The 56,736-nt window shown below is 41.2% G+C and carries 44 protein-coding genes and 1 pseudogene; 12 read left to right on the top strand and 33 right to left on the bottom strand.

Translation table 11 applies throughout. The features are described from left to right. The 3 genes and pseudogenes from K0S23_RS17870 to K0S23_RS17880 all read right to left on the bottom strand — a co-directional run. Window positions 1-2,419: pseudogene (locus K0S23_RS17870) on the bottom strand (T9SS C-terminal target domain-containing protein); the annotation flags it as partial. A gap of 477 nt (window positions 2,420-2,896) precedes the next feature. After that, window positions 2,897-4,180, bottom strand: a complete 1,284-nt coding sequence (locus tag K0S23_RS17875) for a M20/M25/M40 family metallo-hydrolase (RefSeq protein WP_300360191.1) — start codon at window positions 4,178-4,180, stop codon at window positions 2,897-2,899. Next, the gene (locus K0S23_RS17880) at window positions 4,173-4,949 is read right to left on the bottom strand and encodes a hypothetical protein (RefSeq protein ID WP_300360193.1); all 777 of its coding nucleotides are present in this window, start codon (window positions 4,947-4,949) and stop codon (window positions 4,173-4,175) included. The genes K0S23_RS17875 and K0S23_RS17880 overlap by 8 nt, the downstream gene beginning before the upstream one ends. 171 nt (window positions 4,950-5,120) lie before the next feature. On the opposite strand from K0S23_RS17880, the gene K0S23_RS17885 reads away from it, so the two are divergent. Continuing rightward, window positions 5,121-5,696, top strand: a complete 576-nt coding sequence (locus tag K0S23_RS17885) for a thymidine kinase (RefSeq protein WP_300360255.1) — start codon at window positions 5,121-5,123, stop codon at window positions 5,694-5,696. After that, window positions 5,693-7,975: an alanine racemase gene (gene alr / locus K0S23_RS17890; protein ID WP_300360195.1), complete on the top strand. Its 2,283-nt coding sequence runs from the start codon at window positions 5,693-5,695 to the stop codon at window positions 7,973-7,975. Before K0S23_RS17885 ends, alr begins: the two co-directional genes overlap by 4 nt. 144 nt (window positions 7,976-8,119) lie before the next feature. On the opposite strand, the gene K0S23_RS17895 is transcribed toward alr, so the two are convergent. The 15 genes from K0S23_RS17895 to K0S23_RS17965 form a co-directional block, all read right to left on the bottom strand. Beyond that, window positions 8,120-8,875: an OmpA family protein gene (locus K0S23_RS17895; RefSeq protein WP_300360197.1), complete on the bottom strand. Its 756-nt coding sequence runs from the start codon at window positions 8,873-8,875 to the stop codon at window positions 8,120-8,122. 51 nt (window positions 8,876-8,926) lie between these two features. Next, the gene (locus tag K0S23_RS17900) at window positions 8,927-9,742 is read right to left on the bottom strand and encodes a methylated-DNA--[protein]-cysteine S-methyltransferase (RefSeq protein WP_300360198.1); all 816 of its coding nucleotides are present in this window, start codon (window positions 9,740-9,742) and stop codon (window positions 8,927-8,929) included. A 255-nt stretch (window positions 9,743-9,997) separates the two neighbouring features. After that, window positions 9,998-11,968: an SPFH domain-containing protein gene (locus K0S23_RS17905; protein WP_300360199.1), complete on the bottom strand. Its 1,971-nt coding sequence runs from the start codon at window positions 11,966-11,968 to the stop codon at window positions 9,998-10,000. A 226-nt stretch (window positions 11,969-12,194) separates the two neighbouring features. Further along, window positions 12,195-13,070, bottom strand: a complete 876-nt coding sequence (gene atpG / locus K0S23_RS17910; protein ID WP_300360200.1) for an ATP synthase F1 subunit gamma — start codon at window positions 13,068-13,070, stop codon at window positions 12,195-12,197. A gap of 38 nt (window positions 13,071-13,108) precedes the next feature. After that, window positions 13,109-13,456, bottom strand: a complete 348-nt coding sequence (locus tag K0S23_RS17915) for a four helix bundle protein (protein WP_366944326.1) — start codon at window positions 13,454-13,456, stop codon at window positions 13,109-13,111. Between the two features lie 39 nt (window positions 13,457-13,495). Then, window positions 13,496-15,070 carry a F0F1 ATP synthase subunit alpha gene (gene atpA / locus K0S23_RS17920; protein WP_300360204.1) on the bottom strand — a complete coding sequence of 525 codons (1,575 nt, stop codon included), beginning with the start codon at window positions 15,068-15,070 and terminating at the stop codon, window positions 13,496-13,498. A gap of 114 nt (window positions 15,071-15,184) precedes the next feature. Beyond that, the gene (gene atpH, locus K0S23_RS17925; RefSeq protein WP_300360205.1) at window positions 15,185-15,718 is read right to left on the bottom strand and encodes an ATP synthase F1 subunit delta; all 534 of its coding nucleotides are present in this window, start codon (window positions 15,716-15,718) and stop codon (window positions 15,185-15,187) included. 9 nt (window positions 15,719-15,727) lie between these two features. After that, on the bottom strand, window positions 15,728-16,222 hold the full coding sequence (locus K0S23_RS17930) for a F0F1 ATP synthase subunit B (RefSeq protein WP_300360207.1): 495 nt from the start codon (window positions 16,220-16,222) through the stop codon (window positions 15,728-15,730). A 75-nt stretch (window positions 16,223-16,297) separates the two neighbouring features. Next, entirely contained in the window at window positions 16,298-16,510 is a 213-nt protein-coding gene (gene atpE, locus K0S23_RS17935; protein WP_124747783.1) for an ATP synthase F0 subunit C, read from the bottom strand. A 26-nt stretch (window positions 16,511-16,536) separates the two neighbouring features. After that, entirely contained in the window at window positions 16,537-17,646 is a 1,110-nt protein-coding gene (gene atpB / locus K0S23_RS17940; protein ID WP_300360208.1) for a F0F1 ATP synthase subunit A, read from the bottom strand. A 401-nt stretch (window positions 17,647-18,047) separates the two neighbouring features. Further along, complete coding sequence (locus K0S23_RS17945; RefSeq protein WP_300360210.1) at window positions 18,048-18,416, bottom strand: hypothetical protein; 369 nt, start codon at window positions 18,414-18,416, stop codon at window positions 18,048-18,050. Beyond that, a complete protein-coding gene (locus K0S23_RS17950) occupies window positions 18,409-18,654 on the bottom strand; it encodes an AtpZ/AtpI family protein (RefSeq protein WP_300360212.1) in 246 nt (81 codons plus the stop codon). Before K0S23_RS17950 ends, K0S23_RS17945 begins: the two co-directional genes overlap by 8 nt. A gap of 17 nt (window positions 18,655-18,671) precedes the next feature. Next, window positions 18,672-21,323 carry a hypothetical protein gene (locus K0S23_RS17955; RefSeq protein ID WP_300360213.1) on the bottom strand — a complete coding sequence of 884 codons (2,652 nt, stop codon included), beginning with the start codon at window positions 21,321-21,323 and terminating at the stop codon, window positions 18,672-18,674. Between the two features lie 96 nt (window positions 21,324-21,419). Beyond that, window positions 21,420-22,073: a CvpA family protein gene (locus tag K0S23_RS17960; RefSeq protein WP_300360214.1), complete on the bottom strand. Its 654-nt coding sequence runs from the start codon at window positions 22,071-22,073 to the stop codon at window positions 21,420-21,422. A 125-nt stretch (window positions 22,074-22,198) separates the two neighbouring features. Then, a complete protein-coding gene (locus K0S23_RS17965; protein ID WP_300360216.1) occupies window positions 22,199-22,909 on the bottom strand; it encodes a YebC/PmpR family DNA-binding transcriptional regulator in 711 nt (236 codons plus the stop codon). Between the two features lie 188 nt (window positions 22,910-23,097). Here K0S23_RS17965 and K0S23_RS17970 point away from each other — a divergent pair, with 188 nt between their 5' ends. The 4 genes from K0S23_RS17970 (at window position 23,098) to K0S23_RS17985 (ending at window position 27,385) form a co-directional block, all read left to right on the top strand. Then, on the top strand, window positions 23,098-24,516 hold the full coding sequence (locus K0S23_RS17970; protein WP_300360217.1) for a hypothetical protein: 1,419 nt from the start codon (window positions 23,098-23,100) through the stop codon (window positions 24,514-24,516). 158 nt (window positions 24,517-24,674) lie between these two features. After that, a complete protein-coding gene (locus K0S23_RS17975) occupies window positions 24,675-25,034 on the top strand; it encodes a hypothetical protein (RefSeq protein ID WP_300360219.1) in 360 nt (119 codons plus the stop codon). 178 nt (window positions 25,035-25,212) lie between these two features. Then, window positions 25,213-26,544 (top strand): RIP metalloprotease RseP, encoded by a 1,332-nt coding sequence (rseP, locus tag K0S23_RS17980; RefSeq protein WP_300360221.1) that lies wholly within the window; start codon window positions 25,213-25,215, stop codon window positions 26,542-26,544. A 184-nt stretch (window positions 26,545-26,728) separates the two neighbouring features. Next, window positions 26,729-27,385: a hypothetical protein gene (locus K0S23_RS17985; protein WP_300360222.1), complete on the top strand. Its 657-nt coding sequence runs from the start codon at window positions 26,729-26,731 to the stop codon at window positions 27,383-27,385. A 64-nt stretch (window positions 27,386-27,449) separates the two neighbouring features. Here the strand turns inward: K0S23_RS17985 and K0S23_RS17990 are convergent, their stop codons facing one another. The 4 genes from K0S23_RS17990 to queG form a co-directional block, all read right to left on the bottom strand. After that, window positions 27,450-29,003 carry a DUF1501 domain-containing protein gene (locus tag K0S23_RS17990; protein ID WP_300360223.1) on the bottom strand — a complete coding sequence of 518 codons (1,554 nt, stop codon included), beginning with the start codon at window positions 29,001-29,003 and terminating at the stop codon, window positions 27,450-27,452. Window positions 29,004-29,024: 21 nt separating this feature from the next. After that, window positions 29,025-30,635, bottom strand: a complete 1,611-nt coding sequence (locus K0S23_RS17995; protein ID WP_300360224.1) for a DUF1800 family protein — start codon at window positions 30,633-30,635, stop codon at window positions 29,025-29,027. Window positions 30,636-30,760: 125 nt separating this feature from the next. Then, window positions 30,761-33,025, bottom strand: a complete 2,265-nt coding sequence (locus K0S23_RS18000) for a CotH kinase family protein (protein ID WP_300360226.1) — start codon at window positions 33,023-33,025, stop codon at window positions 30,761-30,763. 82 nt (window positions 33,026-33,107) lie between these two features. Then, on the bottom strand, window positions 33,108-34,052 hold the full coding sequence (gene queG, locus K0S23_RS18005) for a tRNA epoxyqueuosine(34) reductase QueG (RefSeq protein WP_300360228.1): 945 nt from the start codon (window positions 34,050-34,052) through the stop codon (window positions 33,108-33,110). Window positions 34,053-34,225: 173 nt separating this feature from the next. On the opposite strand from queG, the gene K0S23_RS18010 reads away from it, so the two are divergent. Continuing rightward, window positions 34,226-35,014 carry a hypothetical protein gene (locus K0S23_RS18010; protein ID WP_300360229.1) on the top strand — a complete coding sequence of 263 codons (789 nt, stop codon included), beginning with the start codon at window positions 34,226-34,228 and terminating at the stop codon, window positions 35,012-35,014. 68 nt (window positions 35,015-35,082) lie between these two features. On the opposite strand, the gene ruvB is transcribed toward K0S23_RS18010, so the two are convergent. Continuing rightward, window positions 35,083-36,105, bottom strand: a complete 1,023-nt coding sequence (gene ruvB / locus K0S23_RS18015; RefSeq protein WP_300360230.1) for a Holliday junction branch migration DNA helicase RuvB — start codon at window positions 36,103-36,105, stop codon at window positions 35,083-35,085. 568 nt (window positions 36,106-36,673) lie between these two features. On the opposite strand from ruvB, the gene K0S23_RS18020 reads away from it, so the two are divergent. Continuing rightward, complete coding sequence (locus K0S23_RS18020; protein WP_300360232.1) at window positions 36,674-39,058, top strand: DUF1986 domain-containing protein; 2,385 nt, start codon at window positions 36,674-36,676, stop codon at window positions 39,056-39,058. A gap of 61 nt (window positions 39,059-39,119) precedes the next feature. Further along, window positions 39,120-39,755 (top strand): T9SS type A sorting domain-containing protein, encoded by a 636-nt coding sequence (locus tag K0S23_RS18025; RefSeq protein ID WP_300360234.1) that lies wholly within the window; start codon window positions 39,120-39,122, stop codon window positions 39,753-39,755. Between the two features lie 145 nt (window positions 39,756-39,900). On the opposite strand, the gene K0S23_RS18030 is transcribed toward K0S23_RS18025, so the two are convergent. The 8 genes from K0S23_RS18030 to K0S23_RS18065 are packed head-to-tail and all read right to left on the bottom strand — an operon-like array spanning window position 39,901 to window position 51,764. Then, window positions 39,901-41,709, bottom strand: a complete 1,809-nt coding sequence (locus tag K0S23_RS18030; RefSeq protein ID WP_300360236.1) for a cbb3-type cytochrome c oxidase subunit I — start codon at window positions 41,707-41,709, stop codon at window positions 39,901-39,903. Window positions 41,710-41,735: 26 nt separating this feature from the next. Beyond that, window positions 41,736-43,031: a cytochrome c oxidase subunit II gene (locus tag K0S23_RS18035; protein WP_300360238.1), complete on the bottom strand. Its 1,296-nt coding sequence runs from the start codon at window positions 43,029-43,031 to the stop codon at window positions 41,736-41,738. A 33-nt stretch (window positions 43,032-43,064) separates the two neighbouring features. Further along, the gene (locus K0S23_RS18040; RefSeq protein ID WP_300360239.1) at window positions 43,065-44,261 is read right to left on the bottom strand and encodes a quinol:cytochrome C oxidoreductase; all 1,197 of its coding nucleotides are present in this window, start codon (window positions 44,259-44,261) and stop codon (window positions 43,065-43,067) included. A gap of 28 nt (window positions 44,262-44,289) precedes the next feature. Then, the gene (locus K0S23_RS18045) at window positions 44,290-45,039 is read right to left on the bottom strand and encodes a cytochrome c (protein WP_300360240.1); all 750 of its coding nucleotides are present in this window, start codon (window positions 45,037-45,039) and stop codon (window positions 44,290-44,292) included. Window positions 45,040-45,084: 45 nt separating this feature from the next. After that, window positions 45,085-45,621, bottom strand: coding sequence for a DUF3341 domain-containing protein (locus K0S23_RS18050; RefSeq protein WP_300360242.1), 537 nt, complete (start codon window positions 45,619-45,621; stop codon window positions 45,085-45,087). Window positions 45,622-45,630: 9 nt separating this feature from the next. After that, window positions 45,631-47,067, bottom strand: a complete 1,437-nt coding sequence (nrfD, locus tag K0S23_RS18055; RefSeq protein ID WP_300360244.1) for an NrfD/PsrC family molybdoenzyme membrane anchor subunit — start codon at window positions 47,065-47,067, stop codon at window positions 45,631-45,633. A 20-nt stretch (window positions 47,068-47,087) separates the two neighbouring features. Continuing rightward, a complete protein-coding gene (locus tag K0S23_RS18060) occupies window positions 47,088-50,387 on the bottom strand; it encodes a TAT-variant-translocated molybdopterin oxidoreductase (protein ID WP_300360245.1) in 3,300 nt (1,099 codons plus the stop codon). A gap of 33 nt (window positions 50,388-50,420) precedes the next feature. Beyond that, the gene (locus tag K0S23_RS18065) at window positions 50,421-51,764 is read right to left on the bottom strand and encodes a cytochrome c3 family protein (RefSeq protein WP_300360246.1); all 1,344 of its coding nucleotides are present in this window, start codon (window positions 51,762-51,764) and stop codon (window positions 50,421-50,423) included. A 323-nt stretch (window positions 51,765-52,087) separates the two neighbouring features. On the opposite strand from K0S23_RS18065, the gene K0S23_RS18070 reads away from it, so the two are divergent. Beyond that, a complete protein-coding gene (locus K0S23_RS18070; RefSeq protein ID WP_300360248.1) occupies window positions 52,088-52,468 on the top strand; it encodes a hypothetical protein in 381 nt (126 codons plus the stop codon). Window positions 52,469-52,549: 81 nt separating this feature from the next. On the opposite strand, the gene K0S23_RS18075 is transcribed toward K0S23_RS18070, so the two are convergent. Both K0S23_RS18075 and purT read right to left on the bottom strand, forming a co-directional pair. After that, a complete protein-coding gene (locus K0S23_RS18075) occupies window positions 52,550-53,713 on the bottom strand; it encodes a TIGR03862 family flavoprotein (protein WP_300360249.1) in 1,164 nt (387 codons plus the stop codon). 1 nt (window position 53,714) lies between these two features. After that, window positions 53,715-54,881 (bottom strand): formate-dependent phosphoribosylglycinamide formyltransferase, encoded by a 1,167-nt coding sequence (gene purT / locus K0S23_RS18080; RefSeq protein ID WP_300360251.1) that lies wholly within the window; start codon window positions 54,879-54,881, stop codon window positions 53,715-53,717. A gap of 190 nt (window positions 54,882-55,071) precedes the next feature. On the opposite strand from purT, the gene K0S23_RS18085 reads away from it, so the two are divergent. Further along, window positions 55,072-55,875 (top strand): polyphosphate polymerase domain-containing protein, encoded by an 804-nt coding sequence (locus K0S23_RS18085; protein ID WP_300360252.1) that lies wholly within the window; start codon window positions 55,072-55,074, stop codon window positions 55,873-55,875. Continuing rightward, a complete protein-coding gene (locus tag K0S23_RS18090; protein WP_300360253.1) occupies window positions 55,847-56,512 on the top strand; it encodes a DUF4956 domain-containing protein in 666 nt (221 codons plus the stop codon). Before K0S23_RS18085 ends, K0S23_RS18090 begins: the two co-directional genes overlap by 29 nt. Window positions 56,513-56,736: the final 224 nt, after the last annotated feature.

The raw sequence follows: 56,736 nt of genomic DNA on the forward strand, positions 1-56,736 counted from the left end.
GATCAACAACTTTCACATTGATCGGTCCACCGTTATAGTCGTATTCTACTTCATCCTTGAATCCGTTGGCAATGATCGCATTCTCTGATGCTGTTGTCAGCTGTAATTCTCTTCCGCCGTTTCCTGTTCCATCCAAACGTGTGATACGTGGAGTTACGCCATATGAAGCAAAATGCATCGTTCCCATTGCCTCCGGTGCAGGATTATGTGGGATCAATTCCAACACCTTCACTTCCCCGATAGCTGCTTTTCTACTGCCAAGGAATGGTTTCTTTTGTCCGTCCAGACCGTTCGGGTCAGTAGGGTCATATTGTTTATAGTTATTATAGGCATAAGATATCGCCATATAATAATAGCGCTTGAAGTTTACCAATTTTCTATCTCCGGAGGAAAACAGGTCTTCAGTAACTCTAAATGTGTGTTTAATTCCCTGATCCTCACCTTTCACTTTCTCCACCGGGAAAGATGCCTGAAGGTTTTCATCAAATTCAAAATTCACAAGTCGTTTTATCCCGTCTTTGATGTCTACCTGAGCAAGCAAACGCGCCTTGGTAGGATCCTCCAAATCAGAAACGCTGACATTGGATTTATTCAGCTGATAAATCATATATCCCTGGAATCGGTAATATTTATCGGCATTCGGAACTGTCGTCACAATAAAAGGATCAAACTCCTGGTAATCTTCATTTTTATTATTGGAAGCCGGACCGTTGGACAAGTAAAGAATCAATTCATTTTTTAATTCCTGCCCGGTCAATTCCGGAGCATGTGGGCCTTCCAGTACACGAAAACAGTTCTCGAACAGGGCCTGAGCTTTGTCATCCGCCAATCGCAAAGACCTCACAGACTCAAAAGGATCACCTCCCACGGATCTCGCCCAAACCATTCCGACCGTAATATTATTAACTGCTCCGGGTTTTAGGATAAATGGTCCGGCAGATTGTAAAAACCGGCGGTCATAAGGTAAATTGTTTGCTGTTTGTTCCGTCCAAACCGGTTGCGGAATTCCGTCCGTTCCCCATCCCAACGGATCAGTATCATCCGGGAACATAAAATCACAGGTCACATTCGGATTAACTGTCGGATCAGAGATATGTCCGTTTCCACCATAGTAAAAGGGAGTATTATCTTTCCATCTTCCTCTTAAAAAATTGTAATAATCCGCAGCATTTGTCGGATCGGTTTGATTCGGATTTGCACCACCTCCCGAATTGACATAGTACAAAAAGCGTCTCATTCCATAGCGCTCATTGTCTACAATTCCATCTCCGTAACCGATTCCGTTCAAGGCTTGCCCGGACCCGATGCCAAAAGCATTATCCACGGAGTCATTATCCTGGTACGGGCCTTCAAAAAAGTCCACTCCGGCAGCCGGCGGATTAGATCCATATCCATAAAAACCTTGATTATCACCATCAACAGCATCGCCGTTATAAAAGTATCCTAACCCGCGACTCACATCACAACCTACATAATCATCGAATGGATCACCGAGAGCACCATCCACAAACACTCCAAAGTAGGTATTGTATAAAGTCTGTGTTCCCCGGTTGATCAGTTCATAATTATAGAAAGTCATGTTGTTGATATCGTCATTGGTAGCAAAGGCAAAAGCCTGTGCCCGGATTTCCATCCCAATAGGTTCTCCACCCGATTCGGTATGAATATTCCCTTTGTCGTTCATTACCCACCACATATTGAAATCTCCGTAAAGAGAAACCCTGCGATCGGTTTTACAATCCTTTGCTCCATTAATATCAAACCAGGGATAATCACCCTCTTCCCATTCGTAATCACCATCCTCATCGCGATCAAAGAACGGAGCCAGATTATAGTCCTGTCCTTTGGAAACATCTCCGTGAGCCGGCCAGTTCTTAATAAACTCCGGAACCTGGTAATTGGGAAAATTAGCGGATTGCAAACTCGTTCCATTCTGCTGGTCCAAAACGCCTGTATTATACCAGGCATCAAATTGCTTCACCAAATCTTTGCTGGAAGTAAAATGATTATCGTATTTCAAACAATCACTCGGATCAATTTCTGCGGTTGTATTTGCAAGCGGACCGGGCCAATAATCCTGTCCCTGGCGATAACGCAGGGCTGCTAATTTCAATTGACCGTTTACATCCGTTCCACCCAGCCAAAGTGCCGAGGTGAAAAAACACATAATTTTTGAGTTTTTAGGAATCTCATATTGAGAGAAATTTTGACCCGGAACCTGCCATAAATTTCCTGCTGTGTGTACCATTGCACGGACATTATTGTACTCCATGTAAGTGGTTTTATTCGCCGGCGCACAATTGGCAGCTTTCGTTTGAACTGGTTTTTTAATCTTTTCCACTCCCTTGTAAGCCTGAGAATAAAGGACTTTTGAACAAATTAAAATACCTATGACCAATAATATTCGCATTTCTTTCATAAATAGTTGCGAGTGAATATACTCAAAATTGCAGCGATATAAAAAAGCACAAGACAAGGAAATTTGCCTTGTCTTGTGCTCTCTAACCGACTATGGGTACTTATGTTATAAAATAGCAGTGACTTCAGAAGGAAACGAAAACTAACTTACCTAAAAAACTAACCTATTATGAAACAACTCCTTCTGAAACGTACTTTGTCTATAAACATCAGATACAAATCGCATTCTGATAAAACAAAAGTAGCTTCAGAACTTATCTAATAAAATACCTAAAAAGGTTGTTTTTGTGTACTTGGGGGAAGTTAGTTCGAATCGCTAAAAGGGGAAATTTGATACTTAATCATGTAAATCGTGCCGATTGCAATATTACTTTAGCCTTCGTTATATTACGAAATCATGATATAACGAAATCATGATTTTGAAATATCAGGATATGAGAAAAGATTAGAGAATAAGATTAAAACCCCGGAGAAACAATCATCGTTTCCAGCAAATCACTTTCTCAAAATCAATCAGCAGCTGGTAGATCGAATTGAACTTATTGAAACTCAATTCTTCGTAAGTGTCATACACATCGTGATAGTGTTTATTCGGTCCCATGGTATACATAAAGAAAGCCGGGACCCCTTTTTGCGTGAAGAAGTAGTGATCTGAATTTGCGGCTGCTCCACGCGAAGCAACTTTCGGCAAGTACTGTTGTTTTTCATTGATCGATTTCAGCACTTCAAATTGTTCCGGGAATAAAGTCGCATTGACAACCGTAACACCTTCTTCACCGCTTCCCATAATATCCAGATTGAATAAAAACTGAATCTCTTTCAACGGAAAGACAGGGTTTTCAGTGTAATATTTACTTCCCAGCAAACCCACTTCTTCACCGGCAAACGCCATGAAAACAATATTCACATTGGAAGGATTCTTCGTGTAATAACGGGCCATCTCCAATAACAGGGCCGTTCCTGAAGCATTATCATTTCCACCCGGGAAATAAGCCTCTTGTCCCATTTGTCCCAAATGATCATAATGCGCACTGAACACAAAGTATTTTTTTGATTTCTTTTTCGCGGGGATATAAGCAATGACATTTCTTGCCTTATGATTTAACATTTTTGCATCCACCTGTATCTGAAAGTACCAGTCGTCCAAAGATGCGTCCAGCGCTCCTGCCTGTACCTGAAGCAAAGGAAAACGATTTTGTTCCTGGCTCACACTCCATGTGAATTTTGTATCCACCAGTTCAATAATCGGCATTGATTCTCCCAAGACCTGGGCTAATTCCTTTGCTTTCTTAAGGGTATCTCCTTTCCACAAACTAAAATGAAAAGCAAATCCCATAGAAACCTTGGATTTGTTCATTGCAGCCTGACTGATAATGTTTTTCAATTTCTTACCGTTGTATAATTCCTCTATAGAAATGCGGTGAACTTTCAAACTGTCAGCATAATATGCGGGACAAGCCGGATCTACCACAAAATCTTTTCCGGGAATAAGCACTTTTCCATCGACAGAGCACAACATTTTGCCGGGAAAGGTATTTACCATGAATTGAAAAGGCTGGAATGCCGAATTCTTAAAAAATTTACATCCCATTTTTTCAAATTCACCTGCAATGAAATTGGCTGCAAGCGAATCTCCCCCATTTACATAACCACGTCCGTGAAAAGCCGGGGAACACAATTTTTCCACGGTCGCGCGACCTTGTTCTACCTGCCCGAAACTCAGAAGCGGTATGAAAATCAGAAGAGAAAGAAATTTATGCATACTTGCGTTCTACTTTTTGAATTAGTTCAATGGCCAATTGGCTTTCTGCATCCCAATGGTATTTGTTTGCATAACTGCTTACCAAAGATCTTGCCTGTTCCTTTGAAGGAATGCTTTCCAATTGTTCAATCAAGTTATTGAATTCTTCATTTGAACCGTTAAATAACTCCTGGATAATTTGTAGACGTTCATTGAATCCGAAAGCGCCTTTTAATGTTTCAAGACGGACAGACATCAATCGCGCAGCCAAAGTTCCGTCATTGGAATTTAATTTCCCGTAGATCGGGTGTAAACCCTGTGTATTTTCAATCGGAGCTGCAAAGGCCGGTTCTGAAACGACAGGTTCTTTTTCTTCTGCTACGTCTTCATGCAGGTGAGCAGGTTCAACAATTTCATCGATTGCTTCTTCTTCCTCCATGGTATCTTCAATCAATTCAAAAGCAATTTCATCTTCTGTTTCCTCCTCTTCGGTATCCATTCCGAATAAATCAAAAGAAGGTTCTTCCTGTTCTTCCGGATGTGATTCCTGTGCTTCAATGATCGGAACGATCTCTTCTTTTACGGCAAGAGGTGCTTCTGAAGGTGATTTTTCTGAAACCGGCGTCCCATAAACCTTTGCTTCATGTGCTTTGTATCGCAAAATAATTGCGCGCTCATTCAATTGATTTGTAGCGGCTGCAAAAGCTTCCAGCTCACCAAGAGTTGCTTCTCCTGATTTAATTTTTGCAAATAAAGCTGCAATTTCTTCGATCAATGCGTGCATTTCCATATTTCCAGTATTTCGAAATTTTTCAACATTTGTCAAAACTTGTAAACCTCCTGTGTTTTAAGACCTGAGAAATACCAATTTTTGCAGTATAAAATTACGATTCGGTATCCGCGTTTTCGTTCCATAAGCGAATAGTTGTTTATATTGGATTGTTGATAACCTTAAAAAATGATGTTTTTAGAGCAAATTCCTTCTGAGGCAAGACAAAACGGATGGATTGAAGTCATTTGCGGATCGATGTTTTCCGGAAAAACGGAAGAGTTGATTCGTCGTTTGAAACGCGTAGAATTTGCCCAACAAAAACTATTGCTTTTTAAACCTGCAATTGATAACCGATACCACGAGGAACAAGTGGTTAGCCATATAGGTTCGTCGCTGGTAGCAATTCCGGTAAACAATTCAGCAGAAATTCTTAAACATTGGAAAAAGGAGCGCATCGTTGCAATTGATGAAGCCCAGTTCTTTGACGCAGGTTTAGTGCAAATCTGTACTGATTTGGCAAAACACGGTGTACGTGTGATCATTGCGGGTTTGGACATGGATTATTTGGGGAAACCCTTTGGTCCTATGCCCGACCTTTTATGCATGGCAGAATATGTTACAAAAGTGCATGCAATTTGCGTTTCATGTGGTAACTTAGCACAGTACTCACATCGAACAACAAAAGACGAAGGGCAGGTATTGGTTGGAGCAGTTGAAAAATACGAACCACTTTGCCGCAGTTGTTACAATAAAATTGAGCATTGAAATTACATTATTCCATTGATTCATGTGCGGAGATTTTTGAAGCAGAAGTTGTAGGCTCCAGCCTGGATATCATTACACATGTTTACTTCGATTCCCGCAAAATTCAACAAGCAAAAGGAGCACTTTTTTTCGCCCTTCCGGGTCATTCGAGATCTGGAAATGAGTTTATTGAATCAGCTTACAAACAAGGTATCCGTTTCTTTGTAATTGCGAAAAATACTTCTGTAAAATTTCAAGCTGATGCCGTTTATTTCAAAGTTCAGGATGTTTTAGGAGCACTTCAGCAACTGGCAAAATATCATCGCAGACAATTCAGTTACCCGGTTGTTGCAATAACCGGAAGTGTGGGAAAAACCACTTTCAAAGAATGGATCTTTCATTGTATTTCGGATAAGTTCAAAGTAGTGCGAAGCCCGAAAAGCTTCAACTCACAGATTGGCGTTGCTTTGTCTCTTCTGGAAATGCATGAAAGCGCTTCTATTGCCTTTATCGAAGCAGGAATTTCGAAATCAGGAGAAATGAAGATTCTCCGGGACATGATTCAGCCCGATTACGGAATTTTCACGGCTTTTGGAAAAGCACACCGGGAAAACTTTGCCAATAATGAAGAACATCTTTTGGAAAAATGGGTACTCTTTCGCGAATGCCGTTTAGCATTTATTCCACACACCTTCGCAGACCTTGAAAATCGTTTACCGATAAATTTCCAGGTTTGTGAGGCCTATGAAAACCATCGTTTTCCTAAAGGATACAGTGGAATGCTGGGTGTTTTAAAAACATTCCTGGCATACCTTCAGTTCGAACCCGAAGAAATCCGGGAACGGATCGATTCACTTCCGACACTTGCTTTGCGCATGGAAGTTTTTGAAGGAATTAACGGAAATACGATCATCAACGATACATATAACCTCGACCTGGATGCTTTAAGCGAAGCATTGATTTATCAACGGCAATTGGCTCCTGAGAAAAAACGGATCGTAGTAATCGGTTTATCGGAAAAACATTCCCACGAACGGCTTGAAATTGAACGTTTGATCTCTTCCTTTGATCCGGATGAATTTCATTTCATTCCCGAAGGAAAATCCATTCCCTGGGAGAATTTTCACCAAGCGGTTGTTTTGGTAAAAGCACACCGCGACCGGGCATTCGAATACGAAGTGGCACGGGGGAAAGCGCTTAAACACCGGACAATTGTGGAGATCAATTTAAGTGCGATCAAACACAATGTTTCCTTTTATCAATCACGCTTGCCAAAAGAAGTGAAGATTCTGGCAATGGTAAAAGCTTCCTCATACGGTTCAGGAGCTGAAAAAATAGCTCCCTATTTACAGCATGCCGGAATTACTCATTTTGGAGTTGCATTTGCGGATGAAGGAGTCGAATTACGAAATGCGGGGATTACCGGTTCGATCGTGGTAATGAATCCGGATCCTGAACACAGTGATCTGATTATTGAACACCAATTGGAACCTGCGATTTATTCTTTCGAACAATTGGATGAATTCATTACTGCTTTGATTCACCGTAAAACTTCCGCTTATCCTATTCATTTGAAATTTGATACGGGAATGCACCGTCTGGGATTTGCTCCTGCCGATAAAGAGCGGGTTTTGGCAATCGTCAATTCGCAACCGGAAGTACGAATCCAGGGAGTCTACTCGCATTTAGCCGATGCTGATAACCCGAATCAGAACACATTTACTCAAAAACAGTTAGCTATTTTCGATTCGATTGTTTCTTACTTCAGAGCGCACACCTCCGATTCATTTTTAGCACATATTCTTAATTCAGAAGGTTCCCTGCGTTATCCCGAATCCTGTTACGATATGATACGCCTGGGAATTTCTATGTACGGTTATACCGAAAACAAAGCCTTAAAACCTTCCTTACAAGCCAGTGTTTCCTGGTATAGTTCTATTTCACAGATCAAAAATGTTCCGAAGGGAGATTTCATTGGTTATGGCTGCTCGTATGAAGCTCCGGAAGACATGACCATCGCAATTGTTCCTGTTGGCTACGCAGACGGTTTCAGACGCAGTTTAAGCAACGGAAAGGGTTCTGTGTTTATCCACGGGATCAAATGTCCGGTAGTGGGAAGGGTCTGCATGGATATGATCATGGTCGACATTAGTTCGGTCACGGCAAAGGTCAACGATCAGGTAGAGATCATTGGAGTCAATCAACCCATGGAAGTTTTTGCGAAAGCGATGGAAACCATTCCTTATGAAGTAATGACCGGCTTATCGAGAAGGATGCACCGGGTGTATGTGGAGGAATAAAAACTGTTTTAAAGTTGCAAGTTCGCGATATTAGGTACAGCTCAGTATCAATGGGGTTTTCAGGAGGTTTTACACTTCATTTTTTATATTGAACAAAGCAACTTCGGCATAGCAAAACAGATACAAGCATTGTTGCAGGAAGCATTATTCTTTCCGGTAAAAAATCGCTTCCACTCTTCGGTTCATTGACATATGTGCTTCCGAATCATCCGGAACCAATTCCATGCTATTGCTGAAACCTGCTGCTGACATCCGCTTCTTATCAATGTTGCTCCGGATCAGGTACTGCATTACCGCTTCAGCCCGTTTTACAGAAAGGGCCATATCGTTATCACAGCAAACATGTCCGTGTAATTTCAGTAAAAGCGTTGTATCCTCCATCATCAACTTTTTCAGCTTTTCCAGATTCGGATAAGATTCGGAAAGAAATTCTGCTTTACCACCTACAAAATTGATGTTCAGATTTAAGGGTTTATTTAGTTCGAAGCTAAGTTTTGTAGTTGAAACATTGTTTTTCCCGTAAATCAACAAATCAACTCTGCGATTTAATTCATCAGGTGCAACCCGAAAACCCGAAAGTTCATTCGCATTGACCGTTTCAACTTTGATCATGCTTAACGAGGAACTTTCCAATACACGTTCCACGGAGCGAATCCTGTTTGCAGCCAATACCTTATTTCTTTTCAATGATCCTGTAGAATCTGTATATCCGATCAACCTGATTGCAGCGATCGATGAGACTTCCATCTTCATCAACTGGGAAACGAGCTTTTCCCTATCCAGGATTTCCGATTGATTATAGTCAAACGAAACTGTAATCGAATCCCTGTGCACTTCATTTTGTGCGAAGCAAAGTGAGAATGTCAGAATAGTAAAAATAAAGAGTAGACTTGATTTCATGTTTAGGTTTTATGTAGAAACGGTCACCAGCAGGTTTTGTTACAATTCCCTTTATTTTTCAATCGCCAGTATTAATTGTTTCCGCCAGCTTCCCCAACGAAAACGCCCGATTTTACCACTTTGGTGAACAACCCGGTGACAAGGAATCAACAATGCAATCGGATTAGCTCCAACAGCAGTGCCAACTGCCCTGGAAAGTGCGGGATCTCCCAAACTCTCGGCAAGAGTTTCATAAGTTGCCAGTTCCGATTTTCCAAGATCCTGGATCTCATTCCAGACACTAAGCTGAAAAGAAGTTGCTTTCACAGATACCGGGATTACCGGAAGATCTTCCGTTTTAACGAAATAATTCATCAGCACCATGTAAGCCAGTTCATTTAATTCTGTTCGTTCTTCCCGGATAGTACTTTTCGGAAAAGCCCGTCTTAAACGGATCGAACCGGTTTCCGTGTCTTCGAAAGTCAATTGGCAAATCCCGGACTCATGACTTGCTATAAAAACAGTTCCCAAAAAATAAGGGAAAATCGAATAGCGAATTTCTTCCGGGGTCTCTTCAATGATCTGAATATCCAGATCAATCTGGGAAAGCGATTCTTCCCGTTCCTCTCCGAAGGAATCGAAAATGGAAAGTTGCGCTTGTGTTTGTTTTATTTGTGCCAGCGACGGAGAAAAAGCATCCTGAACAAAGCGAATAGGATCTTTCCTCAAATATTCCTGGAAAAGGTGTTGTGTTTCCCATTCCCCCAAATCCAATCGTTTGGACAATTCCTCCACAGTAATACCAATTTGCTGAAAATCAATCATCCATTTCAGAGTATTGAACAGCAATTCCATGCGCGGAGCCTGGTATGAGAAATCGGATTCCATTTGAGAAGTGAAAGTTACAAAAATCGCAATTCAATCTTATCACAAAGGTCATTAAAAATGGAAGGCGCAATATTCGGTAATAATGCAGAAAGCCTACCAGAGCGATAAAAACTATGTGCTCTATGTGAACTATGTGGTTTATTTTTAACCACAATAGATACATAGAACACATAGGAGATAATTAATCAGTTTGAATAATGGGACACTTTACCGAGTGTAAAACATAAACCCCGATTAATTGTGCCCACTTTCTTTCTACAATTCAGTTTTACCCAAAGTACCGGATGGTTTCGGTTTCTCTGGTTTTGTAATTCTTCTTGCGATTTCCGGAGTTTTCTTTTCCGGATCCATCATCTCCATCAATTTAAGACCCAATAGTCCGTCCATTGCAGAGCCTCCTGCTTGTCCGTTTCCACCGATCAGGACATCCGGGATCAGCTTGATATTTCCTTTCGATAATTCTTCTGTGATCTTGTAGCGTGTGAAGTTTTCACCACCCAGAGCTTTCACCGCCAATTCATAGGCTTCAGCTGTAGATTTACCAATTGCTAAAATCTTACTCGCTTCCGCAGAACCGGTTTTCGAAATACGTTCAGCTTCTGCGTCTGCTTTCAGTTTCACCGCTTCCGAATCTGCTTTCGCTCTGGCGCGAGTTGACTCCGCTTCAGCAAGTGCACGCATTTTCGTCGCTTCTGCCTCTGCTCCAACGGCCAATTTCACCCCGGATGCATCTCCCTCGGCTTTCTTTACCGTTGCATTTGCCGTTCGTTCTGCGATTTCCACACTTTGCTGCGCTTTTACGATATCCTTTTGCATATCTGCAATGGCAGTTTCCTTTTCCATCCCCTGGCGCGTTTCCTGTGCCTGCTTTTGAGTTTCATAAGTCACTTTTTGCTCTTCTGCCAGCTTTCTATCTGTCAAAGTCTTCATCAACGACTCCGGTGGAACAATGTCACCGATTAAGGTGTCCACCGCATTCACATTGTATTCATCCAATACTTTCTTGATGTGTGCTTTAGCAGATTCCTGTCTTTCCTTACGTGTTGACAAGAATGCAATTACATCGCTATCCTGCGCCGAGTTACGGAAGTAGTTACCGATAGTCGGTTCCAAAACTTGCGAAACCAGGTTCACCATGTTTCCGAAACGTGCAATCACTTTCGGTGCTTCAGTAGTAGGCACGTGTATGATTTGCGAAACATCTAAGTTGAATGGGAAACCATCTTTCGAACGAACGGTAATCGTAGATAAGTTCTTATCCAAGTTATGTGATTCGCTGCGTGCCTGTGCCCAATTCAATACCAGATTTGTCGTTGGAACCAACTCTACCTTCATAGTATATTTATTGATTGGGTATTTACCCGGCCCAAATGGTTCCGACCAAACACCTTTGCTTCCTTTTTCAACGATGTTTCCATGTTTGAAATCAATCCCGGTTAAATCTTTTCCATCACCACCGATGTAAGAAATTACTACACCAACGTATCCAATAGGTATTTCTGTCATTGGAGTTTCTTCCACTTGAACTGCCCATGGATTTAGGTTGTAAGAACCCGCCAAAATAACGGTTGGTTGCAAACCTCTATTCCCATTCAAATCCAGGAATTTATCGAAATCTTGAAAATTGTTGTGCCCTTCAACCACTCGACCAGCAATTTGACCAGCTTCCACCGGTTGACCATCCAAAGTGGTAACAATTCCCACCATGCTTTCCTGAATCCGTACCATGTCTGTTACCGAAATCTGGAAAAGCATTGTATTGACACGGTAAGAACCGGCTGTCATGAAATTTGTTTGACGACCGCGTTGTCCCTGGTTCATCAGGAACATATTTGCATCCTGGAAGTTATCGCATTCCACTTTTCTGCCCAGGATGTTTCCCGTCGGAATTTCAGCTCCATCTTTTGAAAGCACCAATCCGATCTTTCCTTCCGGGATAACTGTAAATTGTTCCATCGTAATCTCGTACTGCCAAACCCACATTCCGAAATACAATCCCGGAGCTAAGGTTTTAGCCTGGAAACCTGCTTCCCCATTTGTTGCAACAATTCGACCGTCCGGAAGTTCTTTATTTGCCCCGAACAACACGAATTTCTTCGTAACTAAGCCAATCCGGTCTTCGGGAACTATCACCATTCCGAATAAGAATCTTAAAATAAATTTGTAGAGTACCAAACAAAGCACCACCACAATTACCCACCAATAGGTTTGTAAAAAATGTACCATAAAGTATAACAATTAAGTAATAGAAAGTTCTATTCAGATAAGAAGCTTAAGGGAGTTGGCGGTTTTCACTATAAGCAGCAATCGAACGATTACATTCACGGAGTAAATGTATAGAATGTGTAATATCTACATCTATTTTTAGAAAGTTTTTATAAACACCGACTATTTATTTGACAAAAAAAAGGCTTCCAATTTCTTGAAAGCCTTTTACTTCGTATTTTATTCTTTAACCGTTCAATGCTTCCGCACCACCCACGATCTCTAAGATTTCGTTTGTAATTGCTGCCTGACGTGCTTTGTTGTAGCTTAACTTCAAACTGCGTTGTAGTTCCTTCGCATTATCCGTTGCTTTGTGCATTGCCGTCATACGAGCACCGTGTTCAGATGCATTTGAATCTAACAATGCTTTGAACAATTGTATTTTCAATGATTTCGGGATCAACTCTTCAACGATCTCTTCTTTTGAAGGTTCGAAGATGTAATCTCCGGCTTGCTTATCATCTTTTTGCTCTGTCGGTACGATCGGCAACAATTGCTCTTCACGCACTAACTGGGAAGCTGCATTGATAAAGCTATTGTAGATCACTACTACTTTATCAAATCTGTTTTCCAAAAATGCTTTCATTGCATAATCCGCAATAACAGAAACCTTTCCGAATGACAATTCAGCAAAGATATCTTCCGAGATTCCGGTACCGGAAATATCGAAGTACATATCTGAACGCTTGAAAGCATCTTTCGCTTTTTTTCCCAAGCAAAGAAGACTCACGTCTGCATTCGAATACTCTTCGGTAATTGCAAGATTCACCCGTTTGATGATGTTGTTATTGAAACCACCACACAATCCGCGATTGGAAGTAATTGCGATAATCAATACCTTTTCAACCGGACGTGAAGCAGCCAATGCATTTTCCGAAATATCCAACGAAGCTGTCAAATTACCCAGGATCTCCTGCAATTTTTCAGCATACGGACGCATTTGAGTAATTGCATCCTGTGCACGCTTTAATTTTGCAGCAGAAACCATCTTCATTGCAGAGGTAATCTGCATCGTAGATCCTACTGAAGTAATTCGATTTCGTATTTCCTTTAAATTAGCCATAGCTCTAATTAAGAATTAGGAATGAAGAATGTAGAGATTTAATCTTGCGTATTTTTAATAATCGCGACTAACAACTTTACAATTTCCTCATTCAATTCAAATATTGTTTTATCAACTGCAGTGATTTCAGAATGAATTAACTCTAACCAATACTTTGTTTCGTCTGCTTCTTTCAATGCAATCCTAAGTTTATGCTTAAAATCTTTCTTGCTTTCTGCACGTTGAGCTTCTCTTATGTTCGCTCCGATACTAGTACCACTTCGAATCAATTGACCACTTAGTTCGTAATGTTTCTGGTCTTTTAAATTTAAACAGAACCGGATTACTAACTGAGCGAAGAGAAAAGACTTGTCCTGAACCACAGAGTTAATTCTTAATTCAGACATGCTCATCTCTTCATTCTTAATTCTACATTCTTAATTCTATTAATATTTCGAAGCGATCTCTTTCGCTACTTTTCCTAAAAGATCCGTGTCAGCATCTTCGTATTTTCCAGCTTTCAAACGAACTAAAACATCCGAATGTTTCGCCTCCAAGAAGTCTAAGTATTCTTTTTCGAATTCTTTTACTCTGCTTACAGGAACGTTTTGCATCAATCCTTTAGTACCAACATAGATAATAGCAATTTGCTTTTCTACCGGGTAAGGATCACCTTCACGCTGTTTCAGGATTTCTAAGTTACGTGCACCTTTGTCCAATACGGATTTAGTGGCTGCATCCAGGTCAGAACCGAATTTAGCAAACGCTTCCAATTCGCGGTATTGTGCCTGATCCAGTTTCAAAGTACCTGCTACTTTCTTCATGGATTTAATTTGCGCGTTACCTCCTACACGAGATACCGAGATACCAACGTTAATTGCAGGACGGATACCGGCGTTGAATAAATCACCTTCCAGGAAGATCTGACCATCCGTAATCGAAATTACGTTTGTAGGAATGTACGCAGAAACGTCACCTGCCTGTGTTTCGATAATTGGAAGAGCTGTTAATGAACCACCACCTTTTACCAATCCTTTGATAGAATCAGGAAGGTCATTCATTTGTTTTGCGATGTTGTCATCAGCAATGATTTTCGCAGCACGCTCCAATAAACGGGAGTGAAGGTAGAAAACGTCACCAGGGTAAGCCTCACGGCCCGGAGGACGACGTAGTAACAAAGAAACCTCACGGTAAGCAACTGCTTGCTTGGAAAGGTCATCAAATACGATCAATGCAGGACGTCCTGAATCACGGAAGAACTCACCAATTGCAGCACCAGTCATTGGAGCATAAAATTGCATTGGAGCCGGATCAGAAGCATTTGCAGCAACGATTACTGTGTAAGCCATTGCACCAGCATCTTCTAATTTCTTAACTATACCTGCAACCGTTGAACCTTTTTGTCCTATTGCTACATAGATACAGAAAACAGGTTCTCCACGGTCATAAAATTCTTTTTGATTGATAATTGCATCGATCGCAACAGTTGTTTTTCCTGTTTGACGGTCACCAATGATCAACTCACGTTGTCCGCGACCAATCGGAATCATTGCATCGATTGCCTTGATACCTGTTTGAAGAGGCTCAGTAACCGGCTGACGGAAGATAACTCCCGGAGCTTTACGCTCGATCGGCATTTCATACAACTGTCCTGAGATAGGTCCTTTACCGTCGATTGGGTTACCGATAGTATCCACAACACGACCAACCATTCCTTCACCAACGTTTACAGAAGCAATGCGGTTTAAGCGTTTTACGGTATCTCCTTCTTTTACTCCGGAAGAGCGACCCAATAATACCACACCTACGTTGTCTTCTTCCAGGTTCAAAGCAATTCCTTGAAGAGCTCCTTCGAACTCAACCAATTCACCGTATTGAACACCTTTCAATCCGTAAACGCGAGCGATACCATCACCGATCTGTAATACTGTACCTACTTCCTGCAATTCAGCTTCCGAACGGAAACCTGCCAATTGCTCTCTTAAAATCGCAGAAACTTCTGCTGGTTTAACATCTGCCATGTTTTTCTTTTTTTATGAGAATTTCAATTTGCTTTTTGCTTTCTCAATTTCTTTATTTTCTCAATGTATCAGCTTGTGAGCTGATCGAAATCGAAAGCTACGCTTTCTCTTCTCTTACCTTGTTAAACGTTGTTTTAACTTATTAATTTGCGATGCTACTGAAGCATCAATTTGAGTATCACCCATACGAACGATAAAACCTCCGATCAAATCTGCATCTATTTTCTCAGTCAACTCTACAGTACCTGTAATGGAAGCCTGAACTTTAGAAACAATTTCCTTTTTTACTTTATCATCCAGTTTTTGAGCACTGATCAATGTTACCGGAACAATTCCCTGATGCGCCTTCAAAAGTACATCAAATGAACTAGCTATTTGTGACAAATATGCCTCACGACCATTTTTCACGATCAAATCCACAAACAAATTCGTTAATTGATCAAACTGATCAAATATTGCATTCAATACAGAAAGCTTTTTGTCTGCTTTTACAACCGGGCTTTGAAGCATCAATTCCAATTCCGGATTTTCAGCACAAACAGTGGCCATGTATTTCATATCTGCCGCCACAGCATCCAGCTTGTTTTGTTCAATCGCAAGATCCAACAAAGCTTGTGCGTAACGGGAAGCTGATTTCGAAATCTTCATTGCTATTGATTAGTTCAAGTTAATATCACCTGCCATTTTCTCTGCCAAAGCCTTTTGCTTCTCATCTGAAGATAATTCTCCGCGAATGATTTTCTCAGCGATTTCCAAAGAGATTGCAGCAACCTGATTTTTCAACTCTGCAATTGCAGCTGTTTTCTCAGTGTTGATTGTTGCACGAGCTGACTCAACGATCTTGTTTGCTTCTGTTTTCGCAGCATTTTTAGCATCCTCGACCATTTTCACAGCTGTTTCTTTAGCATCCTTCACGATTGCATCGCGTTCAGCACGAGCTTCTTTTAATAAATTCTCATTTGCAGCTTGTAACGCATGCATTTCAGCTTTCGTTTTTTCAGCCAATTCCAATGCATCTGAAATTTTTTGCTCACGTGCATTTACAGAAGTCAAGATCGGCTTCCAAATGAACTTCGTCAAAATAACAAGCAATAAAACGAACACTAAGCTCGTCCAAAAAAGTAATCCTAAATCCGGTGTAATTAACCCCATCTTATTTTTGTTTTAATTTTTCAATTGTTGTAAAAAAGGCTTGTTGCAACCAACCGTTACAACAAGCTTTTCTAATTACTTCGCGTTTCCTAGTAGACCAACTACTACACCGAAAAGTGCAACACCTTCGATTAACGCTGCTGCGATAATCATAGCTGTTTGAATTTTTCCAGAAGCTTCAGGTTGGCGAGCGATTGCGTCCATTGCTGAACCACCAATTTTACCAATTCCTAATCCTGCGCCTAAAACTGCAAGACCTGCTCCGATTGCTGCGATACTTCCGTACATGCTATATGTATTTAAAAAATTACTAATTAATGGTGCGCTTCTTCAACAGCTGCACCGATAAACAAAGCCGACAACATTGCAAACAAGAATGCTTGTAAGAATGCTACCAACAACTCTAAAACAGAAATAAACAAGGCCATAGGAACGGACAATCCTCCCCAGGCTGCATTCTGATTAATAAAAATAATCGAGATCAATGCCAATACGATGATGTGACCAGCGGTCATGTTTGCGAACAAACGAACCATCAAGGCGAAAGGTTTTGTCAAGATACCAACTAACTCAATTGGAATCATAATAATTAACAAAGGCTTTGGAACACCTGGCATTGCAAAAATATGCAACCAATAATTCTTGTTTGCTGAAACAAGAGTCACCAGTAAGGTGCAAACTGATAAGAACAAAGTCACAGTAATGTTACCTGTCAAATTCGCTCCTCCCGGAAGGAATGGAACCAAACCAAGTAAGTTATTAATAAAGATGAAGAAGAAGATCGTCAACAAATAAGGAACATATTTTTGATACTTGTGCCCAATATTTGCTTTAGCGATATCATCGCGAACCATTACAATCAACACCTCTAAGTATTTTGCCAATCCTCTTGGAGCAACCGGACCATTCTTTTTGTAGAAACGAGCGACATTACTTAAGATCAGCAATATCAGGATTGCTCCCATAAATAAAGAAAGCACATTTTTTGTAATTGAGAAATCATATGGCTTTACAGCTCCATGTACATGACCATCTTCAAATGACAATTCGCCATTTTCCAATTTATAAACCTCTTCATGATACATGGCATAACCTGCAGCAGGACCAACTCCCTTTACGTATTCCACTTCTCCATTTGTTTTTTTATCCATGGAAACAGCGTGTTCGCCATGGTAAAAATGTTTCGATGAAAAAGTCTTCAATCCACCATCAATTAAAATAACGGGAAGATAGATAGAAACAGCGTCGTGGTGACCACCCCATAAGTGCCATTCGTGCGCATCAGAAACGTGGTGCATAATCATTTCCCCAACGTTAAACTCCTTTTTCTTTTCAGAGCCATGCTCCGAAGCAAATGAAGTTGAAAATATCAGTATTCCTACCAGGAAAGAGAAAAATCGTTTTGCACTGAAAATTAATGACATCGCTTATTTATATTTAGATAAAACCCTAAATTTTGGCGCAAAGGTAGTGAATCTTTCAGAACCACCAAGAAAAAATTGCAAACAAATTCCGCATTCTTGGTAAAGAAAAATCCCTCATCGAAAAAAAATGATTTTCAGGGACTTGTTTTATACTTGGTTAAGGGCTTGTGAGCGGAAATATCTCCCTCAGATTTCGCAGGTTTTGATGTTGTCAACAAATTGAGAAACAGAATGAGGATGAGAACCGCAAAATAGTTTGAGAGGTTCTATTTGTGGTTATAAATTTCATCTCTAACACAAGGAATTCAGGAGAAAAACCTGCTCTTTAAGTTGCAAGTTCGCGATATTAGGTACAGCCCTTTATTCCTGGTGAATCCAGGTGGTTTATATAAGTCTGTTTTCTATGTTTTTCTAACCTTTAGCAACATCCAAACTGCTTGTATAAATAGCATGATCACGAAAAAACTCATAAAATACCAAACAAACTCCTTAAAGGAATCTTTCCAAACGTACTTCACGATCAATACAAAGAAAAGAACCAAAATCATTTGAATCGCCGTACCCAAAATAAAGCGCTGAGCTCTTGACTCGGCTGTTGCTTTAGATCCAGACATCATAATTGCCGTACTCGAAAAGAAAATTGCTAACAAACCAATAATTCCGGCTATGTGATTTTGCGGAATATTCCAATTCCATTTAACTCCTACCAACACCAAATAAACAGCTGCAATTACAAATAATGACGCAAATGCGCCCAATCGTTTACTCATCTTCTTTTTCTTTAGACATATTGATCACTTCCTTGATAATGATGTACATGGAAACTATCACTCCGGTAAGTGTACAAATCAAGGTATACATACTTCCACCCGGATTGAACTTCTTATCCAGCCATACGCCAAGGAAAGCCGTTGCGACTATCGTTCCTGCCATTTGAAAGGCAGCTCCGGTAAATCGAATGTATGGTTTGATCTGTTTTTTAGGCTTGTTTTCCGGTTTTTCTTCCATGATGCTTCTTATTTGAATCAATAGTTCTCGTCAAAGAACAACTGGTAATCTTCCAGTTTATTTGTATCAAATAAGGTAAGCAAATTTTTCTCGGAAATAAATAAAATTTTCATTTTTTGCATATCCAGCAAATGGTTTCGCGTGCGTTTGTACATGGAAACATAAGATGCTGCCTCCATTTCATCGCTGAATTGTTTCACCAAAATCACATTGTCTTCTCTAAATACTTTCGACGTAACGCTTAAACGAAGTTTTCCGTAATATTCTTTGTTAAAATCTACTACCCGGGTCTTAGCGACCACGTTGTTGATCTTATCCGTCAGGAAAATAAGCACAAACATCGGCTCACCTTCCTTGTATTCGTAAATGCTTGTTTTGGCAAAATCAACCGGCTCGTTCTTAGAGTATCCATTCAGGATGATCTTTTTCATTTCAAGTGCCTTATCGGCTTCCGGTGTTTTCGGGTAAAGTGTTATCAGGGTATCCAATGTAGGTAAAATAACTCGTTTATCCTCATTCATTTTTGCCTGAGCCATTGCCTTCAATAAAATATACTTGCTTCTGTAGGGATTGTCCTTTTCATCTGCAATCACGGCATTCGCTTTCATGATTACCGGGTAGAACAAACCTCTTTCATAACGATCCAAATCGGTCAGATACGCCTCCTGAGTCAACTTCTCGCGTTCTTTTTTCTTCAGGAAATAATCCGGATCTCTGAGGTATCCTGCATAATCCGATGTCGGGTAATTAATCAGGATATAATCCTTTTGTGCCACTGCCTCCGGATCTTCCGGATTATGCAGACGGTAAATCTGGTAAGCCGCCATGAGCTTCATATCGTGTTCAAAATCCTGCCCCAACATGGTTTTGTATTGCTTTTCGGCAAGTGCAGTTTCATTTAACTGCTCATCATAAATAGCTCCGGCGTCAAAATAGGCATTCATCATCCGGTCGCGGGAGGCCTGAAGAGCAGAATCGGATACAGGAAGTTTTGCTACAAGCATTTCCGGTGTTAATGAATCAAGGGCAGTAATATCGGATGGCGTATTATTTGAAGTTTCACTGGAATCCGACGGATCGGTAAAACTAGCGAATACCACTTTGTCTGATCGCCTCCAGTCATCCTCATTGGAACGCTGTCCCCATTGTTTTCTAAACTCTTCAAAACCTTCACTTCTGGCTTTTTCGTTGTTCCAATAGAATTTAGAACCACTTCCATCTGACGTTTTCTTACTTTGTATTTCCTGAAGAGCTGCTAAACGAATCGCGTCCTGTCTTTTGCGCTCTTCCTCGTCTTTCTTCATTTTCTTGATCACACCTTCAGCGAAAGCCAATTGGTCCGGACCCGAAAGTTTCGCAATGCGCTGAACACTGTCTTCATACTGAGCGATCTCCAGTGCATTTACCAGACTTTGCAATTTGGAAGCCTTGTTTTGAATGCCCTCATAATTCGGGTATGTTTCCGGAATTACTTTAGCACAACTATCATAGTATTTTTGAGCATTCAGGTAATCTTTTTTTGCAAAACTCATATCTCCCAGCTTCTCATAAGCCATTCCTTTCTGGCGGTCATTCGAAGTAGAGAAAAACGCCGATCGGGTATAATTGGCTTTGGCACTTTGCTCATCAGCTTCCTGCTGATCCATTTTACCCAAAGTATAGTAAATCTGATCTTTAAACTCCGCGTTTTTGGTGTCCCGAAGCATTTTCTTCAAGTTCTTGCGTACTTTTTCACCGCCGGCATTCAAAGCATTCTTCAGATTGGCATTGAAACTCATTTCATAACCGGCATTGTATTTCTTAACGCGACTATAATGATAAGCAGCCTTGCCTCTGTCGCCGGCATTCTCGTATAACTGACCAAGGATATAATTGATCCGTGCCTTATCTTTCGACTTTTTGGCATATTCCAGAGCCTTTGTAAGTGCTTTTATTTCACCTTCGGAATCTTTTCTTTTTTCAGCGAATATTGCTTTGGTGATAGCCAGATCATATCTGAGTTTTTTAGGAAAAGGAGCCTGTTCTTTTTCCTTGTTTTTCTTCTTTTTGGACTTAGATGATTTGGAGCTTTTACCTTTCGAATCTTTAGAGTCTCCATTTTCCATCAACTCCTGTGCTTTCTCCAGATTCGTGATCGCAAAATTTGCTTCGGTAAACTTACCTTGTTCCATGTAAGTTCTTGCCATCCACATTTCTGCTATATAAGCAGATTTATCAGTAGAGAAAAATTTCTTGGTGTATTCAAAATTCTTAAATGCAAGATCGTAATCGCGTCTGTAGAAATTAGCAATCCCGATTGTAATCCAGTTCTCATCGATCCAACGGTTGTGCTCTTCTTTTTTAGCGGCAGGTTTTTCCATGGATGGCATTGCGTGCCTTTGAATTACTTTTGTAGATTTGGCTATGGCAGTATCAATCGGTGAATACATGTTTTTAACTTCTTCTTCACTGGGCAATTGAAGAACAGGAAGCACATTGTAATAATCCTCTTTTTGATTTTCACGATATGTTTTCATTGCCTCTTCCAGCAAATCATTCGCGTTAAAATACCCGTTATAATGTGCTGTAGTGCCATGATAAGTTCTGCTAAGCAATGTATTCTTCTCAGTTGAACATGCCCATATAAAGGAAAGAATTCCTAAGTAAATCAAAAAATGTAATTTCTTCATTCGAATGAAAAATCTGCGCCGATGTGATTAAAGATTAACTAACAAATGGCAAATATATTGTTTTGTTTATCAAAATCAATCTAAAAGCATGCCATCTCATTTGACAGCAGGCTCCTTATCACCATATTTTTCATGGATTTCCAGGATTTGTTTTGCATCATTGGCATCGATTCCCAAACTATCTGCTATTTCTTTTGCGCGCAGAACCTGGTCTACTGTGAGCCCGGTGCTGTCTGTTTCGCTATGCAGGGTATTTTTCAGGAAAATGGTGCTTTCCCCAAGTGCAGGAACTGTTTTTGTTGAAAGATCTTTAACAGGTTCGTAAAGCAGTGAATTTGCTTTTGTCTTTTCCGGAAAAAAGTTGCTTTTCTCATCATAAGATTCTATCAGAACCAATAAAACACTTACAATATAGAGCGATTTAAGCGTGGCAAAAAGTACTCCCAAAAACTTATTCAAAGGTGACAATTGCACCACTTTGATCATCTTTTCAATCATCTTACCACCGAAATAAATCATAGCTCCAACTCCGAGGAAAGTCAAAGTGAAGGCAACAACCGGCAGGTATTCCGAGTTCCAGCTAAAGGTTTTTTTCAACCAATCAGCAGTATAATCCGAGAAATGAATTCCAACATAAATTCCTACAAGAATGGCCAGGAGTGTAAAGAGCTCAATCACAAAGCCATGTTTAAAGCCCTTGTATGCACCGTAAAGAATTGGAAGCAGAATCAAAATGTCGAGAAAATTCATGGTTCAAAATTGGGGAAATTCGGATGGAGGAATTCGAATCAATTGAAAAGATACAAACGAATCATTGTTAAACACGTAGGGGCACGATTAATCGCGCCCCTACGTGTTTATTTCATTAATATGAATCACCCCATATTGGTGAAAATCTGTTGCACATCATCATCGTCGTCAAATTTATCGAGCATTTTTTCGATGTCAACCAATTGCTCTTCTGTAAATTCGACAGGTGTCGTAGGAAAGCGTTCCAAATTCGATTTTAGCACTGCAATTCCACGTTCTTCCAATGCAGAACCGATTGTTCCGAAAGAGGTATAATCTCCGTAAATGAAAATTCGGTCATCCGTAACCTCAATCTCTTCGCATCCTGCATCGATAAGTTCCAATTCCAATTCTTCCGGATCGATAGATCCTGTATTTTCCAATTCAAAAACCGATTTTCTGTTAAACATGAATTCCAATTGTCCATTCGGAACTACACCTCCTCCGGCTTTATTGAAATAAGATTTAACATTTGCCACGGTGCGGGTCGGGTTATCTGTTGCACATTCTACATAAACCAAAACACCATGTGGTCCTTTTCCTTCATAATCAACCTGGGTGAATGCAGCAACATCTTTTTGAGCTGCCCGCTTGATTGCAGCCTCAATATTGTCTTTCGGCATATTCTCTGCCTTCGCATTTTGAATAGCAGTACGCAACTTCGCATTGGTTGCCGGGTCCTGTCCCCCTTCCTTTGCGGCCATAGTAATAGCCTTACCTAATTTTGGAAATAATTTGGACATTTTGCCCCAACGTTTTTCCTTAGCTGCTCTACGATATTCAAATGCTCTTCCCATTTCTAGTATTTTATATTCGCGCAAAAATAATCAAAGAAGTTTAAATGAAAATGGAGAATGAAAAAATTGAAAAGCTTAAGCCCCTCAAAAAAAAGACAGTCGTAACTTTTAACTTTTATTTTCTTGCTTTTCATTCTGTCGTGTCGATTTTCAATTCTCACCTTTCCAAAAGTTAATATATTTACAGAATGAAGCTCGCAGTGGGAATTTTTTTGGTTTTTTGCTTGAGTGTTCTTTCCGCAGTTGGTCAGAATGAACCGATCCGCAGACCACAGTTTCAAACGAAAACCAGCTTGGCCTATTATTACTTTTGGGAAGAAAATGAAGACGGATCCATTGTTTCGTCAACAATGTATACTCCTTTTAGTTTGAACCGGGTAATTTTAATCGACACGCTGAAATCGGGTAAAATAGGTGTTTTACCGGATACTCTTTTCATAAAGGAAATCGCTGCCATTGGTAGAAGCTACAAACAAAAAGACCGGGTTTCAAAAAAACTCTGCGGTAATAAACTTGTTTTTAACCTGGTATATAACCAGGAACCCCAAACCGTAATTTACATTAAGCGAAAAGGAAAATGGCGGAGTTACAATGCAGGATTGGTTCTCAACTTCAGATCTGTACAGAATGATAAACTTTTTTTCATTTCTTCCGGGGAGAATCTGCTTCTCGCAAATCAAAGCAGTATAGCTGTCAAAAACAACACCTACCGGGTAGTTTCTTACTTTCTGCCGGACAATTCAGGCGGAGAACGAAAAAATCCCGCTTTCCAGCACGTTTTTGCTTTCACCGGTGAGGAACTGAGTAAACAAATCATTCAGAAACAGCAACCAAAAGCGAATCGTTATCTAATCTTCGTAAATGGTTACCGCGGTCCGAAATACGATAAGCACGAGAGCAGAAACGAAGTTTACTTAAACGACCGGACCAATTATTGGTTTAAAATTGATGACCGGTTTATTAAACGTCTGAATCCTGACACCACTTTCTACCTGGATGGGAGTTTCTCGGTTAAAACCTCCAATCATGCTTCCAAGCTGAAATTCGGTTTAAGTTATATCCGTTCCGTAAACACCCGGATTTCGAATAAGAAGTATAAACGCTTAAACCAAATCTCCAATCCGGAAGGTTTTGACTACCGCTATAGCAGAGGTGTTTTGGCCGGAAAAGCTTTTCTGAATGAAATTCACAACACACCAAACAGCTATTTAACAAAAGACACTATCGACATCGTTTGCCACAGTATGGGCTATGCTTATACCCTGGGATTAATCGAAACTATAAGAGATCATGTGGTACTGGGAAAATTTTATTTGCTGGCACCCGAAAATGCAGCTTATAAAGGTTTGGACTGGAACCATTTTGAAGAGGTATGGCAATACGGTTCGAATTTGGGTCAAAACGATTCCGATCCGCTTTGTTACCAGGATGGCGTGGCACCTCAGGCTACAGTTTGGGGAATCGATAAACAGCAGTCAAGTCATGTCGGGCGTGTTTGCTCACCATCCAATTGGCCCAACAAGCATTTTGTCCATTCACACATGGTTTATAGTTACGACTGGATTTTCGACCGCATCCAAAAAGGTCAGCCGGGATACATTCACTAGACATTAAGATCTCAGGATTTTTAAGACTCTAATTCAGTCCTAACATCTTACCTCAAACATATATCTGCTATGACAGATGTCTTCGTCTTCCAAAACTTTGTTTCGTCTTGCCTTAGAATCCTAATGTCTATTTGGGAGTAAATACCTAATTTTATAGCATGGATTACGCATTAGAATTACGTTACCAAAACCTGGCAAAACAGCTCGAACCAACTTTTGGTCCCGGTATTGATTTGCAAGCTATGCTTTTCCTCATTGGAGTAGAAGAACTGGGTGTTGGATATAAATTGTTTAAAAAACACGAGAAAACAGACTTGATGCACATTGCAATCTGTACCTTGCTGGAACCTTACGGATATTATGCATTCAAAGGAAGAGATACTGACAACTGGCCGCATTTTGATTTTGTGAAAGAACTTCCTCCTTTAACTGAAGAGGAACAACAGGCCTTTATGAAAGAGGCTATTTTGGAATACTTTGAACATCACGGTTACTCTACAAAAAATGTACAACCTTAAGTTAGGCATCAGGCAATAGTGATTAGGATTAACCATTAGTGAGATTACCTGTCTAATGCCCAGTGCCTAATCACTAAATACTTTCGCACTGATCCCGGACGTCCGGGATCGTGATTTAGTCTTTCCGCCGCGGCGGACTAGCGCTTTTTCTTATATTTGTCCACATTAAATAAAAACTATGGATTTTTGGGTTCGCGCAGCTCAGCTGATTTTATCACTTTCTTTGCTTATTGTATTACATGAATTCGGACATTATTTGCCCGCAAAATGGTTCAATACCAAAGTAGAGAAGTTCTATTTGTTCTTTAACCCTTATTTCTCTGTTTTTAAGAAAAAAATCGGTGATACGGAATGGGGATTGGGATGGATTCCCTTGGGTGGTTATGTGAAAATCGCCGGGATGGTTGATGAATCCATGGATAAAGAACAACTGGCTCAGCCACCGCAACCCTGGGAATTCAGATCAAAACCGGCTTGGCAGCGTTTAATTATTATGCTTGGCGGAATCATTGTAAACATCATTGTCGGATTCCTGATATACATTATGGTGCTCTTTGTGTGGGGCGAAGAAAAAGTCAACCACCAGAAATTAACCAGCGGTGTTGCTGTCCATCCTTATTTTGAACAATTTGGTTTCAGGTCGGGTGATAAAATCTTAAGTGTAGACGGACAGAAAGCCGACGAGGTAAGTAAATTGGGAATGGAGATCATGATCTTTGGGAAAACCCATTTTAAAGTTCAGCACGAAGACGGAAAAATCGAAATGATCGTTCTTCCGGAAGATATTGGAGACAGAATGTGGGATAACAACGCAGAAGCAGCCTTTGGTTTCCGTTATTTCCCAGGGCCGCTTGACACTGTTATCGCCGGATCTGCAGCTGAAAGAGTCGGTTTGAAAAAAGGTGACCAGATTCTTGCTATCAACGGAAAGAGGTTCCGATTCTATGATGAAATGGCAACAGAGCTTTACCACAACAAAGGTAAAAAGTGTGAATTGGAAATCAGATCGGGGAATTCAACACTCACTAAAAAAGTGAAGGTTGGTGAGAACGGCAAGATCGGGTTTCTTCCGGAATTGAAAGTAAACACAGATACCAGCGCTATTTACACGCAGTATTATTCTTTTGGGGAAAGCTTCGGATCCGGATTCAGCAAAGGATATAAAAGTATTTATGCCAATATTGTTCAATTCAAATACGTCTTCTCGAAAAAAGGAGCGGAATCCATCGGAGGGGTTGGTTCTATTGGTAAATTATTTCCTCCTGTATGGGATTGGCAAGCTTTCTGGACATTAACAGCTTTCCTTTCCATGATGCTGGCAATCATGAATTTACTTCCGATCCCGGCTCTTGACGGTGGTCATGTCATGTTCCTCCTATACGAAATGATCACGGGGCGTGCTCCCGGGCAAAAATTCATGGAATACGCACAATACGTCGGATTCTTCTTACTCCTGGGGCTGATTCTCTATGCCAACGGAAAAGATTTGGTCGGAGCAATTACAGGGTAAGCTAAATAGATTCCGTTGTGAACTCTAAAAGTTAATCAAACAAAGGAAGCTAGGTTTTCTTTTGCACTCTTTAACAACTAAAATTCACGAAATATATAAAAGGTGGCATAAGTCTGAAGATTTATGCCATTTTTGTAAAAAAGAAACACCCTGACGATAAATGTCAGGATCAAAAAAAAACGACATGAAACAAATACTATTATCAATTTTATTTCTTGCTGTAGTTGGGACTTCTATAGCACAAACTACGGGGCAAATCTCCTATTCAATGGATTTTGCCAGTGATAATCCTGACATGGCCATGGCGCTTCCGATGATGCAAGGATCAACTATGGAACTGTATTTTATACCTGAAAAGTCAAAAATCGATATGACTATGGGTACTTTTATGAAGATGAACACTGTTGTTGACCTTAAGGCTGACAAAGGCTTAATGCTGATGGAAGTAATGGGAAACAAAACTGCTACCGAAACAAAACCTTCAGAGGCAAACAAAGGAGAAAAGCCTGCAGAACCAACTATTGAAGTTACTTCCGAAACAAAAGAAATCGTGGGTTATAAATGTACCAAAACGATTGCTCGTGATGCAGAAGGGAATGAAACGATTATGTGGATCGCAACAGATCTTAAAGCAACTTTGATGGGGCAGCAGCAATTTGGAAACAACAAAATCAATGGTGTTCCCCTAGAGTTCTCAACTGTAAACAATGGCATGACGATTCATTTTATTGCAACTAAATACACGAAAAAAGTTGACAAAAAGATCTTTAGTTTAAAAGTGCCGGAAGGTTACACGATAATGACCGAAGAAGACCTTAAAAATATGGGCGGAGGACAATAGTCTTTTCCGAACTAAAAAGCAAACCCCGAAGCAGATGTAACCATCACTTCGGGGTTTTTTAGTATCAAATAGTTTTCAGTTTAATGAACTTCTTGGTGAACGTTCCGGAATTCTTATGCACGGTGACAATATAGTTTCCTGACGGATGTCCATCCATGGATATAGGAACCAGGTGTTCTCCGGGCTGAAACTCTTTCGAACAAACTTCGCTGACCAAAGTGCCGCTCGTATCGTAAACACGAACAGTCACTTTTTCACCCGAACATTTAAACTTCAAGGTCGTCTGATCCACACACGGATTAGGGAAGATCAAAACATCACTCTCTTTGAAATTCTCTTCCACGCCTAAGTTACAAGAACTTAAAACCGGGATAAAATTGACCGTTTGTTCAAACATTCCCTGGATTTCGGTTGGATCTGCTTCAAACCAATCTTTCAAAATTGACGCGTACACATCTCTGAAATCAATTTGCATCGGAACACCGGCCTGGTCAACTACCGTATTGGAAATAACAGGATTCGGGCCGATTATACCGGTATTGATGCAAGAACCAAACAAGAACAGTGGAGCAGCATCACCGTGATCCGTACCATCACTCGCATTGGAAGCAATTTGTCTTCCGAACTCGGAAAAGGTCATTCCTGCAACTCTGTGCTCTAAGCCAAGAAGGCTTAAGTCATTCTGGAATGCTGCAACGGCAGTGGAAATACGTGAAAGTAAATTTGCATGTGCCCCGGTTGTCGGAGCGCCTGAAACTACTTGTCCGTCGTGTGTATCGAATCCATTTACGTTGACGATATAAATTTTTGTTTTCAATCCCCCGGAAATCATCTGTGCAATGTATTTCAGATTCTTCGAAACGTCATCAGCGGGGTCATACATCGTGGAAAGTGAACTCCCTGCATTTGCAGCGGCGTTTACCTGGGCTCCGTAAGCATTTGCCTGCATAATCAAAGTAGACAAATATTCCATGTGCGATCCGTAATAAGTTCCGTCATTCACCTGGCCGGTTTCAACCAAATTGTAACTGTCGAAAGGGTTATTGACCGCCACCGAAAAATTCGCAGCCAATCCCTGGCAGGTTGCTGAAACTTCGTAACCCATGCTGATGGCAAAAGGGTCCGGGTTCTGTGTATCCGGGTAATCATCCGGGAAATTCGGGAATTGCTGATCCAGGTATCTGCCCAGCCAACCACGGGTTGCATTTGGATCCAGCATGCCGGAAGTCCAGATATCCATAGATCTGAAATGGGACCTGTTTTGTTCAGGATAACCCACATTTTGAATAATGGATAGACGTTCATTATTAAACATATCCCGCATTCCTGACATCGACGGATGCAAGGCATTTGTCGGTGTAATCGTCAGTAATTGATTTTCCGGGATCAGGATATTGGATCGCTGAACCGTCAGGTTGGCGTATTGATCAAGCGGAACCAAGGTACTTAAACCGTCATTCCCTCCATTCATTCGAATGATAACTAAAACCCTGTCTCCGGCAGATTTTGAAGACTTAAATAAATCTTCCGTAACAGCTCCGAATTTAAAGTTCTTTAAAACCAGCGGTGCTCCAATAGATGAAAGTGCAACCGACTGTACAAAATTTCTTCTTTTCATAGTTTCTGATTTTGGCTACACTTAAATTACTTGTGACTCTGGCAATTGGAACAATCTGTAAAGTACAAACTCAATGCGTTGGCGTACCGGTGTACTTACTGTTGTGTTTCCCGGATCCGCCAAATAATCATTGTATTGGATCGTCCACTCAAAATCAGGCTGACCATTCGTTAAAATGGATTTCAGAATAGCTTTTTCAATAACCGAAACTCCCTTGCAGGTAAAGACCGTCAAAATATCATCTATCACCTGTGGGGCACTTGATGGCAAACTTAAATTATTGACAAGGTTCAGGGCATTTAATTTGAATGGATTTCCGTTAACTACAATTCCAGGGGTAATCGTCATGTATGAACCCAAATCAAATCTCAATTTCAATAAGCTGGAATTCGCCCATAATCTGGAGAAAGCAGGAGTTTGGTAATAAGCCGTCCAGCCACCCACACTCGGTGCTCTCAAATATTCCATTCCCATCACCTGGGACAAATAATAAAGATTCAGATAAATTTCATAATTAACCGGAACGGTATAACCCGGAACGGAGCCGGAAGCATTCAGCATAGAGAACAACAATTCCAATGGATTCTTGATGATTGATCCGCGAACCGAAATATCATAAAAATGCTCACTTTTCAGCAATTGTTCTATAACCGGCTGTACTTCGAAATTATTTGAACTAAGTGTGGAAGCCATATCTGCAATCACAGTGCTTTCTACACTTGGTGTCAGATCATAGTTAACAAACCAGCGGTAAATTTTCCGGCATAAATACTTAGCCATATCCGGCTGACTGAAAATGACATCAATGTAATTTGCATATTCGAGGTTTCCTGCATCCGGGATAACTGTTGAACCGAAATAAGGACTCAATGTTTTACTCGAAGTGTCATGCAGGATCGGATAAAAGACATTGGTAGGCTGGGAAGCTGTTGTGCTATACAAATCCGTTACTGTCCACCCGGTTAAAATTTTAGCTCCGGCGGCAACGTCAGCTTCCGTATAATTGGAGTAATCTCCGGGTCCTACCTGCGGGCCTTTCCCGACGGTAAACAATTCCAGTAATTCTCTTGCATAATTCTCATTCGGTGAGAACGGGTTATTGGTTGCCCCATTTAGAAATAAAAGCATCATCGGATCGATCGTCATATCCTTTACCAGTTGCTTAAAGTTTCCAAGATAGTTCAGTCGGTATTTTTCATGCATCCCGTAAACAGCTTTCGCTTCATTGGTTCCGTCAACCCCAAAATGATTGTCCCAGAACAAACACATTTTTTCCTGGATACTCACATTGGGTTGATTAATACGTTGCATAAACCAGGCTCCTAATGAGAACAAGCGGGCATTGTTTGTTGGCCCGGGACTTGCCGGATAAACATCATTAATCCACGTTGAACCGGTTGCGGTAACTGCTTCATCCGGATGGAAAGCCAATGGAGGGGAAACACTTACGGGTGTTAATAGTTGAGCAACAGTCGCATTCATCCCATTGCTTACAGCTTGTGTAATCTGGTTGAAAGTAGGTCCAAACATGGTTCTTCGCAACAAATGAGCAGCTTCTGCCTTTGTCCAGGAACCGGTGTATGGAGTTAAACTTAATGAGATGGGCTCCTGTACATTTTCTTCAGGAATCATAATAGTACGTTTTAGCGGGAGGAATTTAAAACAAAAAGTCGGAATCGGCAAGATGAATTGAGTATCCTGCAAATTTCAACCAATTTACAGGATACTGATCAATATTCAACGACGGAGCTTATACGCTAATATTTAATCAACTGGATGGTCTGTGCATTCCCTTGTTGATCTCGGATCCGCAGTAAATAATTTCCCGATTGCCATGTTTCCGCATTCAATACCGTTAACGAATTCTCCATAGTACCGGTTGTAATCTCACGCCCCGACAAGTCATAAACTGCATATATTCCTGTAACATCACTTTGGATGGTAAAGTTTAGATTACTTGGATTCGGATAAATATGTGCTAACGGCACTGAGAATTCGTTCAGACCCAGGGCACAGTTATTCAAGGCATCAAATGTAGGACCTGCAAAAGTGAAAGTTCCTCCATCCGGACATCGGGCATAGGAAATATCCTCTGATTGGGTTCCGAAATCAACCTGATCATAAATCGTTGTTCCGTCTGAAAGCACACAGGATTCACCTGAAGCACTCAACTTAAAACTGGCATGCAATCCGCTTTGTTCCGAATCGCTGTCCACCCAAATAACCAGTACATCATTGGCATTGATTGCAGTTCCCAACGGGATTTGCCACTTGGTCAGGTTGGTCACATCATCTGTCAGGTACAAGCCGGACAAATCTTTTGCTGTTGAAGTGTTATTATATAATTCGACCCAATCATCGTTTTCGCCATTTGAATCGTAAGCAGTTGAACCATTATCAGCCATCAATTCGTTGATCAGAATATCACCCAGGGCTGGCAAAACGATTGCAATATTCAACGTGTGGAATTCATGTTCGGCACGGCTTGGGCTAAAAATTCCGGCATTTGCATTTTCAGCATAAATGTAATACTCCATCGTGATACCGTTCAGGACCACATCCACTCCATACACGTGATCTCCGGCTGTTCCGTCATTGTGCATTCCATCATCAAACAATTGAACACGGTTAAATCGCAGCGGGTGTTCCAAACGGTATCCCATATAAACCACAGATTCATTTGTACAGGTAGCTGTAATAGTAATTGTTTCTCCGTAAGCAGGAGAATTATTACTTGCTGCGTGAGCTGTAATTGCAGGTGCTGCCAGCAAATAATCTGCATTCGACTGGAAATAAGTCACCCGTGCATCCATTAATTGTTGAATTCCGGGAATTGAAGATCCTGCCGGACCTCCGCCTGTTACAGATGTTGTCAATCCGTTTTGAAATTGAGTATAGGTATAAAACTTATATGGATCAGCCTGAACCGATGCATCAATAGTTGTACGCAGTGTATTGGCAGTTGTTAAGTAATCTCCAGAAGCAAAAACTTCCTGAACAATTGTTCTGAGGTGCGCCATATACATGCGCTTATACATCGGGTTAGCAAGGATTTTCATGATCAGCGGATGATTTGCCGATGTACTGTTTGAAAAGGGATCAAGTGTGGTTGCCGTGTAGGATTGTCCCTGTACCGGACCTCCGGGAAAACCTGCAAAACTCATGTTCAAATCCCAGATAGTTGTAATAAAGCGATCATTCAAATCTTTATACAGGTAATAGTTCTGACGAAATGCACCGGAATAGGAATCCAGGTTCACAAGTACGTTGTTGTATGCCAGCATCCAGATCGCGCGATCCATATCCAGTTTGGATTCAATTGCGGAAAAATCATTGTTCAAGGTATTAATCAAATCTACCAGGTCATTCCATCCGTAATCCGATTTCAGCTCGTAACCATTTGAATACAGCGAACTATCCGAGCCCAGGTATTTCAGATCAGGGTTAACGGTACTTCCGGGTCCGGCTCCGCCAACAGGATTACATTTGATGAATGAACCATCCGAAGTATAATAATGATCTCCGTTGAACTTGTCATTAATGGATTCAGCGCTGGAATACAATCCGCGTAATGTTCCGTTGATGTAAACATTGGCAAAATTTGCTTTCGGGCAATCCATGTACTGCTCCAAGATCGCATAAGAAAGTACTTCCCGGATCATCGACGGATCCTGGTAACCATTCTGAAGTTTGATGTCCGTGTATCCTTCGTAATCATAACTTCCGTGAATATAATCCAGTTCGATGTGGAGCGGGTTTTTATTATTGTTTTGATTGTAAGAGCTGTTGCCTTTGTATTTTACACCGACGCTGTCAAAGGTGATTCCGTTGATCCGAACAGAATCTGCAAGCAAATAATCTTCTGTGGTAGTCGCAAGTGCATCCAGCTGTGTGTCCCAATTTGAGAAGCCGAAGAATATTTCGATTTTTTGAACGCTTGCTCTATCGTAGAGCCCCTGCGCAAGAGCTGATCCGGTGAATAATGTGCAGGCTAGCACCACCAGTAAGAAAGTTTGTTTCATGTCGTAGTTTTTCCTATGACAGCATTTGTTACCAAAGGTTTAACGAATGATTAAAATAAAATGAAACCAATCAACTATCCCCTTATGAATCAAGATTATCGGATTCAGCATTGACAAAAACAATGTTTCTTTTCAGACCAGAAAACTTGGTTCTCTTGACGGCACTTCCTTTAAAGATCGTTTGAAAAGCCAACTCATCCAATTCCAGCCAGTCCTGTTTCGAGAAGTTCAGAATTTCCTGTCTGGGTTCAAAACTCAGTTCGGTATGTGGTTTTGAAAAGCGATTCCAGGGACAAACATCCTGGCAAATGTCGCAGCCGTAGACCCAATTCTTCATATTACCGCGAAAAAGTTCCGGCAAATCGGAGTCTTTCAATTCAATCGTAGCATATGAAATACACTTTGATCCGTTAACGATATAAGGTGCTTCGATTGCATCTGTGGGACAGGCATCAATGCATTTGGTGCATGTACCGCAGTAATCCCGTATTGGGCCATCCGGTTCCACTTCCAAATCACAAATGATTTCTGCCAGAAAGAAAAATGAACCCGCTTTCGGTTGTATTAAATTCCCGTTTTTGCCAAGCCAGCCAACACCACTTTTCTCCGCCCATGCTTTTTCCAGGATCGGGGCACTATCAACAAACACCCGCCCCTCAATTTCTCCTATCTGTTCCTGTAATTCGGAAACCAGTTGTTTCAATTTGGCCCTCACTACATCGTGGTAATCCAGGCCATATGCATACTTTGATATTTGAAAAGAATCCTCTCGCTGAGTTGCTTTCGGAAAGTAATTATATGCTAAAGAAATAACCGTCTTTGCACCGGGAACCAATAAGCGCGGATCAAGCCGAAGGTCAAAGTGATTCTCCATATAGGACATCTTGCCATGCTTTTCAGCTCTCAGCCAGGAGACCAGCCTGGGTTCTTCGGATGCTAAAAAGTCTGCCCTGGAAAACCCCACGTGCAGAAAGCCCATTTCTTCTGCTTTTGTCCGAATCAGATTTTTCAGTTGCTCTTGTTGCATGATCTAAATACAAAGTGCCTTGTTGGTATTCCTGGTGAATACAGCACCTAAAATTAGCAATACCAATTGAGTTTTGAAAACAGGTCAACTAATCTGCTGAATCACAATAAATTGTATTTTATTTTTTTAGCGCGACCAGATACTTTAATTTTACCCAAATAAAAAATCATTATATGAAAAACCTATTTTTAATAATGCTTCCATTAGTTGGCGCATTTTCCTTATTTGCTCAAAAATCCGAATACACCTATGTAGATGGCCTTCTAACTGTTGACGGGGTTGAAGTAGCAAAAATCACCAAAATCAAAGACACTGAGAACATGGGACTCACCAGCACTTTTGAAGTAAGTTCAATGAGTGGAGAAAAATTGATCATAGGGGCATACGCCGGTGAATTTGAACAGGATCCCAACAACAATATGGACCACTTTTACCGGATTACTTTTTTGACAGCCAACCAAATTGGCATTTTCACGGTATCAAAAATGGGCGCAGAAAAGTCCTTTGCCAAACTTCTAGGGAAAAGCGGCATTTTTGCCGATGGTGGAATAGACGATAAAAAAGTACAGGAATTCATTGCCAAAAAAGGAAAAGCACCTAAAATCGCTATGGATTACTCACTTGTAAACCGCAATAAAAGCTGGCCGCTCAACTTAAAGGAGGACAAAAACATAGAACAGGATTCAAAAATTATCGGGAGCTTCAAGGACGTAAGTGTTAAAAGTACCGGGAACGATACGTATGAGTTTAGGTTACCTTCTGGCGTGATGATCGCTAAAGCCACATTTACAGGAGGAAATAATGCAAAAAACATGGAGATGCATACGATGAAAGACAATTTGAAACGCACGGTACCAATTGCCTCAGCTGATAATGTTACATTCAGTGCTTCATCCATTGACCGCAATCAGCTGGTTTTGGAAAGAATTGTAAAATGGCTGGTAGCCAATCAATATTTATAACAGCTATCCAAATTATTGGATGAATAGTAAAGGCGGAAAATTTTCCGCCTTTACTATTCTATATTTATTTAAAACAAACCGCCTTGTTGCCATCCCATATCAAAACCCAAGTGCTCAAAAGCCTTTTGAGTTGCTTTTCTTCCACGCGGGGTTCTCATTAAAAATCCTTCCTGGATCAAAAACGGTTCGTAGACCTCTTCCAGCGTACCAGCATTTTCTCCGATAGCAGTTGCAATGGTAGTCAATCCAACCGGTCCGCCTTTAAATTTATCGATCAATGCTTTCAGAATCCTGTTATCCATTTCGTCCAGACCGTATTTATCCACATTCAATGCATCCAGTGCGTGTTTGGTAATAGCAAGCGTAATAGTTCCGTCACCTTTAACCTGTGCAAAATCGCGCACTCTTCTCAAAATAGAATTTGCAATTCGGGGGGTTCCCCTACTTCGTCTTGAAATTTCGTAAGCCGCTTCATCCTGGATTGGAATATCCAACAATTCCGCTGAACGTCCGATAATGGAAGATAAAGTTTCCATATCGTAGTATTCCAGGCGAGAGTTAATCCCGAATCGTGCCCGTAAAGGGGCAGTAAGCAATCCTGAGCGTGTTGTTGCACCAATCAGGGTAAACGGATTCAAACTGATCTGAACTGTTCTTGCATTCGCTCCTGAGTCAATCAGGATATCAATGCAATAATCTTCCATTGCAGAATAAAGGTATTCTTCCACTACCGGACTCAAACGATGGATTTCATCAATAAACAGCACATCACCTGTTCCAAGATTCGTCAGCAAACCGGCAAGATCACCTGGCTTATCCAAAACAGGGCCGCTGGTAACTTTAAATCCGACATTGAGTTCATTGGCAATGATATTAGCCAAAGTCGTTTTTCCGAGTCCCGGAGGACCATGCAAGAGCACGTGATCCAATGGTTCATTCCGCTGCTTCGCTGCTTTGACAAAAATCTCCAGGTTTTCAACTACCTGCGGCTGACCGGCAAAGTCATTCAATAATTTCGGCCGCAATACTTTATCGTACTCCTTTTCCGGATTTGATGCCTCGGATCGATAGTCAAATGATTCCTCTTCCATATTCTGATTGTAAAAATACAAAATATGTATTCACTTTTATGAAACACCTGGTTAGAGCGGTGTTAAAAATTACGACGAAAAATATTTTTTTCACACGCTGTTCGTTTTTTTTGTTCAAAACAAGCATATAGTTGATTATCAATAGCGTAAAATTTATATTTGGATTTACCTGTAAGTAATTACAAGGAAACAATAACAACTATTCACATCCGCAATCACCAGTTTAATCCGGAATACCGGATAGCTGGAAATGACAGATGTCTTGTATAAAATGTAAATGCCTCAATTTGGTTGATGAAAAGATTTTTTATTCTTTCTGAGCCAAATAGGTATTAGTCGTGTAAAAACGAAATAGTCAACAGAACCAGCGACCTTAATCGAATTGGCTGGCAAACCGAATGGTAATCTGTTCCTGTCAGCCTTATGACAACATGTTTTAAGATGACTATGGAAACAAACATGTATACACTAGCACTGAACATGAGATCAAGACACCCTCCTTGATGTGTAATCTCATTGGAAACAACTACGATAATCAAATTACTATTTACATCAAAAATGAATCAAAATGAAATTCAAATACCTTATAGTCTTTTCAGCACTTTTTCTTTTCAATAAAAGTGTTTTGGCCCAGACAAAAAATGTTCCGGCAGGAAGCCAGGGATATTCTTGGGGATATGTTCCCCCAAATATTTTAGGAGGAGCCACGATTCCTATTTCAGCTGCACCTTACCAGGTTTCTATGGAAATAAACGGAAGCCATGCCTGCGGAGGTTCGATCATTTCCGACCAATGGATCCTGACCGCCGCCCACTGTGTTGTCTTGGGTGGAGCAACAACATCCAATACGGTAATCCACGCGGGAAGCAATGACCAGACGAGCAGCGCCGGTCAGAACATTTCTGTAGATATAATCCATGTACACCCCAGCTATAATAGCTCAACCCAAGAAAATGATATTGCATTGTTGCATCTTTCCTCACCCTTGCAATTCAACAACAATGTGATGCCGATTGAATATGCAAATAACTGTAACACCAATGCCGCGGACTACAATCCGGGGAATAACGTGTATTTATCCGGTTGGGGAATCACATGTAATTCCTGTGGAGTTGCAACCTTTTTACAAGGCTTGTCTATTCCTTTTGTTTCCAATGCAACTGCGATGGCAATTAACGTGGCGTATAATTCTGCTTACACAGCGAACATTTCGTCTAATATGCTGGCATTTTATAGTTCCGGGACCGGAGCAGGACCAGGAGATAGCGGCGGTCCGGCGGTCATCAGTAAAAACGGAAATAAAATTAACTTAGGTGCATCGAGCTGGGGATACTGGCCAAAAGACCAATTGCCGACGGTTTATACGCATGTCAGAAATTATGCATCCTGGATTCAGACCATTACAGGTTTTTCCATTAGTGATCCGGGATTGGATTTGTATTCCAAAGACAAACCATGGGATATGGGTAAAGAGCCTAGCAATGTGAGTAACCTATGGGAAAGTGAAGATATTTGGGTACGCAGACAAAACGATGGTATCACGACTCAGGTACACCAGGATCCGGAATATTATGCAATGCCGGGAAACAGTGATTATGTTTATGTAAGAATCAGAAACAGGGGATGTGTTGCATCTACGGGAACGGAACAGGTAACACTGAATTGGGCAAAAGCTGCAACGTCATTGGGATGGCCAAGCAACTGGGATGGTTCTGTATTAACAAGTACAGGCTTCCCGCTCGGAGGCCTTATCGGAACAGCGACCTTGCCGGTAATTCAGCCGGGAGATGCAACTATCCTAACTTTTCCGTGGAACCCACCGAATCCAGCTGATTATGTCGGTGGATTAACCACTGACCCATCGCTGTTTTGGGCAGAAGAGCCACATCACTTTTGCCTTTTATCGCGAATTGTCGCATCGGGTGACCCAATGACTGTACCTGAAACAATAAATCTGGGAGCCAATGTAAATAACAACAATAACATTGCTTGGAAAAACTTGTCTGTTGTGGATTTAAATCCGGGTAACATCGCACCGGGAGGAATAGTTCAGACAGGTGCTACTATACTGGTTGGTGATGCATGGGATCATGGCGGAGTGTATAACATTGAATTCACAAATCCTGACTACATTACCGGAAACCGGGTAACCGAGGAGGCAGAGATTAAAATTACGCTGGATGCTCCTTTGTGGCAGAAATGGGAAGAGGCTGGTCTTCAATCGGAAGGTATAGAAATAGTGAATCCACACGAGCATCAGTTGGTAATTGTAGGACATCATGCAAGGCTTGACAATCTGGCATTCCAGCCCAACGAACGGAATTTAATTCATGTAGAATTCAATTTTTTAACCCAACAGGCAAGCGATCAGCATGAGTTTGATTTTTGTGTTATTCAACGGACGAGTACAGATAATTTGATAGTGGGTGGTGAGACTTATAAAATTTATAAGGAACAAAGACCCGAATTCGTAGCTAATGCCGGTGAAGACATAGAAATAGCACAACTGAACAGTACTACCTTAAGTGCATACCCGATCGGTGAACAAGCGGTCTATAACTGGTATGACGAAAATGGTACCTTGGTTTATACCGGCAAAGATTTCACCGTTTCCCCGGAAGTTACTACCAAATACAAACTGGAAGTAATCGCTTCTCTTGATGGATTTAAAGATTACGATGAAGTGGAGATAAAAGTAAAAGAATATGCTATCAACAACATATCTCCTAACCCGTCAAGTGACATAATTACTATTGACTACAGAGCACAAAAAGCACAATCTGCCTATGTTATGATTGTGCCCTTGTTTTCAGGAACATCGAATCAGTATATTTTAAACACGGCAGAAACATCAAAAAGAATTGATGTGTCAGGTTATACACGCGGACAATATGCTGTTGTACTGATTTGCGACGGTAATGTCGTTGACTATAAAAACATTTTAGTTCAGTAATCTTTTAACCAAAGGCACGGCGGAAAAAAAATCTGCCGTGCCTTAATAAAAAAGTATTCATATGAAAAAGATCATTGTAATTGCTGGCTTATTGGTAACACCGGTCTTTGGCTTCTCACAAACAATTGATAGTGTCTCGGTCACGATCGGCAACCCGACAAGCACGGTTTATATTAAAGGAATCAGTCCGCAAATGGACCTGTCAGGTATAACAATCGTTGCACTAAATGATCTGAATAATACCCAAGTGATTAATTTATACTTCAAAGGATGTCCTTTGAATCAAATGGTATTACCTTATGACACTACTATTAACTTAAGTGTACCCTTCCCCTATGCCCTTGAGATAAATACTGTGCACGATACATCATCGACTTGCGCTTACCCCACAACGCCATTTGTTGTAGATACATTCCATTTGGATGCCTCTCAAATTTTGGGAATGGGAGAATTGCATGGAAAAGAAGAAGGTATTGAGATCTACCCCAATCCGGCAAACAGCTTGATAGACGTTTTTGCGAAATGTGTAGTGGAGATCGTTTCGATTTATTCTATGGAAGGCAAAAAAATGTCTGATAAAATTATTGGAAAAAATAAGTTTAGTATTGACCTGACGGACTTTCCCCAAGGGGCGTATTTCTTGGTGCTTAAAACAAAATCAAAAGGTTTGATCACAAAAAGGATTACCAAAAAGTGATCATCATCGTTCAAAAACAAGCAGTCGATTCATAAGAAAAGTTCTGCATCTTCCGAACAAAGTAAGGAATTGTTCCTATGTGATAGGAAACAAAAAATCCTCACTCGTTTCCGAATGAGGATTCTCAATTTTATATATCAAAGATCTAGTGATCTCCTTCTTCACCTTCTGCAAGAGGAACAACTTGAGGAATAAAGTCTTCCTCAGCTCCCGGCTTAGAGTAATCATATGGCCAACGGTGAACTTCAGGAATTGCTCCCGGCCAGTTTCCGTGAATATGCGCAACCGGAGTCGTCCACTCTAGTGTATTCGATCTCCAAGGGTTTTGAACCGCTCTCGGACCTCTGTAAATACTGTAGAAGAAGTTGAATAAGAAAATCAACTGACCAAATGCTGCGATGATCGCAAACACAGTAATGATCACATTCAAATCCATAATCATATCGTAAGTAGGTTTATCATATTCACCCACTACCGAGTAATCGTAGTAACGACGAGGCGCTCCTGCTATCCCTACAAAGTGCATTGGGAAGAATACCCCGTAAGCACCAACAATAGTTACCCAGAAATGAGCGTATCCTAAACGGGTGTTCAGCATACGACCATACATTTTAGGGAACCAATGGTAAACACCGGCAAACATTCCGAATACAGCCGACATACCCATTACGATGTGGAAGTGAGCTACAACGAAATACGTATCGTGAACTGCAATATCCAAAGCTGAATCCGCAAGGATAATACCCGTAACACCACCTGTAATAAATGTAGAAACCAATCCGATCGAGAACAACATTGCCGGAGTATAGATATTGGAACCTCTCCAGATAGTAGTGATGTAGTTAAACACTTTTACAGCGGAAGGAATCGCGATCAATAAGGTCGTAAATACGAATACGGAACCAATGAACGGGTTCATACCTGTGATAAACATGTGGTGACCCCAAACGATAAACGATAGGAAACCAATTGCCAGGATCGAACCGATCATTGCACGGTAACCGAAGATCGGTTTACGCGAATTTGTAGATATGATCTCCGAAGTCAGACCAAGTGCAGGTAATAATACGATATATACCTCCGGGTGACCCAGGAACCAGAATAAATGCTGGTATAACAATGGTGATCCACCGTGATTCTCCAACATTTCGGAACCAACAATGATATCAGAAAGGTAGAAAGAAGTTCCGGCCAAACGGTCCATCATCAATAACAAAGCTGCTGACAATAAAACAGGGAAAGATAGTACCCCTAAGATCGCTGTAATGAAGAATGCCCAGATTGTCAATGGCAAACGAGTCATTTTCATCCCTTTTGTACGTAAGTTAAAGATTGTTACGATGTAGTTCAGGGAACCAAGTAAAGAGGAAGCGATGAAAATAGTCATAGATACTAACCAAAGAGTCATACCCAAACCTGAACCTTCGATTGCTTGTGGCAACGCAGATAATGGAGGATAGATCGTCCAACCTGAAGATGCAGGCCCTGTTTCGATAAACAAAGAGAACAACATGATCAAAGATGAGATCAGGAACATCCAGTAAGACAACATATTCAAGAAACCTGAAGCCATATCACGTGCACCAATTTGCAAGGGAATAAGCAAGTTCGAGAAAGTACCTGACAATCCACCTGTCAACAAGAAGAATACCATGATCGTACCGTGGATAGTTACCAATCCCAAATACATGCTTTCTTTCATTACTCCTCCCGGAGCCCAGGTTTCACCAAGGAAAAATGATAAGAAATCCGATTCCTCACCCGGCCAAGCCAGTTGAATACGGAACAAGATAGATAATAGCATTGCTACTACCCCCATAAATACAGCAGTCATCAGGAACTGCTTTCCAATCATTTTATGGTCTTGACTAAAAATATATTTAGAAATAAAACCTTCTTCATGGTGGTGATGACCATGAGCGTCGTGATGTGCGTGTGCTTCGTGAGCTGCCATGATTTTATTTTTTTTGCTTTAAGTTATTATAATGTTTTTACGATTGCCGCCGAGTCCATTGCCGGAGCTGTTGCTACTGCAGTTGAATCAGCCGGAGCTGCTGCCTTTGGTTTTCCTACTGCATAAGTGTTTCTAAACGTTTTGCAGGCATCGGCTGCTTTTGGATCTAACTTAGAAACTCTGGCATACCATTTTTTGTATGCAGGCTTATCCAATACCACAACAATCAATTTCATTTTGTAGTGAGATGATCCACAGATCTTATTACACATCAAAATGTAATTGAACTGAGGATTATGCATTTTCTCACGCATTTCAGTTGTAGTGATTGTCGGTCTGAATTTAAAACGGGTAGTTTGACCCGGAACCGTATTCATTTGAGCACGGAAATGCGGCATGTATGCAGAGTGAATTACGTCTTTCGATCTGAAATTAAATTCGTAATCCTGTCCTTTACATAAAAACAAAGTGTCATTTGCATTGAAAACGATATCATCCATTACACGTGTATCCAAAGCACTGTTATGTCGTGCTTTCAATTGGTACAACATGCGAACCATGCGCTCTTTTCTGGCCAAGTCTTTCACCATCAGTGCGTGATCTTCAGGAACAAACATCAACTTCGGATTATTCAGTTTAGATTCCAAAGCATGGATACCGCTTGAGCTGTTTTCCATACTGTCGATTGCATCCTGGATCGTCTTTGTAGTCATCAAAGCCAATGGGTTGTTTTCATTTGTCAGTTTGTAGTCGAAGTAACCCAACTTATTATCATCACCTGCCATGCGAACTGTCCAGTCAAATTGTTTGGAGAACAACTCGATTCGAATTGCTTCATCCGGTGATTTATCCGTTTGCTCATTCCAGGATTTCAAACCTAAGATGATAATTACCGCAAGTACAATCGCAGGAATAACTGTCCAAACTAATTCCAACCGATTATCGTGTGGGAACCAATATGCTTTCACTCCGGGTTTGCGAACGTACTTGAATGCAAAACCAAAAAGCAATCCGTTCGTTAAAAAGAATACTGCAGTAATGATTAACATATTCAGGTCCATCAACCAGTCTGTCGATTTCCCGTGAACTGAAGCTGCTTCTCCACGTCCGGTATAACCATATTCTGCAAACAAGTATAATACAGACGCGAAAAACGCGAACATAAACACCAATAATAAGGTTGCATTCAATCGGTTATCGCGGTTGGGAATATCTTCCTCCCGGCGATTTCTTAATTTAGAAGAAAGTTCATACATGCGCACCAACTGTGCTACAGCAATTACTCCTAAAATGATAACTATTAATACAATTAGCTTTGTCATGTTTTTTATTTTATCGTAACAACAAGTGCCTTATTAAATTTCGTGGTGAATACTTTCGTCAAGGAACGGGTGATTAACCGGCATCAGCGGAGCTTTAGTCAGGTTCGTTAAAATGATTCGGATAAAGAACCCTAAGAACAATAAAGCCATACCAATTTCCATGGCACCGATATAAGCGGATTTACCCATTGAACCTCCCATTACCATCAGGTATGCATCAACCCAGTGACCTGCGAAGATGATAACTCCGACAGCAGTTAATACACCTGCATGTCTTTTTGCATCACGTGACATTAACAATAACATTGGGAATGCAAAGTTGATGAAGAACATACCGAAGTACAATAATTTGAAGTCTTCAATACGCGTTAAGTGGTAAGTTACCTCCTCCGGAATATTTGCGTACCAGATCAACATGAATTGAGAGAACCACAAGTAAGACCATAAGAAAGATGTAGCGAATGTCCATTTACCCAAATCGTGGATATGGTTTTCGTTTACTTTACTCAAATATCCTTGTTTCTTCAAGTACAATGTAAGGGTAACCAAAACTACCATTGTAGAACACCACATTCCTGCGAATACGTACCATCCGAACAAAGTAGAGAACCAATGCGCATCAATCGACATGATCCAGTCCCAAGCAGAAGTTGAAGAGAACACAGCGAAGAATACCAGGAACAATGCTCCTTTTTTATAGTTTTTAAAGTGAATTGCAGTTCCGCCAACACGATCTTCTTCCAATGAACGCATTTTGAATCCTCTCCAGAAAATGAAGTAAACACCCATGTACGCCAATGTTCTGATCCAGAAGAATGTTTGGTTCAGATAAGCCGATTTCTTTACCAGGATCGGATCGTGCTCTACATGTGCATTGTCCATCCAGATGTAGACACCCCCACCTTTCATTAAAGAAATAGTCAATAAGGTAACAAGCATCAATGCAATACCATAAGGTAAGTAACCTGCAACACCTTCAATAATGCGTTTTACAGAAGCATACCAACCTGTTTCCGTTGCATACTGCAATGCCAGGAAGTACAATGCCCCCAAGCCGATTGCAAAAAAGAAGAAGCTATCTACTAATAAGTTCCCTAAGAAACGTTTTGTAAAGTTCTCACCTCCGTGACAACTAAATTCTACCCAAATACCTAAACAGATACCGATAATTCCCAACAACATCAGGATTACCGTAAGGGATTTTGCTTTTGATGAAACTTTGAATTCCATTTTTATTCGTTTTCTATCTTAGTAAATATTACTTCGTTCCAGTTGTATCTTGTTGTGCAGCAAGTGAACCCCAAGACGGTGCTCCGTTTGCATCAAACGTTCCGTACTTCGCATCCTGGAATTTTCTTACGTAGTGCACCAAAGTCCAGATCTCTTTCTTATTCAGTAAAGAAGCATGTGCTCCCATCATCCCTTTACCATAGTAAATAGAATAGAACATTTGTCCTTCCTGAATTGCCAGACCACTTAAGACAGCAGCACCTGTATAAGCACCGGATTTAACCATCGGGCCTTCTCCGTCACCTTTTTCACCATGACAGTGATTACAGTTTATCTGATACAAAGCTTTTCCTTCCGCAAACACCTTATCGGCAACTTCCTTGGAAGTTAACTTGATCGGATTCACATCAGCAGCTGACATCTTGTATTCGTAATCCGCATCTTCATTTGAAGACAGATCATACTGATACAAACCATGTGATTCTGCAAACAATCTACCCGGCATACGGTGATATGGAAGTAAGGTGTGAACAGTTGCTGAATCCGTACCCGCATAAGGAATTGCATAACGCGGTGGAACCATTGCGGAACGACGCATCTTTAATTCGTCATTGATCTGACCACGAACCTCACCATAATCAACATACGGTTCAATCGCAGGAGAACGATACATATCAGGCATGTATTCTAAACCTGCACTATCAGGATCAGAAGTACACGCTGCAGCTAGCAACGCTACTAATGAAAACTGTGCAAATGCCTTGAATTTTACTTTCATCTGTATTGGTCTTTAAATGCTGTAAGACTTACTATCTACAGTTAATTAATGAATATCTTTTTGATCTACTTCTACTACTCCGGTCTCATTCAACATCGACATCAATTCTCCTTCGGAAAACCGGATGTTGTCTGACAAACGCAATTCCATTACGAACTTATCGTCTGTTGTACGAGGATCGGGATTCGTTGCTGGCATTCCCGGCAAAGTCTTATTCAATAACAAATAAGTGATTGCCATCCCGTGAGCAGCACACAATACAGTGAACTCAAAGGTAATCGGGATAAAAGCCAATACGTTGTCCATGTAACTGTCATTTGGTTTTCCACCAATGTTCATCGGCCAGTCATGAATCATGAAATAATTCATTCCAAAAGTTGCCAATGCAGTTCCGGTCAAACCGTACAAGAAGGCCATAATACCCAAACGTGTCTGCTTTACTCCGATAATCGGATCAATTCCGTGGATCGGGAACGGAGAAAACACGTCAGCTACTTTAACTCCTTTAGCGACTAACTTCTTTGCGCCGTCTTTTAGCACATCGTCGTCGTCATACATTGCATAAATTACTCTCTCTGCCATGTTTCTCTATTAATGATTATGAGTATCGTGGTCATCGTGTCCGTGACCGTTTTTTGCAAAATAAGGGTGAACCGGAGCGGTATCGTTCTTATATGATTCACCTGATGATTTCAAGATTGTTTTCAATTCGTTCAACGCCAGTACCGGGAAGAAACGTGCAAACAATAAGAAGAATACGAAGAACAAACCGATCGTTCCGATGTATACACCTAAGTCAATATGACTTGGGTAGTGCATAGACCAGGAAGACGGAAGGTAATCTCTGTGAATCGAAGTAACGATAATTACATAGCGCTCAAACCACATACCGATGTTTACAACAATCGAAATAATGAATGTAAACAACAAGCTTCTGCGTAATTTCTTGAACCACATCAACTGAGGGGAAACAACGTTACAAGTCATCATCGACCAGTAAGCCCACCAGTATGGTCCTGCTGCTCTGTTGAAGAATGCGTATGCTTCATATTCTACTCCTGAATACCAGGAAATAAATAACTCGGTGATATAAGCCGTACCTACGATCGAACCTGTAACCATGATTACAATGTTCATATATTCCACGTGTCTTGTATGGATGTATGCCTCCAGCTTCATCGCTTTACGCATTACCAGCAAGAGTGTTTGTACCATCGCGAACCCGGAGAATACTGCTCCCGCTACGAAATACGGAGGGAAGATCGTTGTATGCCATCCCGGGATAACCGATGTGGCAAAGTCAAAGGATACAATGGAGTGAACCGAGAATACAAGTGGTGTAGCAACACCCGCAAGTACCAATGATACCAATTCGAAACGGTTCCAGTGCTTAGCGCGGCCAGACCATCCGAAAGAAAGAATAGAATACATCTTCTTTGGAATCGGTTTTTTAACTCTGTCACGGATTGTAGCGAAATCAGGAATCAAACCGATGTACCAGAAAACAAGTGATACGGAAAGATACGTCGAGATCGCGAATACGTCCCATAATAATGGTGAGTTGAAGTTTACCCAAAGTGAACCGAAGTGGTTTGGTAATGGAAGTGTCCAGTAACCTACCCATAAACGACCCATGTGAATTAAAGGGAATAAACCGGCCATGAATACCGCGAAAATTGTCATCGCCTCAGCAGAACGGTTAATCGCCATTCTCCATTTTTGACGGAACAATAACAATACGGCTGAGATCAGGGTTCCGGCGTGACCGATACCTACCCACCAAACGAAGTTGGTAATATCCCAAGCCCATCCAACGGTTTTATTTAATCCCCAAACTCCGATACCTGTTCCTAACAAGTAAAAGATACATCCTACTCCGTATAATCCGATAACTAAAGCGATACCGAATAAAATGTACCACATGCGCGGTGCTTTATCCTCAATCGGCTTACATACATCCTCAGTAATCTGATGATACGTTTTGTGACCTAATATGAGGGGTTCACGAATTGCAGCTTCCTTATGCATTAGACTTTAATTTTAAGCAATTAATGATTTGACTTACTTTCATGTTTTTCAGCATGAGCTCCATGGCTACCATGATGCTCTTCTGCCGCCAACTTATCCAGATCAGCATTCTCGTTGTTACGGATCTTAACCTGGTACCAAACGTTCGGTTTAACACCAACTTCTTCTAAAGCCTGGTAAGAACGTTTGTCTGCTGAAACCTTACGGATCTTAGAGTTAACGTCATTCCAGTCACCGAATACAATTGCTCCGGCAGGACATGCATCTGAACAAGCAGATTCGAAGTCGCTGTCCTGAACTGTACGGTTCTGAACTTTAGCATCTAATTTCACAGATTGGATCTTCTGAACACAGAATGAACATTTCTCCATTACACCGCGTGTACGAACTGTAACGTCCGGATTCAATACCATACGTCCTAAATCGTCCTGAGCAGGATTGATCTCTGTAAATTTCTTGTATGACGGGTAGTTAAACCAGTTGAAACGACGAACCTTGTAAGGACAGTTGTTAGCACAGTAACGTGTACCGATACAACGGTTATAAGTCATTTGGTTTAATCCTTCATTGGAGTGCGTTGTTGCAGCAACCGGACAAACCGTTTCACACGGAGCGTGGTTACATTGCTGACACATCATTGGCATGTGAACTACCGCAGGGTTTGCAGTTGGAATTTCAGATGCTCTGTAATCCAAATGTCCTAAAACAGGATCCTTACGTGTACCCACAGCTGCTTCTTCGCTTGAAGCAAAGTAACGGTCGATACGCAACCAGTGCATTTCACGGCCTCTGCGAACTTCGTCTTTACCAACTACCGGAATGTTATTCTCAGCCTGGCAGGCAACGATACAAACTCCACAACCAAAACATTGGTTCAAGTCAATTGTCATTCCCCAACGGTGACCGATATGTTCTACCGGATGTGCATCCCATAAATCGAATTCTGAAATCGGAACTTCACCTTCATGTGTGTGTAACACGTGTTTGTGATTGTATGTTCCTGGCTCTTCATTCTGGTAAATGTCTAAAGTCGTCTCTCTAACGATAGAGTTACGGGACATTACCGTATGGTGAATTTGTGTTGCTGCGATTAAATAGGTACCGCTTTCTTTTGACAAAGAACCAAGTACATTATTTTGGTATGTTCCATTCTCCCAGTTAAGGAAGCGGAATGCGTTTTTACCTACGGTTACGCGATTACCTTTTTCGTCTGTTTCGAAACCTCCGTATTGTTTTGTTACGAATGCTGCGTTACCGATCTCCTCGTTTCCTTCTCCGCGTCCGTAACCAAGAGCGATACCGATAGTACCTGGTGCCTGGCCCGGTGACGGGTAAACAGGAAGTGTGATCGATTCACCGCCAACTTTTACAGTTGCAAGGTTCAATCCGTTCTCCTGGTCGAAAGTAGTTACGTAACCATCTTTCTTCATTGTCTCAGGAGACATCGTAATGTAGTTATCCCAGGTAACTTTTGAAATCGGATCCGGCAACTCCTGTAACCATGGGTTACCTGCCATATCCCCGTTTCCGATACCTGCTTTTTGATACAATACCACCTCAAGGGAACCTGATTTCGGTAAATTACCTGCAACTTTCCCCATGGATGCGTCATTAAACGCAACCGGAGCTCCTGGCATTACAAAATCCTCGTTACAGCTATTGTGAATAGCCATTTCCCAGTATGTATTGAAATCAGTATACTTTGTTTGCATTGGGAATCCGTAGATCTCCCAATTCTTTTGAATGTATTCGTATGCCACTCGCGAATCTTTTCCTCCGCGATTCTTCAAACCTGCCCATACTAACAATGACTCCATGGAAGAAGCCGTGTCAAATAACGGACGGATAGTTGGCTGAGCAATCGCATAGTGACCTGCTTTCGGGTTGAAATCCATCCAGGATTCCAAAGCGTGGTGGTCAGGAGCAATGTAAGTACATTTTGTAGCTGTCTCGTCTCCGTAAGAAGACAATGAAACAGTCAGTTTAATTTTATCAAGAGCTGCTGCGAATTCTTTACCGTTCGGTAAATTATAAACAGGATTTGCTCCAAGGAAGAAAATTGCATCCGGGCCTTTTCCTGCGATAACATCAGAAACAAGTTTCTGCATTTTCGCATCCTCAGATTTGAACATCTCCAATTGCTTGTCGAAAAGGATTGTTTTTCCGTAAGCTCCCAATACACTGTTCAACTTATTCGTAAGAATTTGAACCGCTTTATTGTTGGAACCGGAAACAACTACCGACATTCCTTTGGAAGCTTTCAATGCTTTAGCCGCAGCATCTGCAACAGCCTTTGCTTCTTTTGGTAAATCAGAAGGAACTCCGGAATTCACTCCGAATTTTCCAAGGATATAAGACAATACGTTTGCCTGCTCACTTGGCTTGATCATTCCACGGTAATCCGCGTTTGATCCGGTGATCGACATAACTGACTCAAACTGGAAGTGTTTGCTCATCCATTCTCCGTCAGGATTACGGCGCTTTCCATAATCAGCAGAGAATGCATTTCCAAGTAACCACGTACTTAAGAAATCTGCACCGATACTGACGATCGTTTTAGCTTGTGTGAAATCATAATCAGGAATAGCACGCATTCCGAAAGATTCCAGGTTCGCCTCACGCATTCCTGCGTAAGAAATTGCATCGTACTGAACCAGGTTGAAGTTTGGATGAATAACAGGCATGCCCATTTCATTCTTCACTTCCCCGTAAATACTTGTAGATAAATCTGCAATCGCACCCTGCATAGAAGGAGAAATTACCGAATTAGCAACAAATGCAACTTTACCGTTTGATTTCTTGATATCAGCCAAAGCAGCTTTAACAGCTCCGTCCAATTTATCCCATGAAATATCTTTTCCTTTGGATTGCGCAGTTTTCAATCGTGCGTTATCGTAAAGAGAAAGAACGGATGATACGATCTGAGGAGTCAATGCTCCCTGCGTAAATCCGAAATCACGGTTTCCTTTGATATAAATAGGTCGACCTTCACGTGTTTTAACAACAATACTTGCATATGCGTTTCCATCGTAATAAGTGGAAGCATACCAAGTCGCAACACCAGGTGTTACGTTTTCCGGTTTAACAACGTAAGGAATAGCTTTAGTTACCGGAGCCTCACATGCTGCAACTGTAGCAGCTGCAACGCTGAATCCTAAGAATTTTAAGAAGTCACGACGTGCCGTAGATGTTTCAGCAAGTTGATCATCACCTAAGAATTCGTCAACAGAAACAGACGGTGAAAACTCACGATCTCTTGACTCAACGAATGCAGGTGTTTCATGCAATTCATCAAGACCTTTCCAATATTTTTTTGACATAGCCATAATCTTTGTTCTACTGTTCGAGATTGATTAATAGTGACATTTAGCACATTCCCAACCACCTAATTCTTTAACCGTTACTTTTTTGTCCTCAAGGAACTTATTGTATAATTTTTTGTCTTTTAACAAACGGTTATGTATTTCATTGTAATAGTTGCTTCCTTTTGAATCCAATGACCCTGAAGAAATTTCTTTCTCAGCGTGACATTCGATACACCATCCCATCGTCAAAGTTGCCTTCGTCAACGGAACGTTACCTTCGATCTTGTTCAACTCACTAACCGGCTGAACTTTCGCAGTTTCGTTCATTTTAGTCATATCACCGTGACACTGCTTACAGTCTACCTGACCTGCAACTACGTGCTGCTGGTGGTTGAAATAAACGTGATCAGGCAATACGTGAACTTTATTCCAGATAATTTCTTTTGTCTTCCCGGAATACTTTTGAGTTGACGGATCGTATCCGGCAGCAGCGTAGATCTTCGCGATTTTCTCTTGTTGTTCAGGAGTATTCCCGTTGATCTGTTTGTGACAGTTCATACAAACATTCACAGTTGGAATACCTGCAGTTTTACCGTCGATCGCTGAATTGTGACAATACTTACAATCGATCCCGTTCTTACCTGCATGGATATCATGCGGGAATTCAATTGGCTGAGATGGCTGGTAATCTTCCAATACACCGATGGAGTATAAGGAAAGGAATAGCGAAACGATCAGTGAAAGTGTGATCACCAATCCGCCAAGACCGACATAACGTTTGTATTTCCAAGCCCAAGCTTTAAATTCTTGTCCGAATGACAGATCTTCATTAACAGCTTGACCCTCGTTTTCTCTCGTTGCATTCTTCAACTGACGGCGAACACCACCAACTGCCATAATGATTACGATGAACACAACCCCCATCAGGATCCAAACCCATGAAAGACCGTCTTCTTCTACTTCACCTGTTGCAGCACCTCCTGCAGAAGCAGCATCACCACCACCAGCATTAGCGGGATCAGACGGATCTGGCTGCTCATCTACCCAGTCAAAAATCGCATCAATGTCTTTTTGTTTTCCTGCTAAATCAGGAAAGGTATTCATCGCAGTCGACTTCACACCGGAAACCTGCTTTGCATACGGATCCGAAGCGGCAGCAGCATTCCAGTTCGCTACCCACTGATAAATAGAACCTTCCTTCGCACCACCCGCAATCCATTTATCACGGACTTTAAAGAGCTTAGGACCTGTACCATCTTTGTGAGGAGCGTGACATGTAGCACACTTTGCCTTGAATAAGGCTCCGCCATCTTGAGCGAAACTGTCAAATGCACCAACAACAAATACTGTTGAAAGCGCACCGATACACCATTGTTTTATACTTCTAAACATCTGATTATTAGATATTTTTGTTTCTACAATTCGTTGTCAACACTATGTTAACACAGCAATTAACGATGGCAAATTTAGAAGAATAAGGCCATTCCGTGACAGTTTTATGACAAATTCTGCCCCCGTTTTTTTAATTTAAAATGATTCTAAATAACATTGTTCTTTCACATTTGTTAACAATACCCTAATTTGCTACAACTTACACCCGTTTCTGGCAACTGGATACTCATTTTCCGGCATGATTTTTTTATGCAAATTCAGCAAATCCGGTTTGAATGAAACACATGCAAAATTTCAATTAACTTTGCCCAAAGATCGTTGCTATGGAAAAATTGATTTTGATTACAGCTTTATCCTTCATTTCTTGTTTTGGAAATGCCCAGGTGACTATTGTAAAAGATGGCAGAATTGATGATTTGGTGAGAGCACAAGGTCAGTCTGCAACACCTGAAATAAATGGTTACCGCTTGCAGTTGGCTTTCGATACAGACAAATCGTTTATTGATGATGCGCGCTCAAAATTTGCATCGATGTTTCCTAAAGTAGATACTTACGTTGAATTTGTTGCTCCGCATTATTTTTTAAAGGTGGGCGATTTTAGAACGCAGCTGGAAGCCGAAAAGGTAAAGGCATCTTCAACTCAGCAATTCCCAACCTGTTTCGTGGTAAAGGAAAAGATCAATTTACCGAGAATAGACCAGTAAATTAGTATCAATGGGATAATTATCAATTATCAAGAAAGTCCAAAATTCATTCTTTTGTCCTTCTTGATAATTACGTCATTGCTAATTGATAATTTTGCTAATTGCTTTCCCCGCCACATATCCGCTCGAAACGCAACCCTGGATCAAATATCCTCCCGTAGGTGCATCCCAATCGATCATTTCCCCCGCAACAAACACAGTTGGATAACGGTTCAATTCACCGGACTCCGTGATTTCAGATTCAGCTACTCCTCCGGCACATGAGATCACCTCGTCAATAGGTCTGAAACCCTTAATTCCGATTGGGAATTCTTTGATTGCCTTTGCCAGTTCCTTCGGATTCAAAAATCGCTCTTTTGACACAAAATTCCGGATCCAGAACACAGCCACTTCGCCCATTTTCAACTCTTTAAGTCCCTGGGACGGATTCTTTGCTTTCTTTAGAATTTCAAACACCTTTTCAGGAGTCATTTGAGGTTTCAGATCAACTTTAAAAACGGGCTTTTCCATCTTCCGCAACGCTCCATTGATCGCATAAGCAGGCTTTCCTTCCAGACCATAACTCGTACAGACCAGGTCTCCCGAACAACTTTGATTCCCGCAGGATGTCTGAATATTCTTTAAAATTTTTCCTTCCAGCCCTTCTATCCAGTTTTCATACAATACCAAGCCGGAATTGCTCGACTCAAAAGGTGTAACGATGATTCCTTTTTCTTCGAAACCCTGCACCCAGGCTCCGTCCGAACCGGTTACCGGCCAGGATTTCCCGCCCAATGCAAGAACGAGGTAGTCAAAGTCCAATTTTTCCTTTTTCCCGTCTCTTTCGACTTCAACTTGCTTTTCGTCAAAATTCAGAAAGCGCGTATTCAATACAAATTGCACCTTCGAAGCAAGAAATTCCTTCCAGGCATTCAACACCTGGATAGGTTTGATTTCGTCAGCAGGAAAGATCTTCCCGGATGAGCCGACTTTAGTCTCAATGCCTATTTGCTTCAGGAACTTGATCCAATCCTTGTTTGAAAACTGTCTGATCGTATTTTTGATCCAATCGGAATCGTACTTATCCCGGAATTCACTCGGTGTTTCGGAATGGGTAAGGTTAAATCCTCCGTCTCCGGCAACCAGGAATTTCCTCCCGACACTCGCCTTCTGATCCAGGAGTAAGATCTCACAATCGCTCTTCAGCAACTGGGTGGCAGCCATCAATCCTGCTGGTCCGCCACCAATAATTATTACGCGTTTCAAATTAACGGTAATTGATAGTGATTTTTTTCGCTAATTCTTTTGCTTTATCGGTAATCTGATCAACTTGCTCATCTCCGGAATACAGTACAACTGCCATCCTGCGATAAGGTCTTGTCGTTGGTTTTCCGAAGATCCGTACATCCGAACCCTCTACCTGCAACACTTCTTCCAAACCTGAAAAAGTGGGAGCATTTTCAGATTCTTTGTTTGCTAAAACAACTGCACTTGCTCCGTTTTTCAGGGAAACAATGGATGGAATAGGCAAACCTAAGATGGCACGAGCATGTAATTCAAACTCACTGAAATTCTGTGTTCCTGCAAGTGTCACCATTCCGGTGTCGTGCGGACGTGGGGAAAGTTCTGAGAAATAAGCCCCGCTTTCGGTAATGAAAAATTCTACACCCCATAAACCGGATCCGCCCAATGCTTCGGTAACTTTCGCCGCCATTTCCTGGGCTTCTTTCAAATGCTCCGCTCTCATCGGCATGGGCTGCCAGCTTTCCTGGTAATCCCCGCGCTCCTGGCGATGGCCGATTGGGGCGCAAAACAGGGTTTCTCCGTTATTTTGTGTTACTGTTAAAAGCGTGATCTCGTAATCAAAAGGAATGAATTCTTCCACGATTACTTCTTTCAAATCGCCGCGTGAACCTTCAATAGCATAAGTCCATGCTTTGGAAATCTCTTCCGTGGAACGTATTACCGATTGACCTTTCCCGGAGCTGGACATCAGGGGTTTCACCACGCAGGGAATTCCTATTTCCAGAACTGCTTTCTCAAACTCTTCGCCTGTTTTTGCATAACGGTAATTGGCTGTTCTAACTCCAAGATCTTTCGCTGCCAGATCCCGGATGGCTTTCCTGTTCATAGTGAAATTAGCAGCTTTTGCAGAAGGAATTACCTGGATTCCCATTTTCTCGTATTCATAGAAACGTTCCGTACGGATCGCTTCAATTTCCGGAACGATCAGATCCGGACGGTGTTTTGCAACAATCCCATCCAGCGAAACAGCATCGAGCATATTGATCACTTCAAATGAATCTGCCACTTGCATTGCAGGAGCGTTTTCATAACTGTCTACGGCAATAACCGTTTGACCTAAGCGTTGAAGTGCTATAACTAGTTCCTTTCCAAGTTCACCCGAACCCAGGAGTAAAATTTTCTTTTGCATAGCACAAAAGTAATTGAATCCCGAGAATTATCTGAATGAGAATACAAAATCCAAAAAACAGGAATGAATAAGTTTCAATATTCGTAATTCGTATCCCGATAGCTATCGGGACGTAATTCGTAATTCTAAAGAATAAACTTTTCTGCGGAAAACAGCGTCATATAGATTATTAACTATATTTGAAATTAACATGAAGGGAAAATTAACAGATTTGTTGCATACATTCAATGGAATTTCATTGGATGAGTTGTCGCGCGCTCCCTTAATGAACCGTGTGGATGAAAAATTTGCTTTCCCCATTGCCAAACTGGAAGCTTTCCTGGATGAAATGCGTCCGTATTACGATGTGTTGAATATAGACGGAAAAGTCATTTTTGATTATACCAGCCAGTATTTCGATAATGCCACATACTCTTTTTTTCACGATCACCACAAAGCGATTCCGAACCGCTTTAAAGTGCGCATCCGTACTTATTTGGACAGCAATAAATCCTTCCTGGAAGTAAAGGAAAAGATTAAAGGAAGAACAGATAAGAATCGCATTAATATTGATGGTTTCACTTCCGATTTTACGGATGATCACCGCTTGTTCCTCATGGACAGGCTCCGAAAAAACATGGACCTCCAGCCCGTAATGGTGAACAGCTACCGCCGGATCACACTGGTAAATAAATTGGTGGAAGAACGATTGACCATTGATTTTGACATCGTAAACGGAACACTGGATGCCCCGAATTGCAAGAAACAAACGCTTTCCTCTGTTGTTATTGCAGAATTAAAACAGCCCAAACTCGATAGAACTTCTCCATTCTATCAATTAATGAAACGCGAACTTGTTCGTCCGTTTCGCATATCTAAATTTTGCTTCGGCATGATTGATCTGTACGATGATGAAAATCGTCTGAAAGCAAACAGGTTCAAAGCAAAGAAACTACTTATACAAAAACTAATAAAAAATTCATCTCATGCTCCTCGCCCACAAACCAGATTCTGAACTATTTGGTATTTCCTTTTACAACGAAGACCTCTACCCACTTTTATTCCGAATGACCGTAAACCTGGTGGTTTTAGTGATTCTTATTCGTTTCATGTATTACGCCAAAGCAAGAAGAAAGGACTACCTCTTCACCTTCTTTATGATCGGAATGATCACCTTCTTCCTGTGTTTCGGATTGAAAAAACTCGATATTGACACCGGAATGGGACTCGGCCTTTTCGCCATCTTCGGAATTCTCCGTTATCGAACCGAAGGTATCGAGATCAAAGAAATGACTTACCTCTTCCTGGTAATTGGTCTTTCGGTTATCAACGCATTGGCTTCCAATAAAATTTCACTCGCCGAAATGGGCGTAATGAATGGTGCCTTATTGCTCCTGGTAGCCGGTTTGGAATACTTGTGGCTCTTGAAACACGAAACCCGCAAGATCATTGTATACGATCGCATTGACCTCATTCAGCCGGATAAATACCAGGAAATGATGGTGGACGTTCAGCTGAGAACAGGCTTAAAGATCAACCGCATTGAGATTGGTAAAATCGATTTCCTCCGCGATGTGGCGCAATTGATGATCTTTTACGATGGAGACATTCAGTCATTTGGAACCGGAGCCGGACCAAGTGATTCCGAGTAATCAGCTTTAATAATATTGAAAAGGAAGAGAGTTTGCATTGCAGATTCTCTTTTTTGTTTAGGGGGATTTGTTCAGTCTTCGATTGAAAAAATCTACTTTCCGAAATCAGGAATAGATCAACTGAGAGGAATCTGAAACCGGCCCTTACGCTGGAAATCGTTAAAAACAAGCAAATGAAGCGAAAAGAAGCATTCATTGTTTGAGTCCATAGGACGAGTTTCGAA

The sequence above is a fragment of the Fluviicola sp. genome, assembly GCF_029266855.1.
GTDB lineage: Bacteria > Bacteroidota > Bacteroidia > Flavobacteriales_D > Crocinitomicaceae > Fluviicola.

Excerpts from the sequence above, each read along its gene's own strand:
- K0S23_RS18070 (WP_300360248.1), top strand. The coding sequence starts at position 52,088 with ATGGAAAAATTGATTTTGATTACAGCTTTATCCTTCATTTCTTGTTTT.
- K0S23_RS17975 (WP_300360219.1), top strand. The coding sequence starts at position 24,675 with ATGGATTACGCATTAGAATTACGTTACCAAAACCTGGCAAAACAGCTC.
- K0S23_RS17985 (WP_300360222.1), top strand. The coding sequence starts at position 26,729 with ATGAAACAAATACTATTATCAATTTTATTTCTTGCTGTAGTTGGGACT.
- atpA (WP_300360204.1), bottom strand. The coding sequence starts at position 15,070 with ATGGCAGATGTTAAACCAGCAGAAGTTTCTGCGATTTTAAGAGAGCAA.
- K0S23_RS17905 (WP_300360199.1), bottom strand. The coding sequence starts at position 11,968 with ATGGTACATTTTTTACAAACCTATTGGTGGGTAATTGTGGTGGTGCTT.
- K0S23_RS17900 (WP_300360198.1), bottom strand. The coding sequence starts at position 9,742 with ATGGAATCCGATTTCTCATACCAGGCTCCGCGCATGGAATTGCTGTTC.
- K0S23_RS17875 (WP_300360191.1), bottom strand. The coding sequence starts at position 4,180 with ATGCATAAATTTCTTTCTCTTCTGATTTTCATACCGCTTCTGAGTTTC.
- K0S23_RS17960 (WP_300360214.1), bottom strand. The coding sequence starts at position 22,073 with ATGAATTTTCTCGACATTTTGATTCTGCTTCCAATTCTTTACGGTGCA.
- rseP (WP_300360221.1), top strand. The coding sequence starts at position 25,213 with ATGGATTTTTGGGTTCGCGCAGCTCAGCTGATTTTATCACTTTCTTTG.
- K0S23_RS18085 (WP_300360252.1), top strand. The coding sequence starts at position 55,072 with ATGAAGGGAAAATTAACAGATTTGTTGCATACATTCAATGGAATTTCA.
- atpG (WP_300360200.1), bottom strand. The coding sequence starts at position 13,070 with ATGGCTAATTTAAAGGAAATACGAAATCGAATTACTTCAGTAGGATCT.
- K0S23_RS18020 (WP_300360232.1), top strand. The coding sequence starts at position 36,674 with ATGAAATTCAAATACCTTATAGTCTTTTCAGCACTTTTTCTTTTCAAT.
- K0S23_RS18065 (WP_300360246.1), bottom strand. The coding sequence starts at position 51,764 with ATGTTTAGAAGTATAAAACAATGGTGTATCGGTGCGCTTTCAACAGTA.
- K0S23_RS17880 (WP_300360193.1), bottom strand. The coding sequence starts at position 4,949 with ATGGAAATGCACGCATTGATCGAAGAAATTGCAGCTTTATTTGCAAAA.
- purT (WP_300360251.1), bottom strand. The coding sequence starts at position 54,881 with ATGCAAAAGAAAATTTTACTCCTGGGTTCGGGTGAACTTGGAAAGGAA.
- K0S23_RS18090 (WP_300360253.1), top strand. The coding sequence starts at position 55,847 with ATGCTCCTCGCCCACAAACCAGATTCTGAACTATTTGGTATTTCCTTT.
- K0S23_RS17895 (WP_300360197.1), bottom strand. The coding sequence starts at position 8,875 with ATGAAATCAAGTCTACTCTTTATTTTTACTATTCTGACATTCTCACTT.
- ruvB (WP_300360230.1), bottom strand. The coding sequence starts at position 36,105 with ATGGAAGAGGAATCATTTGACTATCGATCCGAGGCATCAAATCCGGAA.
- K0S23_RS18045 (WP_300360240.1), bottom strand. The coding sequence starts at position 45,039 with ATGAAAGTAAAATTCAAGGCATTTGCACAGTTTTCATTAGTAGCGTTG.
- queG (WP_300360228.1), bottom strand. The coding sequence starts at position 34,052 with ATGCAACAAGAGCAACTGAAAAATCTGATTCGGACAAAAGCAGAAGAA.
- K0S23_RS18050 (WP_300360242.1), bottom strand. The coding sequence starts at position 45,621 with ATGGCAGAGAGAGTAATTTATGCAATGTATGACGACGACGATGTGCTA.
- K0S23_RS17950 (WP_300360212.1), bottom strand. The coding sequence starts at position 18,654 with ATGGAAGAAAAACCGGAAAACAAGCCTAAAAAACAGATCAAACCATAC.
- K0S23_RS17930 (WP_300360207.1), bottom strand. The coding sequence starts at position 16,222 with ATGGGGTTAATTACACCGGATTTAGGATTACTTTTTTGGACGAGCTTA.
- K0S23_RS18060 (WP_300360245.1), bottom strand. The coding sequence starts at position 50,387 with ATGTCAAAAAAATATTGGAAAGGTCTTGATGAATTGCATGAAACACCT.
- K0S23_RS17965 (WP_300360216.1), bottom strand. The coding sequence starts at position 22,909 with ATGGGAAGAGCATTTGAATATCGTAGAGCAGCTAAGGAAAAACGTTGG.
- nrfD (WP_300360244.1), bottom strand. The coding sequence starts at position 47,067 with ATGCATAAGGAAGCTGCAATTCGTGAACCCCTCATATTAGGTCACAAA.
- atpE (WP_124747783.1), bottom strand. The coding sequence starts at position 16,510 with ATGTACGGAAGTATCGCAGCAATCGGAGCAGGTCTTGCAGTTTTAGGC.
- atpB (WP_300360208.1), bottom strand. The coding sequence starts at position 17,646 with ATGTCATTAATTTTCAGTGCAAAACGATTTTTCTCTTTCCTGGTAGGA.
- K0S23_RS18025 (WP_300360234.1), top strand. The coding sequence starts at position 39,120 with ATGAAAAAGATCATTGTAATTGCTGGCTTATTGGTAACACCGGTCTTT.
- K0S23_RS18030 (WP_300360236.1), bottom strand. The coding sequence starts at position 41,709 with ATGGCAGCTCACGAAGCACACGCACATCACGACGCTCATGGTCATCAC.
- K0S23_RS18000 (WP_300360226.1), bottom strand. The coding sequence starts at position 33,025 with ATGAAACAAACTTTCTTACTGGTGGTGCTAGCCTGCACATTATTCACC.
- K0S23_RS18010 (WP_300360229.1), top strand. The coding sequence starts at position 34,226 with ATGAAAAACCTATTTTTAATAATGCTTCCATTAGTTGGCGCATTTTCC.
- K0S23_RS17885 (WP_300360255.1), top strand. The coding sequence starts at position 5,121 with ATGTTTTTAGAGCAAATTCCTTCTGAGGCAAGACAAAACGGATGGATT.
- K0S23_RS17945 (WP_300360210.1), bottom strand. The coding sequence starts at position 18,416 with ATGAGTAAACGATTGGGCGCATTTGCGTCATTATTTGTAATTGCAGCT.
- K0S23_RS17995 (WP_300360224.1), bottom strand. The coding sequence starts at position 30,635 with ATGATTCCTGAAGAAAATGTACAGGAGCCCATCTCATTAAGTTTAACT.
- K0S23_RS18035 (WP_300360238.1), bottom strand. The coding sequence starts at position 43,031 with ATGACAAAGCTAATTGTATTAATAGTTATCATTTTAGGAGTAATTGCT.
- K0S23_RS17970 (WP_300360217.1), top strand. The coding sequence starts at position 23,098 with ATGAAGCTCGCAGTGGGAATTTTTTTGGTTTTTTGCTTGAGTGTTCTT.
- K0S23_RS17990 (WP_300360223.1), bottom strand. The coding sequence starts at position 29,003 with ATGAAAAGAAGAAATTTTGTACAGTCGGTTGCACTTTCATCTATTGGA.
- K0S23_RS17955 (WP_300360213.1), bottom strand. The coding sequence starts at position 21,323 with ATGAAGAAATTACATTTTTTGATTTACTTAGGAATTCTTTCCTTTATA.
- atpH (WP_300360205.1), bottom strand. The coding sequence starts at position 15,718 with ATGAAGATTTCGAAATCAGCTTCCCGTTACGCACAAGCTTTGTTGGAT.
- K0S23_RS18040 (WP_300360239.1), bottom strand. The coding sequence starts at position 44,261 with ATGGAATTCAAAGTTTCATCAAAAGCAAAATCCCTTACGGTAATCCTG.
- K0S23_RS17915 (WP_366944326.1), bottom strand. The coding sequence starts at position 13,456 with ATGTCTGAATTAAGAATTAACTCTGTGGTTCAGGACAAGTCTTTTCTC.